This is a genomic window from Kitasatospora sp. NPDC001664 (genome assembly GCF_053596675.1).
Genome location: NZ_JBSFGS010000016.1, coordinates 54,522 through 109,435 on the forward strand (window position 1 = coordinate 54,522; position 54,914 = coordinate 109,435).

General features: G+C 74.2%; 52 protein-coding genes, 1 tRNA gene and 1 pseudogene (2 of these 54 cut by a window edge). 24 read left to right on the plus strand and 30 right to left on the minus strand.

Annotation, left to right across the window (positions count from 1 at the left end; all coding sequences use genetic code 11):
* Nucleotides 1-429: the 5' portion of an aldo/keto reductase gene (locus ACWCYY_RS22945; RefSeq protein ID WP_449797067.1), read on the minus strand. It extends 528 nt beyond the left edge of the window; only the first 429 of its 957 coding nucleotides appear in the window; its start codon is at nt 427-429; its stop codon lies beyond the left edge, outside the window.
* Nucleotides 430-590: 161 nt separating this feature from the next.
* On the opposite strand from ACWCYY_RS22945, the gene ACWCYY_RS22950 reads away from it, so the two are divergent.
* Nucleotides 591-663, plus strand: a tRNA-Ala gene (locus ACWCYY_RS22950).
* Nucleotides 664-687: 24 nt separating this feature from the next.
* Nucleotides 688-2,043: an SDR family oxidoreductase gene (locus ACWCYY_RS22955; protein ID WP_345286748.1), complete on the plus strand. Its 1,356-nt coding sequence runs from the start codon at nt 688-690 to the stop codon at nt 2,041-2,043.
* A gap of 16 nt (nt 2,044-2,059) precedes the next feature.
* On the opposite strand, the gene ACWCYY_RS22960 is transcribed toward ACWCYY_RS22955, so the two are convergent.
* Nucleotides 2,060-3,061, minus strand: a complete 1,002-nt coding sequence (locus ACWCYY_RS22960; RefSeq protein WP_449797068.1) for a hypothetical protein — start codon at nt 3,059-3,061, stop codon at nt 2,060-2,062.
* Entirely contained in the window at nt 3,058-3,708 is a 651-nt protein-coding gene (locus ACWCYY_RS22965) for a LysE family translocator (RefSeq protein ID WP_345286752.1), read from the minus strand. Before ACWCYY_RS22965 ends, ACWCYY_RS22960 begins: the two co-directional genes overlap by 4 nt.
* Before the next feature lie 135 nt (nt 3,709-3,843).
* On the opposite strand from ACWCYY_RS22965, the gene ACWCYY_RS22970 reads away from it, so the two are divergent.
* The 3 genes from ACWCYY_RS22970 to ACWCYY_RS22980 all read left to right on the plus strand — a co-directional run bounded on the left by ACWCYY_RS22970 (nt 3,844) and on the right by ACWCYY_RS22980 (nt 10,547).
* A complete protein-coding gene (locus ACWCYY_RS22970) occupies nt 3,844-7,236 on the plus strand; it encodes a hypothetical protein (RefSeq protein ID WP_449797069.1) in 3,393 nt (1,130 codons plus the stop codon).
* 166 nt (nt 7,237-7,402) lie between these two features.
* Nucleotides 7,403-8,224 (plus strand): SDR family NAD(P)-dependent oxidoreductase, encoded by an 822-nt coding sequence (locus ACWCYY_RS22975; protein ID WP_345286756.1) that lies wholly within the window; start codon nt 7,403-7,405, stop codon nt 8,222-8,224.
* A gap of 256 nt (nt 8,225-8,480) precedes the next feature.
* Nucleotides 8,481-10,547, plus strand: a complete 2,067-nt coding sequence (locus tag ACWCYY_RS22980; protein ID WP_449797070.1) for a SpoIIE family protein phosphatase — start codon at nt 8,481-8,483, stop codon at nt 10,545-10,547.
* A gap of 66 nt (nt 10,548-10,613) precedes the next feature.
* Here the strand turns inward: ACWCYY_RS22980 and snpA are convergent, their stop codons facing one another.
* Nucleotides 10,614-11,261, minus strand: a complete 648-nt coding sequence (gene snpA, locus ACWCYY_RS22985; RefSeq protein ID WP_345286760.1) for a snapalysin — start codon at nt 11,259-11,261, stop codon at nt 10,614-10,616.
* 201 nt (nt 11,262-11,462) lie between these two features.
* Here snpA and ACWCYY_RS22990 point away from each other — a divergent pair, with 201 nt between their 5' ends.
* Nucleotides 11,463-12,431, plus strand: coding sequence for a LysR family transcriptional regulator (locus tag ACWCYY_RS22990; RefSeq protein ID WP_345286762.1), 969 nt, complete (start codon nt 11,463-11,465; stop codon nt 12,429-12,431).
* A gap of 7 nt (nt 12,432-12,438) precedes the next feature.
* Here the strand turns inward: ACWCYY_RS22990 and ACWCYY_RS22995 are convergent, their stop codons facing one another.
* Nucleotides 12,439-13,269, minus strand: coding sequence for a hypothetical protein (locus ACWCYY_RS22995; RefSeq protein ID WP_449797071.1), 831 nt, complete (start codon nt 13,267-13,269; stop codon nt 12,439-12,441).
* A 115-nt stretch (nt 13,270-13,384) separates the two neighbouring features.
* Here ACWCYY_RS22995 and ACWCYY_RS23000 point away from each other — a divergent pair, with 115 nt between their 5' ends.
* Both ACWCYY_RS23000 and ACWCYY_RS23005 read left to right on the plus strand, forming a co-directional pair.
* Complete coding sequence (locus tag ACWCYY_RS23000) at nt 13,385-13,945, plus strand: NUDIX hydrolase (protein WP_345286766.1); 561 nt, start codon at nt 13,385-13,387, stop codon at nt 13,943-13,945.
* Nucleotides 13,946-14,052: 107 nt separating this feature from the next.
* On the plus strand, nt 14,053-14,943 hold the full coding sequence (locus ACWCYY_RS23005) for a hypothetical protein (RefSeq protein WP_449797072.1): 891 nt from the start codon (nt 14,053-14,055) through the stop codon (nt 14,941-14,943).
* Nucleotides 14,944-14,986: 43 nt separating this feature from the next.
* Here ACWCYY_RS23005 and ACWCYY_RS23010 read toward each other — a convergent pair whose 3' ends face one another.
* Complete coding sequence (locus tag ACWCYY_RS23010; protein ID WP_380148935.1) at nt 14,987-17,350, minus strand: Tex family protein; 2,364 nt, start codon at nt 17,348-17,350, stop codon at nt 14,987-14,989.
* 157 nt (nt 17,351-17,507) lie between these two features.
* Between ACWCYY_RS23010 and ACWCYY_RS23015 the strand changes: the two genes are divergently transcribed.
* Entirely contained in the window at nt 17,508-17,693 is a 186-nt protein-coding gene (locus ACWCYY_RS23015) for a DUF1272 domain-containing protein (protein WP_380148802.1), read from the plus strand.
* Between the two features lie 41 nt (nt 17,694-17,734).
* On the opposite strand, the gene ACWCYY_RS23020 is transcribed toward ACWCYY_RS23015, so the two are convergent.
* The gene (locus ACWCYY_RS23020) at nt 17,735-18,280 is read right to left on the minus strand and encodes a hypothetical protein (protein ID WP_380148804.1); all 546 of its coding nucleotides are present in this window, start codon (nt 18,278-18,280) and stop codon (nt 17,735-17,737) included.
* Nucleotides 18,281-18,361: 81 nt separating this feature from the next.
* On the opposite strand from ACWCYY_RS23020, the gene ACWCYY_RS23025 reads away from it, so the two are divergent.
* Nucleotides 18,362-18,745: a PPOX class F420-dependent oxidoreductase gene (locus ACWCYY_RS23025; protein WP_449797073.1), complete on the plus strand. Its 384-nt coding sequence runs from the start codon at nt 18,362-18,364 to the stop codon at nt 18,743-18,745.
* A 13-nt stretch (nt 18,746-18,758) separates the two neighbouring features.
* Here ACWCYY_RS23025 and ACWCYY_RS23030 read toward each other — a convergent pair whose 3' ends face one another.
* From ACWCYY_RS23030 to ACWCYY_RS23045, 4 genes are all read right to left on the minus strand, one after another.
* Entirely contained in the window at nt 18,759-19,367 is a 609-nt protein-coding gene (locus tag ACWCYY_RS23030; RefSeq protein WP_449797074.1) for a restriction endonuclease, read from the minus strand.
* Nucleotides 19,368-19,458: 91 nt separating this feature from the next.
* On the minus strand, nt 19,459-20,280 hold the full coding sequence (locus ACWCYY_RS23035) for a class I SAM-dependent methyltransferase (protein WP_380148810.1): 822 nt from the start codon (nt 20,278-20,280) through the stop codon (nt 19,459-19,461).
* Nucleotides 20,281-20,404: 124 nt separating this feature from the next.
* Nucleotides 20,405-20,857 carry a MarR family winged helix-turn-helix transcriptional regulator gene (locus ACWCYY_RS23040; RefSeq protein WP_345284661.1) on the minus strand — a complete coding sequence of 151 codons (453 nt, stop codon included), beginning with the start codon at nt 20,855-20,857 and terminating at the stop codon, nt 20,405-20,407.
* Nucleotides 20,858-20,965: 108 nt separating this feature from the next.
* Nucleotides 20,966-21,760: an SGNH/GDSL hydrolase family protein gene (locus ACWCYY_RS23045; RefSeq protein WP_449797075.1), complete on the minus strand. Its 795-nt coding sequence runs from the start codon at nt 21,758-21,760 to the stop codon at nt 20,966-20,968.
* A gap of 185 nt (nt 21,761-21,945) precedes the next feature.
* Between ACWCYY_RS23045 and ACWCYY_RS23050 the strand changes: the two genes are divergently transcribed.
* Nucleotides 21,946-22,818, plus strand: coding sequence for a GNAT family N-acetyltransferase (locus ACWCYY_RS23050; protein ID WP_449797076.1), 873 nt, complete (start codon nt 21,946-21,948; stop codon nt 22,816-22,818).
* Nucleotides 22,819-22,889: 71 nt separating this feature from the next.
* On the opposite strand, the gene ACWCYY_RS23055 is transcribed toward ACWCYY_RS23050, so the two are convergent.
* Together ACWCYY_RS23055 and ACWCYY_RS23060 are read right to left on the minus strand one after the other, a co-directional pair.
* Nucleotides 22,890-24,464: a S8 family peptidase gene (locus ACWCYY_RS23055; protein ID WP_449797077.1), complete on the minus strand. Its 1,575-nt coding sequence runs from the start codon at nt 24,462-24,464 to the stop codon at nt 22,890-22,892.
* Between the two features lie 166 nt (nt 24,465-24,630).
* On the minus strand, nt 24,631-25,083 hold the full coding sequence (locus ACWCYY_RS23060) for a DUF3291 domain-containing protein (protein ID WP_345284670.1): 453 nt from the start codon (nt 25,081-25,083) through the stop codon (nt 24,631-24,633).
* 111 nt (nt 25,084-25,194) lie between these two features.
* On the opposite strand from ACWCYY_RS23060, the gene ACWCYY_RS23065 reads away from it, so the two are divergent.
* Nucleotides 25,195-26,007 carry a hypothetical protein gene (locus ACWCYY_RS23065; RefSeq protein ID WP_449797078.1) on the plus strand — a complete coding sequence of 271 codons (813 nt, stop codon included), beginning with the start codon at nt 25,195-25,197 and terminating at the stop codon, nt 26,005-26,007.
* A 7-nt stretch (nt 26,008-26,014) separates the two neighbouring features.
* Here the strand turns inward: ACWCYY_RS23065 and ACWCYY_RS23070 are convergent, their stop codons facing one another.
* Both ACWCYY_RS23070 and ACWCYY_RS23075 read right to left on the minus strand, forming a co-directional pair.
* The gene (locus tag ACWCYY_RS23070) at nt 26,015-26,959 is read right to left on the minus strand and encodes a phosphatidylinositol-specific phospholipase C (protein WP_345284674.1); all 945 of its coding nucleotides are present in this window, start codon (nt 26,957-26,959) and stop codon (nt 26,015-26,017) included.
* 147 nt (nt 26,960-27,106) lie between these two features.
* Nucleotides 27,107-27,457: pseudogene (locus tag ACWCYY_RS23075) on the minus strand (winged helix-turn-helix transcriptional regulator); the annotation flags it as partial.
* A 127-nt stretch (nt 27,458-27,584) separates the two neighbouring features.
* Between ACWCYY_RS23075 and ACWCYY_RS23080 the strand changes: the two are divergent.
* The gene (locus ACWCYY_RS23080) at nt 27,585-28,796 is read left to right on the plus strand and encodes a pyridoxal phosphate-dependent aminotransferase (RefSeq protein ID WP_345284676.1); all 1,212 of its coding nucleotides are present in this window, start codon (nt 27,585-27,587) and stop codon (nt 28,794-28,796) included.
* Here the strand turns inward: ACWCYY_RS23080 and ACWCYY_RS23085 are convergent.
* Complete coding sequence (locus ACWCYY_RS23085; RefSeq protein WP_449797079.1) at nt 28,777-29,364, minus strand: GNAT family N-acetyltransferase; 588 nt, start codon at nt 29,362-29,364, stop codon at nt 28,777-28,779. The genes ACWCYY_RS23080 and ACWCYY_RS23085 overlap by 20 nt on opposite strands.
* Before the next feature lie 79 nt (nt 29,365-29,443).
* On the opposite strand from ACWCYY_RS23085, the gene ACWCYY_RS23090 reads away from it, so the two are divergent.
* Nucleotides 29,444-29,776, plus strand: a complete 333-nt coding sequence (locus tag ACWCYY_RS23090; RefSeq protein ID WP_345284680.1) for a YnfA family protein — start codon at nt 29,444-29,446, stop codon at nt 29,774-29,776.
* Between the two features lie 74 nt (nt 29,777-29,850).
* Complete coding sequence (locus tag ACWCYY_RS23095) at nt 29,851-30,336, plus strand: peroxiredoxin (RefSeq protein ID WP_345284682.1); 486 nt, start codon at nt 29,851-29,853, stop codon at nt 30,334-30,336.
* Between the two features lie 7 nt (nt 30,337-30,343).
* Here the strand turns inward: ACWCYY_RS23095 and ACWCYY_RS23100 are convergent, their stop codons facing one another.
* A complete protein-coding gene (locus ACWCYY_RS23100) occupies nt 30,344-30,577 on the minus strand; it encodes a hypothetical protein (protein ID WP_345284684.1) in 234 nt (77 codons plus the stop codon).
* Nucleotides 30,578-30,821: 244 nt separating this feature from the next.
* Here ACWCYY_RS23100 and ACWCYY_RS23105 point away from each other — a divergent pair, with 244 nt between their 5' ends.
* Nucleotides 30,822-31,013, plus strand: a complete 192-nt coding sequence (locus ACWCYY_RS23105; protein ID WP_345284686.1) for a hypothetical protein — start codon at nt 30,822-30,824, stop codon at nt 31,011-31,013.
* 34 nt (nt 31,014-31,047) lie between these two features.
* On the opposite strand, the gene ACWCYY_RS23110 is transcribed toward ACWCYY_RS23105, so the two are convergent.
* The 4 genes from ACWCYY_RS23110 to ACWCYY_RS23125 all read right to left on the minus strand — a co-directional run bounded on the left by ACWCYY_RS23110 (nt 31,048) and on the right by ACWCYY_RS23125 (nt 34,790).
* Nucleotides 31,048-31,203 (minus strand): LPXTG cell wall anchor domain-containing protein, encoded by a 156-nt coding sequence (locus ACWCYY_RS23110; RefSeq protein WP_449797080.1) that lies wholly within the window; start codon nt 31,201-31,203, stop codon nt 31,048-31,050.
* Between the two features lie 546 nt (nt 31,204-31,749).
* Nucleotides 31,750-32,865 carry a DNA gyrase subunit B gene (locus tag ACWCYY_RS23115; RefSeq protein WP_449797081.1) on the minus strand — a complete coding sequence of 372 codons (1,116 nt, stop codon included), beginning with the start codon at nt 32,863-32,865 and terminating at the stop codon, nt 31,750-31,752.
* Between the two features lie 234 nt (nt 32,866-33,099).
* Entirely contained in the window at nt 33,100-34,086 is a 987-nt protein-coding gene (locus ACWCYY_RS23120; RefSeq protein ID WP_449797082.1) for a CU044_5270 family protein, read from the minus strand.
* On the minus strand, nt 34,083-34,790 hold the full coding sequence (locus ACWCYY_RS23125; RefSeq protein WP_449797083.1) for an RNA polymerase sigma factor: 708 nt from the start codon (nt 34,788-34,790) through the stop codon (nt 34,083-34,085). The genes ACWCYY_RS23120 and ACWCYY_RS23125 overlap by 4 nt, the downstream gene beginning before the upstream one ends.
* A gap of 143 nt (nt 34,791-34,933) precedes the next feature.
* Here ACWCYY_RS23125 and ACWCYY_RS23130 point away from each other — a divergent pair, with 143 nt between their 5' ends.
* Nucleotides 34,934-36,520, plus strand: coding sequence for a serine protease (locus ACWCYY_RS23130; protein WP_345284695.1), 1,587 nt, complete (start codon nt 34,934-34,936; stop codon nt 36,518-36,520).
* Between the two features lie 58 nt (nt 36,521-36,578).
* Here the strand turns inward: ACWCYY_RS23130 and ACWCYY_RS23135 are convergent, their stop codons facing one another.
* Nucleotides 36,579-37,019, minus strand: coding sequence for a hypothetical protein (locus ACWCYY_RS23135; protein ID WP_449797084.1), 441 nt, complete (start codon nt 37,017-37,019; stop codon nt 36,579-36,581).
* Nucleotides 37,020-37,274: 255 nt separating this feature from the next.
* On the opposite strand from ACWCYY_RS23135, the gene ACWCYY_RS23140 reads away from it, so the two are divergent.
* Complete coding sequence (locus ACWCYY_RS23140) at nt 37,275-37,679, plus strand: DUF4259 domain-containing protein (RefSeq protein WP_345284698.1); 405 nt, start codon at nt 37,275-37,277, stop codon at nt 37,677-37,679.
* A 74-nt stretch (nt 37,680-37,753) separates the two neighbouring features.
* Nucleotides 37,754-37,891: a hypothetical protein gene (locus ACWCYY_RS23145; protein ID WP_449797085.1), complete on the plus strand. Its 138-nt coding sequence runs from the start codon at nt 37,754-37,756 to the stop codon at nt 37,889-37,891.
* Here the strand turns inward: ACWCYY_RS23145 and ACWCYY_RS23150 are convergent.
* Nucleotides 37,871-38,962 (minus strand): helix-turn-helix domain-containing protein, encoded by a 1,092-nt coding sequence (locus tag ACWCYY_RS23150; protein ID WP_449797086.1) that lies wholly within the window; start codon nt 38,960-38,962, stop codon nt 37,871-37,873. The two genes, ACWCYY_RS23145 and ACWCYY_RS23150, sit on opposite strands and share 21 nt — an antisense overlap.
* Nucleotides 38,963-39,079: 117 nt before the next feature.
* Here ACWCYY_RS23150 and ACWCYY_RS23155 point away from each other — a divergent pair, with 117 nt between their 5' ends.
* Complete coding sequence (locus ACWCYY_RS23155) at nt 39,080-39,982, plus strand: alpha/beta hydrolase (protein ID WP_449797087.1); 903 nt, start codon at nt 39,080-39,082, stop codon at nt 39,980-39,982.
* Nucleotides 39,983-39,998: 16 nt separating this feature from the next.
* Here ACWCYY_RS23155 and ACWCYY_RS23160 read toward each other — a convergent pair whose 3' ends face one another.
* Both ACWCYY_RS23160 and ACWCYY_RS23165 read right to left on the minus strand, forming a co-directional pair.
* Nucleotides 39,999-40,589, minus strand: coding sequence for a dihydrofolate reductase family protein (locus ACWCYY_RS23160; protein ID WP_449797088.1), 591 nt, complete (start codon nt 40,587-40,589; stop codon nt 39,999-40,001).
* Between the two features lie 58 nt (nt 40,590-40,647).
* A complete protein-coding gene (locus tag ACWCYY_RS23165; RefSeq protein ID WP_449797089.1) occupies nt 40,648-41,412 on the minus strand; it encodes a GNAT family N-acetyltransferase in 765 nt (254 codons plus the stop codon).
* A gap of 86 nt (nt 41,413-41,498) precedes the next feature.
* Here ACWCYY_RS23165 and ACWCYY_RS23170 point away from each other — a divergent pair, with 86 nt between their 5' ends.
* Together ACWCYY_RS23170 and ACWCYY_RS23175 are read left to right on the plus strand one after the other, a co-directional pair.
* Nucleotides 41,499-41,894: a hypothetical protein gene (locus ACWCYY_RS23170; RefSeq protein WP_449797090.1), complete on the plus strand. Its 396-nt coding sequence runs from the start codon at nt 41,499-41,501 to the stop codon at nt 41,892-41,894.
* Nucleotides 41,895-42,067: 173 nt separating this feature from the next.
* Nucleotides 42,068-43,081, plus strand: coding sequence for a hypothetical protein (locus ACWCYY_RS23175; RefSeq protein WP_449797091.1), 1,014 nt, complete (start codon nt 42,068-42,070; stop codon nt 43,079-43,081).
* A gap of 45 nt (nt 43,082-43,126) precedes the next feature.
* Here ACWCYY_RS23175 and ACWCYY_RS23180 read toward each other — a convergent pair whose 3' ends face one another.
* A complete protein-coding gene (locus ACWCYY_RS23180) occupies nt 43,127-43,918 on the minus strand; it encodes an aminotransferase class IV (protein WP_449797092.1) in 792 nt (263 codons plus the stop codon).
* Nucleotides 43,919-43,954: 36 nt separating this feature from the next.
* Nucleotides 43,955-44,362, minus strand: a complete 408-nt coding sequence (locus ACWCYY_RS23185; RefSeq protein ID WP_345284716.1) for a (2Fe-2S) ferredoxin domain-containing protein — start codon at nt 44,360-44,362, stop codon at nt 43,955-43,957.
* A gap of 258 nt (nt 44,363-44,620) precedes the next feature.
* Between ACWCYY_RS23185 and ACWCYY_RS23190 the strand changes: the two genes are divergently transcribed.
* On the plus strand, nt 44,621-45,055 hold the full coding sequence (locus ACWCYY_RS23190; RefSeq protein WP_449797093.1) for a CBS domain-containing protein: 435 nt from the start codon (nt 44,621-44,623) through the stop codon (nt 45,053-45,055).
* Between the two features lie 18 nt (nt 45,056-45,073).
* Here ACWCYY_RS23190 and ACWCYY_RS23195 read toward each other — a convergent pair whose 3' ends face one another.
* The gene (locus ACWCYY_RS23195) at nt 45,074-46,729 is read right to left on the minus strand and encodes an FAD-binding dehydrogenase (RefSeq protein ID WP_380148822.1); all 1,656 of its coding nucleotides are present in this window, start codon (nt 46,727-46,729) and stop codon (nt 45,074-45,076) included.
* A gap of 268 nt (nt 46,730-46,997) precedes the next feature.
* Between ACWCYY_RS23195 and ACWCYY_RS23200 the strand changes: the two genes are divergently transcribed.
* Entirely contained in the window at nt 46,998-47,921 is a 924-nt protein-coding gene (locus tag ACWCYY_RS23200; protein ID WP_345284720.1) for an SGNH/GDSL hydrolase family protein, read from the plus strand.
* 65 nt (nt 47,922-47,986) lie between these two features.
* On the opposite strand, the gene ACWCYY_RS23205 is transcribed toward ACWCYY_RS23200, so the two are convergent.
* Together ACWCYY_RS23205 and ACWCYY_RS23210 are read right to left on the minus strand one after the other, a co-directional pair.
* Complete coding sequence (locus tag ACWCYY_RS23205; RefSeq protein ID WP_380148824.1) at nt 47,987-50,410, minus strand: endonuclease/exonuclease/phosphatase family protein; 2,424 nt, start codon at nt 50,408-50,410, stop codon at nt 47,987-47,989.
* Between the two features lie 251 nt (nt 50,411-50,661).
* On the minus strand, nt 50,662-54,914 hold the 3' portion of the coding sequence (locus tag ACWCYY_RS23210) for a DNRLRE domain-containing protein (RefSeq protein ID WP_449797094.1). It continues 2,104 nt past the right edge of the window; the window shows 4,253 of its 6,357 coding nt (coding positions 2,105-6,357); its start codon lies beyond the right edge, outside the window — the gene reads right to left on this strand; its stop codon occupies nt 50,662-50,664.

Genomic DNA, 54,914 nt, shown 5'->3' on the forward strand with positions numbered 1-54,914 from the left:
GGCCATCGCGCCCCAGGTCTCCTCGACCGGGACGGCCGGGTCGACCCGGTGCAGCTGGTAGAGGTCGACGTACTCGGTGCCGAGGCGGCGCAGGCTCTGGTCGATGGAGGCGCGGACGTGCTCGGGCCGCCCGTCGGTGCCGACCCGGGCCCCGCCGAGGCCGGTCACCAGGCCGACCTTGGTGGCCAGCACGGCCCGCTCGCGGTACTCCCCGGCCAGGCCCTTGCCCACCAACTCCTCGTTGTCGAAAGGCCCGTAGACGTCCGCCGTGTCGATCAGGGTCACGCCCAGGTCCAGCGCCTCGCGCAGGACCCGCACCGAGGTCACGTCGTCCCGTCCGTTCGGGTCGTACGCCCAGGTCATGCCCATGCACCCGAGTCCGATCACGCCGACCTCGGGGCCCCCGGCTCCCAGCGTGGTGTTGCGCATGCTTGTCCTCTCCTTCGGTCACGGCTGATCGTGCGTCGCCTACCCTGCCCCTCGAAGTGCACTCCGGGTCAAGACCGCCTCGCCGGATCCGTCAGTTCGCACACTCACCAGGCATATTCGCGTGCACCCAGCCGCCCCCACCAGCTAGCATGCGCGGACCGCGGGGCGTAGCGCAGAGGCAGTCGCGCCTTCATGGCATGAAGGAGGAGGTCGGTTCGAATCCGGCCGCCTCGCGGGTTCCAGGAGGGGTACGGGGCTGTGCAGCAGGACGAGTTGACGGAGCAGGAGCTGGCCGCCTTCGAGCGGACCCTCGGCCGCCTGCGCGGGCTACCGGTGGACCACCCGGCGCGGCTGCGGGCCGAGCGGAACAGCGACTCCTTCCTCCGCGAGAGCCGCAAGCTCCGCCGCCGGGCCCGGACCGCCGCCGACGCCGTCCTGACCGCCAGCACCGCGACCGGCGGCCTGACCCGCCGTGAGGACGCCCCGCTGCCCGAGCGCACCGGCTCCCCCGCCGGGCGGCTGCACCGGGCGCGGCACTGCTACATCTGCAAGGGCACCTACCGGCAGCTGGACGGCTTCTACCACCTGCTCTGCCCGGACTGCGCGGCCGACAACACCGCCTTCCGCTCCCTGGCCACCGACTTGCGGGGCCGCCGCGCGCTGCTCACCGGGGGCCGGGTGAAGATCGGCTTCCAGCTGGCCCTGATGCTGCTGCGGGACGGCGCCGAACTGACCGTCACCAGCCGCTTCCCGCACGACACCCTGCGCCGCTTCCGGGCCGCCGAGGGCAGTGCGGACTGGCTGGACCGGCTCTCGGTGGTCGGCATCGACCTGCGTGACCCGCGCCAGGTGCTGGGCCTGTGCGAGGAGCTCCGCCGGGACGGGCGGCCGCTGGACATCCTGGTGAACAACGCCGCGCAGACCCTGCGCCGCCCGCCGGAGGCGTACGCGCTGCTGGCCGCCGGGGAGGCCGAGGCACTGCCGCCCGGGGCACCGGTCCGGCAGGCCCCCGGCTTCCGGCCGATGCCCGCGCTGACCGCCGCCTGGCCGGCCGCCGAACTGACCGCCGGTGAACGCACGGGCGTGGTGCTGCCCGAGGCGGACGAGGCCGGGCTGCTGCCGGACACCGCACCCGCCAACTCCTGGTCGGCCCGGCTCGGCGAGCTCGACCCGGCCGAGGTGCTGGAGACCCAGCTGGTCAACTCGCTGGCCCCGGCCCTGCTCTGCGACCGCCTGCTGCCCCTGCTGCTGGCCTCGCCGCACCCGCACCGCTACGTGGTCAACGTCACCGCCGTGGAGGGCCGCTTCGCGGTCCGCAACAAGACCGGGGGCCATCCGCACACCAACATGGCCAAGGCCGCGCTCAACATGCTCACCCGCACCAGCGCGGCCGAACTCGCCGGGCAGGGCGTGCACATGTGCGCGGTGGACACCGGCTGGATCACCGACGAGAACCCGGCCCCGAAGAAGGCCCGGATGGCCGGCCACGGCTTCCGCACCCCACTGGACGTGGTGGACGGCGCGGCCCGGGTCTACCACCCGATCGTCCGGGGCGAGGCCGGGGAGCCGTACTCCGGGGTCTTCCTGAAGGACTACCAGGAAGCCGCCTGGTAGCCCTCCGGACGCTCCGTCACGCCGCCCCGAAGAGCCATCCCAGCAGACCACCACGCCTCGACGCGGCCGTCGCGGGCTCCTGAACCGGAACGGGCGGAACGGGCGGAACGGGCGGGGTCGCCACCACGGCCTCCCCCGGCCGGGCCGCTCCGGCGGTGGCCAGCAGGGCGCCCACCGTGCCGCGGTACACCGGCAGCAGCCGCGCCGCCGCGGCCCACGCCTCCGGCCGGTCCCCCAAGTGCCGCTCCACCAGCGGACGGAGCTCCCCCTCGGCCGGAGCCAGCTCGATCGGGAAGAGCCACCGTCCGGCACCGAGGACCCGCAGCGTGGTGTGCGCGGGCCCCTGACGCTCCACCAGCTCCGCGCAGGTGGTGGTCACCCCGGTCTCGCGCAGCCGCCGCTCGTACACCGAGTGGGTGCCGAAGGCGGTCCGGAGCTCCGCCGGGCACTCGAACTGCTCGGCCAGCGCCCACCGGGCGCGACCGGGCAGCGGCTCGGCCGCGTGCGCTGCCACCACCAACGGCCAGTCGGCCCGCCGGAGTTCACCGGCCGCGACCCGAGCGCCGTTCAACGTCCGGGAGCCCCGGGCCGCCCGCAGTCGGGCGATCAGCTCCTCGGCCGGGCGCGGCACCGGCTCGCGCTCGAGGAACCGACCCCGCCTGGGGAGCACCGGCAGCGGTGCGGTGCGGCCCGGACCGAACGGCAGTCCGTCCCGGACGTCCGCCACCACCCCCGGCGACAGCCGCTGGCACTCGCGGAGCATGCGGTTGAGCTCGGGCGAGTCCTCCCGGAGCATCCACCACCGGGCAGCCCCCCACGGCAGCAGGTGGGAGGTGGTTGCCAGCCGCCAATCCACCTGGCCCTGCTCGCCGTCCGGGTCCGTCGGCTCGCCGAGCCCGACCCCGAGGAACGCGCCGACCTCCACACAGACTTCGGCCGGCGCCAGGGTCAGCAGGTAACGCAGCTCCTCGACGACGCGCGGGTCGATCCGTGCCTGGTCGCCCCCGGCGCCCGTCACGGCGCGGCCACCACGGCCCGGGAGCGGTCGGCGGCGAGCCGGACCGCGAACGCGGCCAGGGCGGTGCCCATGGCGTAGCGGTGCACGCGCTGCCAGGTCGGGCGGCGGGTCAGGAAGGCCGCGACCGAACCGGCAGTGACGACGAAGGCGGCGTCGCTGGCCAGGCAGACCACGATCTGGGTGAGGCCGAGGGCGAAGCTCTGCACGGCCACCCCGCCCCGCTCCGGGTCGATGAACTGCGGCAGCAGCGAGACGTAGAGGATGGCGATCTTGGGGTTGAGCAGGCAGGTGACGAAGCCCATCGTGAACAGCTTGCGCGGCCGGTCCGGGGTCAACTCCCGGGTGGCGAAGGGGGAGTGGCCGCCGGGGCGGAGCATCTGCCAGGCCAGCCAGAGCAGGTAGCCGGCGCCGAGCAGCTTGAGGGTCAGGTAGATGCCGGGCACCAGGGCGAAGACGGTGGCGATCCCGGCCACCGCCGCCGCCAGGTAGACCAGGAAGCCGAGCCCGACGCCCGCCAGCGAGACCAGTCCGGCCCGGCGGCCCTGGAGCACCGAACGGGACACCAGGTAGACCAGATTGGGGCCGGGCGTCAGTGCCATCCCCAGTGCCACCAGGGCGATCCCCGCCAATGCCGTGCCGCTGACCATGCTCGTCTCCAGGTGCTCCGGTCCCTCCCGGCCCCGACCGGGCCGGTTGACCGGTCATGATGGCACCCGCCCCCACCCGTCGGCCCCTGGTTTTCCGTTGGTCCGGGGGCGGCCGCACGCGGCAGAATCGGCGCCATGTCCCGCATAGCCGACCAGCTGCTCCGCGCCGTCGACCCGCTCCCCGCCCCGCAGGTGGACCCGTACGTGGCCCGCTTCGCCCGCGGCCTGGCGGAACGCCCGCTCACCGAACTGATCGACCGGCTGGACTCGCGCGGGCCCTACGAGCGGCGCCTCGCGGCCCTGGCCGCCCTGGCCACCCGCCGGGGCGACTGGCTGGCCGGACGGCTGGGCGACCGGGACGAGGGGGTGCGCCGGTACGCCTTCCGCGCGGTCCGGCAGGGCCTGGTGCCGGACGCCGCGATCGAGAGCGCCTACCCGGTCGCCGCCTCCGTGGAGCGCGGCCGGTTGGCCGAAGCGGTGCTGGCCGGACGGCGGACGGAGCTGGCCGACCGCATGGTGGACCGGGTGCGCGCGCAGTGGGGAGAGGACGAGGCGGCCCGGCTGCTGCCCGCCTGCTCCCCCGCGACGGTCGCCCGGCTGCTGCCGGAGCTGGCCCACGCGGGCAACGGCCCGGCCCGGCTGGCCCGCCGTCACCCCACCCTGTTCCTCGACCACGCCGAGCGCGAACTCGCGGGCCGCACCCAGCAGTTGCGTGACGCCTGGTGGCAGTGGCGGGCGGACGCGGTGGCCGCCGTGCTGCCCGTCGACCCGGCCCGGGTGCTCACGCTGCTGGAGCGGTACGGCCCGGGTGCGCTGCCCCGGCAGGTGGCCGGGCAGCTCGGTCTGCTGGCCGCGCTGGACGCCGAGCGGGTGGTCCGCTGGCTGCTCGACCCGGCCCGGGCCGCACGGCCCCTGGTGCACCAGCCGTCCCGCTCGCTGGTGCGGCGTCTGGTCCTGGCCGATCCCCCTTCGCTCGGCGAGCTCGGCCGCCGCTGGTACGAGCAGCCCCAGCTGTTCCTCTCCCTGCTGCGCGCGCTGCCTCCGAGCCGCCGGGGCGCCTTCTTCGAGACCGCCACCAAGGGCCTGGAGCTCACCCGCTTCACCGAGCTCGACCTGCTGCCGCGCGAGCGCCGCCACGCCTGGGCGCGCGCCGAGGCCGACCGACGGGAGGCGGCCGGGCAGGGCCGGCTCGGCGTGCTGGCCATGCGCGCCCGGCTGCCCGCCGCCGAGGTGGGCGCCGAACTGCTGGCCGCCACCCGCCGCCCGGCCGCGGAGGAGCGCGCCCAGGCCTGGCCGCTGCTGATCGCCAACGCGGGCGGTTCCGGCGACCCGGCGGACCTGGCCCGGCTGCTGCCGCTGCTCGACCGGCTGCGCAACGAGCAGGACCCGGTGCGCTCCGCCGCGCTCGGCGCACTGGCCCAACTGCACCCCCGCCTCTTCGCCCCGGCCGACGTGACCGCACTGGGCCGGCTGGTCACCGACGCGCTCACGGCCCGGGACTGCTCCCAGCAGACCAGGACCGCCCTGCGGAGACTGGCCGTCGGCGTGCTCAGGGAGAACGCCACCGAGGCCGGATCGCCGCTGCTGGAGTGGTCGCTGACCACCCTTCAGCAGCTCGCCGGGCACTTCGGCGGCGCCGACCTCGGCCCGCTGGAGCACACCCTGCGCCGGGGCCAGGAGCTCCAGGTCCTCGCCGCGCTGCGCCCCTGGCTGCTGGCCGAGGCCCCCGGCCCGCACCACCGCCTGCTGTTCGCCCTGACCGGCTCGCTCGGCCGCCGGGCGCACCGGATGCCCGAGCTCCAGGCCCTGCTGGCCGACGCGCTGGAGCACTCCGACGACGCCGCCTTCCGCACCGCCGTGCGGTACTGGCTGGACGACCGGGCCACCCGGGACGGCCGGGTGGAGCACGTGCTCCGGCTCGACCCCTCGGCCGCCGTACTGCCGCCGGTGCTGGCGGTGCTGACCACCCGTCGGACCGACCTGCTCGACCCGCTGCTGGCCGCCGTCCCGCCGTACGGGCGCTTCCTTCCCCGCGGCACCCGGGCGCCGCTGCCGCCGCTGGAGCGGGCCGGGCGCTGGTCGCCCCGTCAGCAGGAGGCCGCCGCCCGGCTCGCGGCCGGCACGGTGGCCGACACCACCCAGCCGGTCCATCAGCGGGCCTCGGCGCTCGCCGCGGCCCGGGGCGTCCCGGTGCACGGCCGGCTGCTGGCCCTCGCGCACCTGGACTCCGCCGAGGTGGTGCTCGCCGAGGCCGCGCTCGCCGCGCTGCCCTGGACCGACGATCCGGCCGGGGCGCTCACCCCGCTGCTCGCCCGGGTGGACGGCGACCGGGCCCGGGTCGCGATGTACTCCGCCGCCCGGGCCGCCCGCCACGTCCGGCCCGAGGAGCTCGAACGCCGGCTCGCCCCGCTGACCACCGAGGGCAAGGTGACCACCCGCAAGGAGGCCGTCCGGCTGGCCGCCGCCCACCTGCCGCCGGCCCGGGCGATCGCCCTGCTGCGCACCGCCGCCCTGACGCCCGGTCAGCACCCGGACGCGCTGGCCGCCGCCATCGGGGCCGCGACCGGGCTGACGGAGCGTCCGGAGGTCTGGGAGCTGCTCGAACAGGCCGCCGAGGGCCCCGCCCAGGCGCAGCAGGCCCTGGTCCGGGTGGGCCCCTGGCAGCTCGCCGCGGCGCACCGCGCCCGGTACGCCGCGCTGATCGGCCGGGTCTGCCGCAGCACCGAACCGGAGGTCGCCACCGCCGGGCTGGAGAGCCTCCCGCGCTGGGCCGGGTTCGCCCCCGAACTGGCCGGGCTGCTCCCGGACCTGGTGGCCGACCCGGACCTGCGGACCACCTGGCGGGCCGCCGTCCGGGCCACCGTCGCGCTGGCCTGGAACGGGCAGCCGCACCCGCTGGGCGGGGCCGCGCCGGGCAGCGTGCTGCACCGCACCGTCACCGCGTTGCTCACCGCCGACCGGGAGGGCCGGGCCGCACCGGGTGGCGCACCGGGTGGCGCGCCGGGCGTTCCCGGGGCCGCGGACGCTGCGGCGGACCGCGACCTCCCGGCCCGGCAGCGCCTGCGGGAGCTGGTCACCTCGCTCCCCCAGCCGGACCGGCCCTGGCAGCGGGAGACCGTGACCGCGCTGGCCGACCTGCTCCGGCAGGAGCCCCCGCTACGGGTCGGGCTGCTGCTCGCCCTGGTGGACCTCAGGGACGAACCGGCGGTGCTCGCAGGGAGCTTGGCCGATCTGGAGGAGGCCTGCGCGGGGCGGCCGGCCCTGGCCCTGCGCTGCGCGGACGCGCTCTCCCGGGAGCGGCGCACGGCGCTGATGCCGGAGGACCCGTCGGCGGTGGCGGCCGTGGTCCGGCAGCTGGCCGCGCGGGGCGGCCACCGCTCCGGCCTCCAGGCGCTCGGCCTCACCACCCTCTTCGGCCGGCGCCACGGCTGGCCCGGCGAGTGGCGAGACCTGCTCCGGACACTGCGCGGCCATCCGGCCGCGGACGTCCGGGACGGGGCGCTGGACCTCTTCACCGCGACGGAGTGACGCGGGCCGGGCGCGCGCGGAACCGTTCGCATCGGGGGCGCTTTCCGGCTCGGCGGTGGGCGCCCCCCGCGCGCTTCCGCTCGCCTCCGTCGGGGCGGACGGAACCGGAGCGCCCCGGCCCCGGATCTGGGAGCGTGGCCGTCACCACAGACGCGAGGGGGAACCCATGGCACGGCGTTGGCTGATCACCGGATGTTCGTCTGGCCTCGGCCTGGCACTGGCCGAGGCGGTCGCGGCGGCCGGCGACACCGTCCTGGCCACCGCCCGCAAGCCGGCCACCCTGGAGGAGCTGAGGGAGCGCCACCCGGACCGGCTGCTCACCACCGCCCTGGACGTCCGCGACCAGGCCCAGGTGACGGAGGCCGTGGCGCTGGCCGAGGACCGGCTCGGCGGGATCGACGTCCTGGTCAACAACGCCGGCTACGGGCTCTTCGGCGCGGTCGAGGAGGTCGGCGACCAGGAGCTCCGCGACCAGCTGGAGACCCTGGTGGTCGGGCCCTGGCGGCTGGTCCGCGAGGTGCTCCCCGGGATGCGCGAGCGCGGCTCCGGACACATCGTCAACGTCTCCTCGCTGGCCGGACGGATGGGCATCCCCGGGCTGGGGGCGTACGTCACCGGCAAGTACGCACTGGAGGGCATGAGCCAGGTGCTCGCCGCCGAGGTCGCCGGCTTCGGCATCCGGGTCACCGCCGTCGAGCCCGGCGGCTTCGCCACCCACTACGGCGCCTCGGTGAACGAGACCGCCCACCGGATCGACGCCTACCGGGAGACGGTGGACCCGATGCTCGCCGCCATGCGGCAGATGGAGGACCTGCCGGAGATCGGCCGCCCGGCCGACTTCGCCACCCTGGTCCTGCGGATCGTCGCCGCCGAGCAGACCCCCGTCCGGATCCCGATCGGCTCGGACGCCTACGCCTACCTCTCCCACGTCGAAGAGGCCGCCCGCACCGAACTCACCGCGGCGGCGGCCCTCACCACCCTCACCTGACCCCCACCGCGCTCGGACCGCCCGGAGGGCGGTCAGGGGCGCGGGGAACTGCGCGAATCGGAAGAAGCAGACCCGTGTGCCGGGTACGGAGATCCACTTGCAAGTGAGCCCCCGTACCCGGCACACGGGTCTCGTCCTCCCGCCCCGCGCAGTTCCCCGCGCCCCCCGGGGTGACCACCACCCGTTGCCCGGGGTGAGCGCCTCCGCTCGGGCTCCCTGGTTTGACACCCCCCTGGGGGCGGCGTACAGAAAGAGCATGCGCCAGGGTCTGGCCGACGAGGCCGTGCTCGCCGAGGCGCTGCGGCGGGCGGTCCGCGCGACCTCGGCGTACGGGAGCGTGCTCTACCTGCCCTCGGCCGACCGCCGGGGGCTGGTGCTGAGTGCGGTGGCGGGCGTGCCGGTGGAGCTGCTGAGCGGCTTCCGGCACCTGTCGGTGGCGGCGCCGCTGCCCGCCTCGGAGGCGTTCCGGACCGGGCGGACGGTGATGCTCACCGACCCGGAGGAGACCATGCGGCGCTACCCCCGGGTGGCGCTCGGCCTGCCGCACCTGCAGGCCTTCGCCTGCACCCCGGTCAGCGCCGACGGTCACCCCCTCGGCGTGCTGGCGGTGGTCTGGCCCGCCGGGTACACCCCTCCGCCGGGTGCCCGCCGGCAGCTCAGGGCGGCGGCCAACCGGCTGGCGGCGGCGATCGCCGCCGATCCGCCGGGCCCGCCGGAGACACCGTTGACCGTCACCGCCGAGGGGGCCCCGCACCCGGCCGCGGCTGCGGTGGAGCGGCTGCGCGACGGGGTGGTGGGGCTCGATCCGGACGCCCGGGTCAGCTATCTGAACCGCGGCGCCGAGCTGCTGCTGGACACCGGCCGGGAGGAGCTGATCGGCCGTCAGCCCTGGTCGGTCCTGACGTGGTTGGCCGAGCCGGCCTACGAGGACCGCTACCGGGCCGCGATGCTGGCCCAGCAGCCGACCGCCTTCCTGGCGCTGCGTCCGCCCGGGCACTGGCTGGCCTTCTCGCTCTACCCGGACCCGTCCGGCCTGACGGTCCGGATCACCCCGGCCGGCCCGCCGGGCTCCCCCGCGTCCGCCACCACCGCTCCCCCGGCGGCCGCACCCGCACCCACCCCGGCCAGCCTCGGCGCCACCTACCACCTGCTCCAGCTGGCCAGCGCGCTCACCGAGGCCGTGACGGTCAAGGAGGTCTGCGACTGCGTGATCGACCAGATCCTGCCCGGGTTCGGCGGCCAGGAGCTGGCGCTCTACCTCGCCCGCGGCGGCCGGATGCACCTGATCGCGCAGTCGGGGTACCCGGACGGCTTCCTGGACCCCTTCGAGGGCATCCCGGTGCGCGCCCGGGTGCCGGGTGCTGAGGTGTTCAGCAGCGGGGCGCCGGTGTTCTTCGAGTCGGCCCACGAGCTGCAGGCGGCCTACCCGGGCCTGACCCAGGACGAGATGGGGGCCTGGGCCTTCCTGCCGCTGGTCGCCTCGGGGCTCCCGGTGGGCAGCTGCATCCTGGGCTTCGAGCGGCCCAAGGTGTTCGGCAGCGAGGAGCGCGCGGTGCTGACGGCACTGGGCGGGCTGATCGCCCAGGCCCTGGACCGGGCGCGGCTGTACGACGCCGAGTTCGCGCTGGCCCGGGGCCTGCAGCAGGCGCTGCTGCCGCACCGGCTGCCGCGGGTCGCGGGCCTGGCGGTGGCGGCGCGCTACCTGCCGGGCACCCGGGGGATGGAGATCGGCGGGGACTGGTACGACGCGATCGCGGGCGGCGGCTGCGTCACGCTGGTGATCGGGGACGTCGAGGGGCACAGCGTCGGGGCCGCCGCGACGATGGGCCAACTCCGGAGCGCGGTGCGGGCGTTCGTCGGCACCGACGCCTCGCCCGGCGAGGTGCTGACCAGGACCAACCGGCTGCTGCTGGACCTCGACCCAGGCCTGCTCGCCAGCTGTCTGCTGCTGCGGCTCGACCCGGCCACCGGCCGGGCCAAGGCGGTGCGGGCCGGCCACGTCCCGCCGCTGCTGCGGCACCCGGACGGCCGCACCGAGCTGCTGGAGCTGCCCGGCGGCCCGCTGCTCGGGGTCGATCCCGGGGCCGAGTACCCGTGCACGGAGCTGGAGTTGGCGCCGGGGGCGGTGCTCGCGCTGTTCACCGACGGTCTGGTGGAGCGGCCGGGCGCGCCGATCGACCAGGGCCTGGACCGCCTGCGCAGCGCCCTGGCCCACCGGCCGGCCGCCGACCTCGACCGACTCGCCGACCAACTGCTGCGCGAGGCCCGGCACTCCGCCCACCGGGCGGACGACGTGGCGCTGCTGCTGGCCTCCCGGAACTGAGCGCGGGCATGCCGAGGGCCCGGCCTCACCGCACGGAGGCCGGGCCCTCGGACGTCAACTACCTGCTCACCGAGCGGCCTTCGCGGCCTGCTGGGCGTTGAACGCGGCCAGGCCGTTGGCCCAGAGCTGGTTCACCCGGCTCTTCTCGGCGGCGTTCGGGTAGGGGTTGGTGCAGGAGGTGCCGGGGCCGCCACCGGACATCAGCTCGCTGCACGGGCCGGAGTAGTGGTCCGGGAGGCCGAGCACGTGGCCGGTCTCGTGGGCGGTGACGCGGGTGGAGTTGTACTGCTGGTTCTGGCGGTAGTCCAGGAAGATGTAGCCGCTGCCGTGGCCGTTGGTGGAGGCGTAGGAGCCGCGGGAGTCGTTGCCCTCGTAGTACTTGAAGTCCGCGGTGCCGGTGACGGCGCGCAGCTGGACCTTGGTGACCGAGCTGTTCCAGATCGAGGTGGAGTTGGCGATCTGGTTCTTGAAGGTCGGCGCGGAGGTGGCGTTGTAGGTCACGGTGACCGCGGCCAGGTACGGGTTGGCCGCCTGCCGGGCCAGCGCCGAGGTCATCACGGCCTCGTAGAAGGCCTTGACGTCGGCCTGCTCGGCCGCCGAACCGGCGTACTGGGCGACGGAGGGCTGCGCGGGTGCGGCCACTGCGACCGGGGCGGCCAGGCCGGTGAGGGCGAGGGCGGCGGCCGCGGCGAGCGAGAGCATGGAGCGCTGCATGCGGGGGACTCCAGTTCCTGGGGCCAAGTCACCTGTGGGGCAGCCGACTTGGCGTGGGGGATTGCGCTGTGCCCAAGAGCTTCGGCCACCGGCCCGGGGCTGCGGATGATGGCAGCCGGAGATAACACCGGGCTATCACCCGGCTTGACAGCAAGTGTCATGTCCCTGGCGTGCAGGTCAGCGACCGCCTATGCTCCCGCTGTGGAGCTCGAAGTCAGGCACCTCCGTGTGCTGTGCGCCGTCGCCGACACCGGCAGCGTGCGCAAGGCCGCGCTGCAACTCGGTACCACCCAGCCCTCCGTCACCACCCAGCTGCACCGGATCGAACGGGCCATCGGCGGGCGGCTGTTCACCCGCGAGCGGACCGGCAGCAGGCTCACCCCGCTCGGTCACTCGGTGATCTCCCGGGCCCGCGGGATCGTCGCCGACATGGCCGACCTGGTCGCCGCCGCCCGGCAGGAGGCCGACGGCCCGGCCCAGTCCAGGCTGCGGATCGGCAGCGTCGGCAGCCGGGCCGCGGCCGGCTGGCTGCGCCGGGTGCACCAGCGGCTGCCGGACACCGAGACCACCATCCGGATCGACGTGTCCGCCAACGCCCTGCTCCAACTGGTCGGCGCCGAGCAGCTGGACCTGGCCTTCGTGCACGAGAGCGAGGGCTTCCCGCTCCGGCTGCCCGAGGGCACCGGGCACCGCGTCCTGGTCGCCCGCGAGCCGCAGTTCGTCGCACTGGCCCTGACCCACCCGGCGGCCTCCTCCCCCGTGGTGCACCTCCAGGACCTGGCCGCCGACGCCTGGATGGTCGACCCGACCGCCGACCACGAGTACGCCGCGCTGCGCCGCGTCCTGTCCGAGGCCGGGCTCAACCCCCGGGTGGTGCAGGTGCGGGACAACGCCACCGCCGCCGAACTGGTCGCCTCCGGCGAGGCCGTCCGCCCCTGCCAACCCACCTCGGTACCCGGCCCCGGCACCGTCATCCGCCCGGTCCACGGAGACCCGTTCAGCGTCCGGCTGCTGCTGGTCTGGCGGTCCAGGGCGCTCAGCGGCTGCGCGCTGGACGGCCTGTACGGCGACCTGCGCTCGGCCTACCTGGAGCTGGCCAGGACCAACCCCTCCTACCTGGCCTGGCTGCTGAACAACGACAGCTCGCTGCCGTACCTGCTCCGCCACTGAACGGGCGTCAGGACTCCAGCAGGCTGCGCATCGAGGCGGCCATCGCGGTGGTGAAGGAGGCCCGGGCGGCGGCGTCCAGCAGGTCCAGCGAGAGGAAGGGGTTGAGGTCCTCCAACTCGACCAGCAGCAGCCCGCCTTCGGGCGTGCGGCAGGCGTCCACCCGCTGGATGCCGTGGTCCAGCGCGTTCCACTCCACGAAGCGGCGGGCGAAGGCCAGGTCGGAGGGCGAGGGGTCGTAGCGCTCCAGGCGCCAGCGGGCGGCCGGGTCCGGGGCGTACAGCGCGTACTGGAACTCCCGGCCGACGTAGTAGAAGGAGACCTCGTAGCGGAAGTCGATCCGGGGCTGGAGCAGCACCGTGCCGTCCAGCTCCAGGGCGCCCAGCTCCTCCGGGCGGTGCAGCGCTATCCCGATCGAGTCGGCGCCCAGCAGCGGCTTGCTCAGGTACACGGCCGCATCCGGGAGCCGGTCGAGCCCGTCCCGCGAGGCCACCGTGGGGATGACCGGGTAGCCGGCGGCGGAGAGGTCGAGCAGGTACTGCTTGCCGGCCATGTCGCCCCGGCCGTGCAGGGGGTTGAAGACCTTCACCCCCTCGGCCAGCGCGCGCTCCCGGAACGCCTCGTACGCCTCGCGGTACCCGAGCACCGGTCCGCTGTTGCGCACCACGGTCAGGTCGAAGCGGCCCATCAGGGCGGCGGCGTCCAGCGGATGGCAGAGCACCGCCTCGAACCCGCCGCCGGACTCGGCGCGCAGCGCGGCGGAGAGCGCGATGTCCTCGTCGCAGTAGCGGCGGCCCTTCGCCTGGTAGGTCAGGTCGGTGACGTAGAGGACGGTGGGCATCGGGTGCTCCTTCCGGGTGACTCCGGCCCACCCTACGCGGGTGCGGCACGGGCGGACCTGACCGCGTGTCACCGATGCTTCACATCCACCGCCCGGGCGGGACTAAGATCCTTGAATGACGGACACTTCGGACAGAACAGCCGAGCAGGCCGCCCGCTACCCGCGCCTGTACGCGCCCCAGCGCTGGGCCTGGGGCGGCATCGACGCCCAGTTCGCGGCGGAGCTCCCGCCGGACGGGCTGATCACCAACATCCACCTGGTGGGATTCTCCGGCGACCAGGTGGTGCTCTGCCGGGACGCGCGGGGCCACTGGTTCCTCCCCGGCGGCACCCGGGAGGCGGCCGAGAGCATCGAGACCTGCCTGGCCCGCGAGCTGCGCGAGGAGGCCGGCGCCCGGCTGCTGGGCGAGCCGGTCTGGATCGGCGCCCACCGCTGCGTCACCGACCACCCCGAGCCATACCGCCCCTGGCAGCCGCACCCCGAGAAGGCCTGGCTCTGGGGCTGGGCCGAGGTCACGGTCGACTCCGAGCCCGGCAACCCCGAGGACGGCGAGCAGGTGGTCGAGGTCCGCGCGATGGACCCGGCCGAGGCCCAGCGCCTGCTCACCCACCACCGCGACCCCTGGTGGCACGACCTGATCGCCCTCGCCGTCGACTCCCGCGCCGGCACCGCCTGACGCTCCCCCGCCCGACGCCCCATCCCGGGGCCCCGCCCCCGAGGGGCCCCTCACGGGCACAACTGGATAACAGGGGACCGCCTGACTAACCCTCAGACGGTTCGGTCGTGGACGATCGTCCTCCGCCGACCGAATCGAGAGACTTCATGCGCTCCCCGCGCCTGCTCACCGCCGCTGCCCTGGCGCTGGCCCTGCCGCTGACCGCCTGCACGGACCGGCCGGGACCGGCGACGGCGACGACGACGCCCACCTCGGCCGCCACCCCGGCCGAGCGGACGGTGGACGCGCTGGACCTGGCCGTCGGCGAGTGCTTCCTCGACCTCGACGGGGACACCCGGGCCCTGACGGTGGTCGAGTGCGCCGCTCCCCACCACGGCGAGGCCATCGGCGTGTTCCCGCTCCCGCAAGCTGCCCTGCCGTCCGGCGACGCCTACACCTGGCAGGACCTGCGGGCAGTGCTCCTCCCGGGCTGCGCGTCGGCAGCCGGTACCTACGAGCTCGACTCCATGACGGTCCCGGCCGGTGTGACCCGCACGGAGTACTTCCCGGGTGACCGGGCCTCCTGGGCCGAGCGCCCCCGCGTGGTCTGCGCCTACCTCGGCGAGCGGCGCCGGACGGGCTCGGTCCGTGGTGACGTCGCCCGCTTCGCACCGGAGCAGCTCCGGTTCCTGACCGCGGAGCTGCCCGCCGCCACGGCGCTCCGCCAGCTGGACACCGACCACCCGGGCGATCGGGCCTGGCTGGGCCTGGCCGTGGCCGGCTACCGGACGATGGCCGACGAGCTGGATCGGGACGGCTGGAGCGAGGCCGTGCAGACGGAGATGACCGCCCTGGTCGTCGAACTGCGCTCCTGGTCAGGCCGGTTGGAGGCCGCACACCGGATCGTGGACCCCACGCTCCGGGAGGAGGCGGCCCGCGCGGCCTTCTCCCCGCTCACCGATCTACGGCTGGCCGCCGTGCGGCGGGCCCTCGGTCTGCCGTCCGTCCAGTCGCCCTGAACGGACGGTGCCCCGGCCCCCGCGGGGGCCGGGGCACCCCTGCTCACTTGCCGGTCAGGCCCGCGCGGCGGAGGGCGTCCGCCATTGCGCTGTTGGCGGGGGCGGGGGCGGAGGGGGCATTGCCCCGGCCGCCGCGCTGGCCCTGGTCCCGGCCGCCGCCCTGGCGGGGCGGGCGGGGGCCGCGGTCGCGGGTGCGCTCCTGGCCGCCGCCACCGCCGGAGGCGGTGCCGCCGCGCGGGGTCTCGTCGTCCAGACGGAGCGTCAGGCCGATCCGCTTGCGCGGCACGTCCACCGTGACCACCCGGACCTTGACGATGTCGCCGGGCTTGACCACCTCGCGCGGGTCCTTGACGAAGTTCTTCGACAGCGCCGAGACGTGCACCAGCCCGTCCTGGTGGACGCCCACGTCCACGAAGGCGCCGAAGGCGGCCACGTTGGTGACCACGCCCTCCAGCACCATGCCGACCTCCAGGTCGCCGATCTTGTCGACGCCCTCCTTGAAGGTGGCGGTGCGGAAGGCCGGGCGCGGGTCGCGGCCCGGCTTGTCCAGCTCGCCGAGGATGTCGGTGACGGTCGGGATGCCGAAGGTGTCGTCGGCGAAGTCCGAGGGCCGCAGGGCCCGCAGCGCGGCCCCGTTGCCGATCAGCGCGCGCAGGTCCCCGCCGGTGGCGGCGAGGATCCTGCGCACCACGGGGTAGGCCTCGGGGTGCACCGCCGAGGCGTCCAACGGGTCGTCACCGTCGGCGATCCGCAGGAAGCCCGCGCACTGCTCGAAGGCCTTCGGCCCGAGCCGGGCCACGTCCTTGAGCGCCCTGCGGGTGCGGAACGGGCCGTTGGCGTCGCGGTGCGCCACGATGTTGTCGGCCAGCGTGCCGGTCACCCCGGAGACCCGGGTGAGCAGCGGGGCGGAGGCGGTGTTGACGTCCACGCCGACGGCGTTGACGCAGTCCTCGACCACCGCGTCCAGCGAGCGCGAGAGCTTCAGCTCGCTGAGGTCGTGCTGGTACTGGCCGACGCCGATCGACTTGGGGTCGATCTTCACCAGCTCGGCCAGCGGGTCCTGGAGCCGGCGGGCGATGGAGACCGCGCCGCGGATCGAGACGTTGAGGTCCGGCAGCTCCTGGGAGGCGAAGGCCGAGGCGGAGTACACCGAGGCTCCGGCCTCGGAGACCATCGCCTTGGTGAGCTTCAGCTCGGGGTGACGCTTGATCAGGTCCTCGGCGAGCTTGTCGGTCTCCCGGGAGGCGGTGCCGTTGCCGATCGCGACCAGCTCGACGTCGTGCTTCGCGGCCAGCGCGGCCAGCGTCGCGATCGAGGCGTCCCACTTGTTCGCGGGCTGGTGCGGGTAGATCGTCTCGTGCGCGACCACCTTGCCGGTGGCGTCCACCACGGCGACCTTCACGCCGGTGCGGAAGCCCGGGTCCAGGCCCATGGTGGCGCGGGTGCCGGCCGGTGCGGCCAGCAGCAGGTCGCGCAGGTTGGCGGCGAAGACCCGGACGGCCTCGTCCTCGGCCTCCTGGCGCAGCCGGGTGCGCAGGTCGATGCCGAGCCGCACCTGGATCCGGGTGCGCCAGGCCCAGCGGACGGTGTCGCCCAGCCACTTGTCGGCCGGGCGGCCGCGGTCGGCGATGCCGAAGCGGGCGGCGATCCGCTGCTCGTAGTCGTTCTCGCCGGGCAGGTCGCCCTCGGCGCCGTCGTAGGGCGAGAGGTCGAGGTCGAGCACCTCCTCCTTCTCGCCGCGCAGCATCGCCAGGATGCGGTGCGAGGGGAGCTTGGGGTACGGCTCGGCGAAGTCGAAGTAGTCGGCGAACTTGGCGCCGTCCTGCTCCTTGCCCTCGCGGACGGTGGCGACCAGGCGGCCCCGGCCCCACATCCGCTCGCGCAGCGAGCCGACCAGGTCGGCGTCCTCGCCGAAGCGCTCCACCAGGATGGCGCGGGCGCCCTCCAGGGCGGCGGGGGCGTCGGCCACCGCCTCGTTCAGGTACGCCGCGGCGGCCTGATCGGGCGTCAGGCCCGGGTCGGCCAGCAGGGCCTCGGCCAGCGGCTCCAGTCCGGCCTCGCGGGCGATCTGGGCCTTGGTGCGCCGCTTGGGCTTGTACGGGAGGTAGATGTCCTCCAGCCGGGCCTTGGAGTCGGCCGCCAGGACCTGCGCCTTGAGCGCCTCGTCCAGCTTGCCCTGGGACTCGATCGACTCGAGCACGGCGGCCCGCCGCTCCTCCAGCTCGCGCAGGTAGCGCAGGCGCTCCTCCAGGGTGCGCAGCTGGGCGTCGTCGAGCTCGCCGGTGACCTCCTTGCGGTAGCGCGCGATGAAGGGCACGGTCGAGCCGCCGTCGAGCAGTTCGACGGCCGCCTTCACCTGCCCCTCCCGTACGCCCAGCTCTTCGGCGATCTTCCGTTCGACTGGCATGGTCACGAAGCCGGTCACCTTCTCCTGGTTCAACGCTTGAGTACCGTCCGCATTCTGGCAGGATCTCGGCGGCGGGTGGCACTGACACCCCTTCACCTGCGCTTTTCCTTCGTTCCAGAATGGTGCTCCCACCCGGTCACGGAGAACGGAGAACGCGATGGCCCTGGAGATGCGCGGACTGTGCGAGCGCTGCGGCACCGCCGAGCTGACGGCGGACGGGCCCGCCCGGATCTGCTCCTACGAGTGCAGCTACTGCGTGCCCTGCGCGGACGCGATGGCGCAGGTCTGCCCGAACTGCGGCGGCGAGCTGGTCGACCGCCCGCGCCGGCTGGTCACGGCCTGAGCCGCGCGGTCCGGGCCGCACGGTCCGGGCCGCACGGCCCGCTACAGCGTGAACGGGTCCGGGGTACGGTCCCGGTGGCGCACGCCGAGCTCCCGCACCGCGAGCAGCAGCTCGCCGAACTCCTCCTCCCGGCGCCGGACCACGAAGGCCAGGCCCGGCGCCCCGGGCCCGCGGCCCAGCCGCTCCGCGAGCCGCCGGTAGAGCGACCAGGCCGAGGAGAGCCGCACCGCCCGGGGCAGCGGCACCTCGAGGTCGAAGGCCACCACCGGCACCGGGTCCCGGGCGATCCGCACGCCCAGCTCGGTCACCATCGTGACCGCCGCCCAGGGGAGTTCGACCTCACGGGGTAGGAAGGCGAAGCGTACGGAGAGCCCGCGGCCGTCCGCCGTGATCCGGCCGGGCCGCAGCACCTGGAGCGAGGACCAGAGCAGCCCCGGCAGCGCCAGCGAGCACCCGTACGCCAGGTACCCCGGCCCGGCCCGCCCGGCCGTCGCACCCAGCGCCACCAGCCCGGCACCGACCACCCCCGTGGCGAACGCCAGGGCGGTGTCGCCCTCCGCCGCCGTGGTCACTCTGGCGTACGTCACCACCACCCCCGTCCACCCGTCCGCCGCCGGGCGGGTCGTCCCGGTATACCCCAGCTCCCGGGCCGCGCCTAGACTCCCGGCATGAGCTCCCAGTCGATCGATCAACTCGCCGCAGGCAAGTACCTGTTGGTGACCACCTTCAAGCGGGACGGCTCCGGCGTGCCGACGCCCGTGTGGGTGGTCCGGGACGGCGACGCGCTGGGCATCTGGACGGTGGCCGACTCCTGGAAGGTCAAGCGGATCCTCAACCGCGCCGACGTCCTGGTCGGCCCCTGCGACGTGCGCGGCAACCCGAGCGGCAAGCAGGTCCCCGGCCACGCCGAGATCCTGGACGCGGAAGCGGCCCACCGCTACCGCGCGCTGCTCAACCGGAAGTACGGCCTGGTCGGCCGCCTCACCGTGCTCGGCAGCCGCCTGCGCCGCGGCCACACCGGCACGGTGGCGATCCGCATCACCCTGGACTGACCCGCGCCGCCCCTCAGGCCCAGGGCGGCGGGCCGCTGCCGTCGGCCCAGAGGGAGAGGGCGCGCTGGTCGACGGTGCGGATGCCGGCCTCGGCGCAGCGGACGGTGGCGGCCTCGGTGAAGCGACCGGCCGTCACCAGGGCCGCCCGGTGGCCGTGGCGGGTCTCCGGCAGCGGCCCGAGCTCGGTGGGGCCGGACGGGGAGCGGGACTCCTGGCGGACGGTGCGCAGCAGCAGGCGGCGGCCGTCCGGGGCGGTGGCGAGGAGCTCGGCCGGGCCGGTCACCTCCGCCGAGGTGCAGCCGTCCCGGCGGCAGAGGTCGGCGAGGGCCTGCGCGAACTCCTCCTGGCTCATCGCCAGGAAGCGCCCGCCGTGCCTCAACTGAGCCGTCCTGGCGACGAACTCGCGCCGACGGGAGAGCACCCGGAAGCGGCTGGTGACGGCCCCGGCCACGGCGGCGAGGGCCAGCAGCAGGGCGAACGGCACCAGCTGCCGGGCCAGCCAGCTGACCGCCAGCGAGACCACCAGGACCGAGGCGACGGCCGCCGCCATCAGCACCAGCACGCCGTCCTGCCGCGGCCCGTCCTCCCCCGTCCGGACTGCCACCGGTCGTGCACGGCCCACGCTCTCCCCCTCACACCGCTCCGTCCGGAGATCGTAGGCCCCCGGACGCCGCGGCCGCGCGGGGCCCCGTCCATCCGCACCCGAAGGAGGGTCAGACCGCCCGCTCCGGACGCCGGCCCGCCGTCAGCAGGTGACCGCTGACGCCCAGCAGCGAGGGCTCCGACTCGGTGCGCCGCAGCGCGTCCAGCACCACGGCCCGCCGCTCCCCGTCGTCCAGCCAGTCGTTCACGCCGCCCATCAGCCAGGCCGCGCCCTCGACGCCGTACTGCCCCGCGACCGCGAGCCCGGCCTCCTCGAACTCGCCCGGCACCTCGGCCGGCCGGTGGAAGTAGGCGGTGGTGAAGGTCGGCCGGTCGCCGGTCGGCCGCAGGTGCCCGTCGGCCGTCGCGGCCTCCAGCTGCGGCCGTCGGGCGGGGTCGAACCAGTTCTCCTTGTTGAGCGTGTCGTGCAGGCCCGCGAAGCGGTTGATGGTCGCGGCCACCACCGCGCCGCCCGGCCGCAGCACCCGCCCCGCCTCGGACAGCGCCCGCACCCGGTCACGACGCTCCGTCAGGTGGTAGAGCGGGCCGAGCAGCAGCACCGCGTCCACCGAGGCGTCCGGCACCTCCAGCGCCCGCGCGTCGCCGAGCCGGGCCGTGACGCCGGGCCGCCGCCCGGCCTGCTCCACGTGCAGCGGCACCGGATCGACCAGCTCGACCGCGTACCCGAGCCCGGCCAGCCACTGCGCGTACCGGCCGCTGCCGCCGCCCACGTCCAGCACCCGTGCCGGGGCGGGCGGGAGCAGACGCAGCAGCAGCTCCCTGGTCCGCAGCTCCTCCAGGCGGTTGGCGCCGCGGTCCAGCCGGCCGTCCTCCTCGCCGCGCTCGTAGTACTCCAACACCTCGGGCCGCAGTGCGGCGTTCTCCGTCGTCATCCCGGCACCCTGCCCGGCCCGCCGTGCGCACGCAAACGGTTAACGGCGCGTCACGTGCGCAGGGGCGGGGCAAACGGACCGACACCTCGTCAGGTAGCGGCGTCCCCCGAGGGGGCGGGGAGTGTCACCAGGCCGGGCGGAGCTGGCCCACGGGGGCCAGCAGGTTGAGGTCCTCGTGCAGCTCGCGCAGACGGCGCCGGCCGAGGGTGGAGGCCCAGGGGCGGACGGCGTCGGCGGCGGCGGCCTCGGTGGCGCGGGTGCACTCCCAGCCGAGGTCGGTCAGGACGATCAGCTTGGCGCGGGCGTCGCTGGGGTGCGGATGCCGCTCGACGTAGCCCTTCCTGACCAGGTCATCGACCATCTGACTGGCCGCCTGCTTGGTGACGCCGAGGTGGACGGCCAGCTCGTTGACGGTGGCACCGCCCGGGGCGAGCCGGGCGAAGGCGAAGCCGTGCGCGGGGCGGAGGTCGGTGAAGCCCCGGTCGCGCACTCCGGTGTCGATGGCGTGCACCAACTCGGAGGCCAGGGCTATCAGCAGGGGCGGGAGACTCTGGGCGATGGACTCGGGCTCGCTCATACCGGCAGCATGCCAGCCCGAGCTGTCCGAAGGTCAAGCCAACTGACCACTTGGACAAGCGACTTGACCATGCCACGACAGGAGCGGATCCGCCCCGCAGGAGCGCCCTCAGCCCTCGTACGGCAGCAGCTCCGCGCGCTTGGGCGGGCGGCCGTCGCCGGAGGAGCGGCCGGTGAGGCGGCGGCCGATCCAGGGGCCGAGGTGGGTGCGCAGCCACTTGAGGTCCGCACCGGCCTTGGCGGCGCGGGTGCGCGGCGCGGCGGGCGGCAGCGGCGCGCGCCAGTCGAAGGGGGCCGGGCGGCCCAGGGCCTCCAGCACCGCGACGGCGACCCGGCGGTGGCCCTCCGGAGAGAGGTGGAGCCGGTCCTCGTCCCAGAGCCGGCGGTCGTCGAAGCACGGCGCGGAGAACAGGTCGACCACCCGCAGCCCGGGGTGGCGCCGCGCCAGGCCCTCGACGTAGGCCTTCATCTCCAGGATCGCCGGCAGCAGCCGCGCGCTGCCGCCCAGCCGCCTGGTCGGGTCGGTGCTGGTGAACATCACCACCGTGCCGCCGCCCGCGAGCAGCTTCTCCGCCGACTCGCCGAGCAGCCGCTTCACCAGCCCGATGTCGCACCCCGGCCGCAGCACGTCGTTCAACCCACCCGCCAGGGTGACCAGTTCGGCCCCCATCGCGGCGGCCGCGTCCAGCTGCTCGTCCCGGATCTGCCCGATCAGCTTGCCCCGCACCGCGAGGTTGGCGTAGCGGAATCCGGGCCCGCCCTCGGCGGCGAGCGCCTGGGCGACCCGGTCGGCCCAGCCGAGGTAGTGGCCGTCGGGGAGCAGCTCGTCGCACATGCCCTCGGTGAAGGAGTCCCCGACGGCGACGTAGCTGCGGTACGTGGTGGTGGCGGTCTGGTTCGTCATGGCAGCACGATCGTACGCGCAGCGCCGCACCGTGCCACGACCGGCCGCCGGCGCGGCCCCCCACCCACGGCCCCGACCCGCACCCTTGCCCGCGGCCGGGCCCGCCTCGCGCCCTGGCTCCGCCGCCGCCCCCCGCGTGGATCAATCCGGTGGCGGGGTCGGCGGTGGCCTGCTTTCATTCGCCCGTGACCGACGACCCGAACAGCACCGATCCGACCGCCGCCGAGCTGCTCGACCGGCTGGAGCAGTACTACGACGCCGTCCCGCGCAGCGCCGCCCTCGTCGAGGACTTCGGCCCGCTCTCGCTCTTCCTGCGCAACGGCAGCGGCTTCCCCTACTACGCCCGCCCGACGCTCGGCTGGACCGGGCCCCCGGCCACCGCCGAGGACGTCGAGCGGGTACGCGCCCGCCAGCGCGAGGCGGAGGTGGCGGAGGCCTTCGAGTGGGTGGCCGAGACCACCCCCGGGCTGCGCGCGGCGGTGGAGGCGACCGGGCTCACGGCGCACGGCCACCCGCTGATGGTGCTCGTCGATCCGGCCCCGGCCGGTGCGGAGCAGGACAACACGGCGGAGGCCGAGGGGCACCCGCCGCTGGCGGACGTCCGGGTGGTCGGCGCGGAGGACCCGGCGCTGGCCGAGGCACTCGCGGTGGCCTACCTCTCCTTCGGCGAGCCGGGCACCGCCATCGGCACCGCCGGCCCGGCCGAACTGGCCGCGATGACGGCCCAGTTGAGCGCCGACGGGACGGCCGCCCGGATCGCCCAGCGGATCCGCGACGGCCTCACCGTGGTCGCCGCCGCATTCGCCCCCGACGGCACCGCCCTCTGCGGCGGCCAGCACCAACCGGTGGGCGGGGTCACCGAGTTGGTCGGCATCGGCACCCTTCCGAGCGCCCGCCGCCAGGGCCTGGGATACGCCGTCACCGCCGCCCTGGTGTCCGACGCCCGGGCCCGGGGCGTGGAGACGGTCTTCCTCTCGGCCGGGGACGAGAACGTGGCCCGGATCTACGGCCGGGTCGGCTTCCGCACCGTCGGCACCGCCCTGATCGCCGAGGCGTAGCGCCGGTACGCACGGGCGGGGCCGCACCCGGGGATCGGGTGCGGCCCCGCCGCGCGTTCACCGACCGGGCGTCAGAACTGCAGCGCCCAGCGGTCGATCTTGCCGACATCGGCGGCGGCGTTGTCGGCGACCCGCAGCTTCCAGACGCCGTTGGCCACCTCGGAGGAGGCGTTGACGGTGAAGGTGCCGATCACGTTGTCGGCGCTGCCGCCGTCGCCGAAGTTCTTGATCAGGTAGGCCGAGCCGTCGGGTGCCACCAGCTCCACCTTGAGGTCGCCCTTGTAGGTGTGCTTGATGTCCACCTCGACCTTGAGCGCCGCTGGGGCGTTGCCGCTCACCCCGCTGACCGTGACGGGCGACTCCACGGTGCTGTTGTCGGCGATCGCGTAGTCGGCGGCGTTCTCGAACTTCGGCCCGGTGGGCGGCGTGGTGCCGCCGCCGACGTACAGCAGGCGGTTGGGCGAGCCGCTGCCCGGGCTCGTCACCACGCCGGTGGTGGCGTTGTTCACCAGGGCGGTGGCAACCTGGGCCGGGGTGTCGGTCCGGTGGTCGGCCAGCCAGAGGGCGGCCGCGCCGACCACGTGCGGGGTGGCCATCGAGGTGCCGGAGATGGTGTTGGTGGCGGTGTCGCCGGTGTTCCAGGAGGACTTGATGGAGGAGCCGGGCGCGAACAGGTCCACCAGGCTGCCGTAGTTGGAGAAGCTGGAGCGGGCGTCGGTGCTGGTGGTGGAGCCCACCGTGACCGCCTCGGAGACCCGGGCCGGCGAGTGGCCGCTCGCGTCCTGGCCGTCGTTGCCCGCCGCGACGCCGTAGGTGATGCCGGCGGCGATCGAGCGGCGGACGGCCGCGTCCAGCACGCTGTCCACGCCACCGCCGAGGCTCATGTTGGCCACGGCCGGCTTCACGGCGTTGGCGGTCACCCAGTCGATGCCCGCGACCACCTGCTCGGTGGTGCCGGACCCGGAGTTGTCCAGCACCCGGACGGCGACGATCTTCGCCTTCTTGGCCACCCCGTACGAGGAGCCCGCCACCGTGCCGGCCACGTGGGTGCCGTGCCCGTGGCCGTCCTGCGCCACGTTGTCCTTGTCGATGGCGTCGTAGCCGTTGCTCGCCCGCCCGCCGAACTCGGAGTGGCTGATCCGCACGCCGGTGTCGATGACGTAGGCGGTCACGCCCTCCCCGGCGGTGTCCGGGTAGCTGTAGCCGCTGTCCAGCGGCAGCGCCCGCTGGTCGATCCGGTCCAGGCCCCAGGACGGCGGGTTGGGCTGGGTGGCGTCCACGTGGAAGGTGCGGTTGCGGGAGACCGCGGCCACCGCCGGGTCGGCGGCCAGCCGCTTCGCCCCCGCCTCGTCGAGCCGGACCGCGAAGCCGTTCAGCGCCGCGGTGTAGGTGCTGGTCACCCGGGCGCCGTAGCGCTCCACCAGCGCCCGTCCCTGGGCCGAACCCGCCGACGCGAAGCCTTCGTTGAGCACCACCAGGTAGCTGCCGGGCACGGCGTCCAGGGCGTCGGCGTTCAGCACCGCGCCCTCCGGGCCGGGGGCTTCGGCCTGGGCGGGGAGGGCGACGCCGAGTCCGAGCGCGAGGGCCGCCACGGTGGCGGCGGTGGCGGCGAGCATGCCGCGGCGGGGGTGACGTATCACAGCCATCAGGGGGATTCCTCCTAGGTGGGGGCGGTACGTGCTCGGCGGCCCGCGGGGCATGCGCAGCATGCCCATGACAGGCATGGCGGCAAATGGGGCCCTGGTCATGTCCGGCCGCCGGCAACGAGGTTGACGCATCGACGGCCGGACGCACAAGACGCGCGGACGGTTGTCAGACTCCCGGTGCCGGGAAGGTCTCCCGCAGGGTGAACACCTCCGGGCCCGGCCCGTCCGCCCGCAGCCTGCGCAGCTTCTCCGCGGCCTCGGCCACCGTCGGCTCGTGCCCGGCCGGCACCCACCAGAGCGCGGTCATCGCCTCGCTCGCCCGGGAGAACCACTCCCGGCGCCGCCGCAGCACCGCGATGTGGCCCGGGCTGTAGACGTAGGCCTCCAGCGCGTCCGGATCGCGCCAGACCGACATGTTGACGATCAGCCACTCGTCGTCGAAGATCACCTTCTCCCCGGCGGCGGCGGGTTCGGTGTACCGCCAGACGAAGCCGTCGGCCTCCTCGGCGAGCTGGTTGACCGGGTCCAACGCCGCGACGAAGTCCGCGAGTTCGGGACCGTCGAGGGGGTACATCAGGCGGGCTATGTTGATCTGGGCGAGTTGGTGAGTGACCGTCATGCGCGGACCCTAACCCCCGCCACCTGGGCGTCTCACCTTATTTCCAGCCCCTGGACACCCCGGGGGAAATCCCCTCGCGCCGCCGCCCCGCCGGGGCCCATCCTGCTGCCCATGGGAGACAGAGCGAACGTCATCGTGGTCCGCGAGAGCGGCGAGCACGAGCTGTACTACTCCAAGTCGGCCGTCGACATCGACCTCGACCTGCTGCACGGACCCGAGGGCCTCCTGTCATCCCTCTCGCGAGCGCGCCGGGACGACTGGTGGCTCGACGACCTCATGGCGCAGGCCGGGATCCTGGCCGACTTCCACCACAAGGTGCTGCTCTGTTTCGTCTGGGAGGGCCCCACCGCCGAACTCCGTTACCGGCAGGTCGCATTGGAGCTGATCCGGGCCGCCTGGCCGGGGTGGGAGTTCCGTTGGCTCTACGACGGAGCCACCGAGCTGCGCGAGTACCTCGGCCTGGATCCGGAGTTCGTCCGCCGGCGCCCTTCCGATCCGGAGGAGCCGTCCTTCATGGGCCCGGACGACGAGAACCTGCCCGATCTGGACGATTGGGGCTACGTGGTGACAGTGGGCACCGACCGGGTCCACCTGGGCCCCGCTGACATCATCGACCACCCGGTCCAGTACGGGCCCGCCCTGCTCGACCTCCTGGCCGTCGCGCCCACGCACGGGGCGAGCCGGCGGTGGGCCACCTCCGGCGTCCACCTCGACCCGGCCCGCCGCTTCCTGGGCTGGTGGACCCTCGGCAACGTCCCCCGTGCGTACGAGGTGCCAGCCCGGTGGCCCGGCTGGACCGCGGAGTTCTGGCAGGACGACTGGCAGGCCCACGTCCGGGCCTCCGGTGGGCTGTTCTCTCCTGCCCCCTTCGACCCGGACGAGGCCCGCGCGGAGGTCCTGGAGCGGCTCCGGGAGCGCCGCTGACCTCCCGTCAGACGAAGTTCTTCTCGATCAGCAGGCCGACGATCCGCTCGTCGAAGTCCGGGAAGTCCATCGGCACGATGCCGAGGTGGATCCGCTCGGTCCGGCGCGCGTCCAGGTAGCGGTGGACCCTCGGCAGGATGGCGCCCGCCTGGGTCTTCGGCCAGAGGCCGTTGGCGTAGCTGGTGAAGTTGCAGTACATCTCGGCCGCGTCCTGGTGGTAGAAGGCCTGGTCGAACCACTGCTCCACCAGCCCGGCCTTGGCCGAGGTGGACACCCCCTGCCAGGTGTCCTGGGTGCGGAAGAACCCGTTGGTCCCGCTGGACCACTGGATGACGGACCACGGGTTGGCGAAGTCCGCCGCCAGCACGATCCGGCCGCGGGCCTCGCCGACCCGGGGCCACCAGGGGTTGGTCCAGAACAGGCCGCGGTAGTTCATCGACGGGTGGTCCAGGTAGAAGTCGAAGCGCCGGCGGAACTCCTCGTCGCCGAGCGCCTGCCCGCCCGCCCGCTCGTTCCGCACCCGCATCACCAGTACCTCGCCCGGGAACCGCCGCAGGTGGTCGCGGCAGGCGTTCAGCACGTCCTGGAAGCGGTGGTACTGGTAGTAGCGGTCGTGGTAGACGCCCATCTCGTCGGCCGTCCCCTGCAGGCCGTTCAGCCGGATGTCGAAGAAGCGGATTCCCTTCTCCAACTGCTGGGGCAGGCCCCAGTTCTGGGTGTGCGACCACTCGGTGCCGTTGCCCGGGTCGGTGCACCAGGAGTCGTGCGTGCCGGGGATGGTGAGCCGGGTGAGCGGCAGCCCGCCGTCCAGCCGGGCCATCCAGTCCGGGGCGTACAGCGCGGCGGCGCTCGCGGGGCGGGCCAGGCCGACGCCCGCGCCCGCCAGGGCGGCGGCGCCCGCCGCACCCCACGTCAGGGCTTGGCGGCGGCTGGGCAGGGCGGGACGGCTCATGCGGCACTCCGGTCTCTGGCGTGGACAGGACACACACGTGCGGTGCCCATCTTCCCGCCCGCCCCGCCCCCGCACCACAGTCGTGCAGTGCCGATTACCGTGCGCCCACGACCGCCTGAGCCGCCGTCAGGGCCGGGCAGCCGTCACCCAGTGCTCGCGCACCGCGTCCGTCGGCCGCTGCTCGCCGAGCGCGTCCATCCCCCACTCCCCCAGCGCGTCCACCACCGGGCGCAGCGCCGTGCCGCGCCCGGTGAGCTCGTAGACCGTGGCGTTGGCCGGGCGCTCCAGCTTGCGGCGCTCGACCAGGCCCTCGGCCTCCAGCTGCTTGAGCCGGGCCGCCAGGATGTCGGTCGACACGCCCGGCAGGTCGGCGTGCAGGTCGGTGTAGCGGCGCGGGCCGCGCAGCAGTTCACGGACGATCAGGAGGCTCCAGCGCTCTCCCACCGCGTCCAGGGCGCGGGCGACGGCGCAGTACTGGTCGTAGCTTCGGCGTGACATGTGGATCAGCATAGCCAAAAGGTTGGACTTTCCAAGTGGGTACTTGGTAGAACAAAGCAACCGGATGATGACGGATGACGGCGCGTCACCGGACACGGGTACGGGTACCACGGTCGGGAGGCCGCAGATGGAGTTTCGGCAGTCCAGCAAGCTGGCGGGCGTGTGTTACGAGATCCGCGGCCCGGTGGTCGAGCAGGCCAACGCGCTCGAGGAGGCCGGTCACAGCGTGCTCCGGCTGAACACCGGCAACCCGGCGCCGTTCGGCTTCGAGGCGCCGGAGGAGATCCTCCAGGACATCATCCGCAACCTGCCGAACGCCCACGGCTACAGCGACTCGCGCGGCATCCTGCCCGCCCGCCGCGCCGTGGTGCAGTACTACCAGCAGCGCGGCGTCTCCGGGGTGACGGTCAACGACGTCTACCTCGGCAACGGCGCCTCCGAGCTGATCCAGATGGCGGTCCAGGCGCTGGTCGACGACGGCGACGAAGTACTCGTCCCCGCACCGGACTTCCCGCTCTGGACGGCCGTGGTGCGGCTCGCCGGCGGCAAGGCTGTGCACTACCTGTGCGACGAGGAGGCGGAGTGGTACCCCGACCTCGACGACATCGCCTCGAAGATCACCCACCGCACCAAGGCGATCGTCGTCATCAACCCGAACAACCCGACCGGCGCGGTCTACCCGAAGGAACTCCTCCTCGGCATCCTCGAACTCGCCCGCCGGCACGGCCTGATGGTGCTGGCCGACGAGATCTACGACAAGATCCTCTACGACGGCGTCGAGCACCACTGCCTGGCCGCCCTCTCCGACGACGTGGTCACCCTCACCTTCAACGGCCTCTCCAAGGCCTACCGGGTGGCCGGCTTCCGCAGCGGCTGGCTGGTCGTCTCCGGCCCCAAGCAGCACGCCAAGGACTACCTGGAGGGGCTCACCATGCTCGCCGGGATGCGGCTGTGCCCCAACGTCCCGGCCCAGTACGCCGTCCAGGCCGCCCTGGGCGGACACCAGTCCATCCACGACCTCACCCTCCCCAACGGCCGCCTCACCGAACAGCGCGACGTGGTCCACCGGGCCCTCAACGAGCTCCCCGGCGTCAGCTGCGTCAAGCCCAAGGGCGCGCTCTACGCCTTCGCCAAGCTCGACCCGGCGGTCCACCGCATCGTCGACGACGAGCGCTTCGTGCTGGACCTGCTGCTCCGCGAGAAGATCCACATCGTCCAGGGCACCGGCTTCAACTGGCCCCGCCCCGACCACTTCCGCTTCGTCACCCTCCCCCGGGCCGACGACCTGGAGACCGCGATCAGCCGGATCGGCCGCTTCCTCACCACCTACCGCCAGTAGGGCACTGCGCCTCCCACTCCCGGCGGGTGACCAGGTACTCCACGTCCCCGTGCTCGGCGCCCTCGATGTGGTCCGGCCACTCCTCGTGGAAGGTCCGGACGTGGCGCAGGCCGGTCTTCACCATCACCCGCCGGGAGCCGGCGTTCACCGCCATCGTGGTGGCCACCACGGCCTCCGTCGTGCCGCTGTCGAACGCGTGCCCCACCACCGCCCGGGCCGCCTCGGTCGCGTAGCCGCGCCCCCAGGCGGCCGGGCGGAACCGGTAGCCCAGCTCGGTGGAGCCCGCCGCCAGGCCGACGCTGCCGGCCGGCCGCAACGCCACCCACCCCAGGAACGCGCCGTCGCCCTTCCTCACGACCGCGAACGTGCCCATCCCTTCGGGGAGTTCGCGGTACCCCCGGAGGATCGCGGGCAGCACCTCGGCCGCCACCACCTCCCGCGGCTGCGGGCGCCCGGTGTCGATGTACCGCATCACCTCGGGGTCCCCGTGCAGGGCCGCCAGCTCGTCCAGGTCGTCGGTACCGAACCGGCGCAGCACCAGGCGCTCGGTCTCCAGAAGGGTCGTCACCCCACCGATTCGACCAAGCCCCGGCCGCCACCACAACCGGATTTCCCGAGGTCAGCACCCGCCCGCATAGGCTCGGTCCATGACCGTCCTGCGCTCCGCCCTGCTCTTCGTCCTCGCCGCCCTCGCCGAGATCGGGGGCTGCTGGCTGATCTGGCAGAGCGTCAAGGAGTCCCGCCCCTGGTGGATGGCCGGCCTCGGCATCGTCGCCCTCGGCGCCTACGGCTTCGTCGCCGCCCTCCAGCCCGACGCGAACTTCGGCCGCGTCCTCGCCGCCTACGGCGGCGTCTTCGTGGCCGGCTCCCTCCTCTGGGGCATGACCGTCGACGGCTTCCGCCCCACCCGCACCGACGTCCTCGGCGCCCTCGTCTGCCTGGCCGGCGTCGCGGTCATCATGTACGGGCCGCGCCGCTGACGCTCCGACCGACGGCGCGTAGGCAGTACAGTGCGACCGTACTGTCGAGTAGCGTCCGGACCGGAGGAACTCCCATGGCCAAGCCCCCCGCCGTCGGTGCGTCGGCTCCGTCGTTCTCGCTGCCCGGGGTCCTGCTGACCGAGGACCTGGCCGAGCGGCGGGAGTACCGGCTGGAGGAGGCCAAGGGCAGCCCGCTGGTGCTGGTCTTCTACCCGGGGGACGACACCCCCGTCTGCACCAAGCAGCTGTGCTCGTACACCTCCGACCTCGACCGCTTCCGCGACCTCGGCGCCACCGTCTGGGGCATCAGCCCCCAGGACCTGGACAGCCACGAGCGCTTCGCCCGCAAGCACCGCCTCGGCTTCCCCCTGCTCGCCGACCCGGACCGCGCCGTCGCCCGCGCCTACGGCATCACCGTCCCCGGCCTCGGCCTGCGCCGCTCCGTCTTCATCCTCGACGGCGGCTCCACCGTGACCTGGCGTCACATCGCCCTGGCGGGGCTCACCTTCCAGCACGCCGACACCCTCGCCGCCCAGCTCGCCGCCCTCGGCGAGGGCTGACCCCCCCTCACCGCCAGAGCGGCCCCGCGCTGTCCCGGTCCGCGTCCTCGCACGCCCGGATCCGCTGCTCGACCACCCGCGCCTCGGCCTCGCGCCCCTGCGCCCGCAGCTTCGCGGCCTGCACCCCCATCGCCCCCACGTCGCAGGTGACCGCCCCCGCCCCGACGGCGGCTCCCCCGGTCCCCAGCAGCACCGCGCCGCCCACCAGGGCCACCACCGCGGCCCGCATCCGTCCGCCCATCGCCGCACCACCTCGTCACCGGGCTACTCCGCTTCACCCGCACCGAGTTGACCACCCGTCATCCCGTCCGGCTCCACCCTCCACGCCGGACGCCACCCACACGGAGGACCTCGTGCGACGATCCGAAAGCCTTACCGCCGAGGGGAGTTGACGGCGCAGGTATGGTGGTCGGGAAGACGCATCGACGCCCGTCCCGTGCCGTGAGCCGGGCAGGCCCTACGGGGGGAAGAAAGGTGCGTGCCCGGTGTCCATCGGGCTGCTCTCCACCATCGCCGCCGTGTTCTACGGAACGACGGTCTCGATCATCGCCCTGACCGCGACCTTCGCCCCGCGCCGTGCGCTACGGCGCGAAGCGCGCGACACCCTCGCCGTCCTGGTCCCGGGACGGGCGGTCGAGCCGCCGGCCGACCACCCGTCAGGAGGCCCGGCCAGCTGAGCCTCCACGGCCCGCGGACCGCCCGGGGACCGCCTCAGTGCCGCCGGGAGCGGCGGCCGCGCCGCAGGAGCAGCAGCAGCGATCCGGCCACCGTCAGGGCACCCGCCGCACCGAGCACCCCCGTCACCTGCGCACCGGTCGCGGGAAGCTCACCGGAGCCGGGGGCGGGGCTGGGGGTCGGGGTCGGCACCGGACTCAACGTGGGCGCGGGCGTCGGGCTCGGCGTGGGCGTGGGCGTGGGCGTGGGCTGGTCGACGGGGACCTCGACCACGCACGGCGGGGTACCGGCGCGGCCCGTTCGGGTGCCCGCCGTCCCGTCCGCGCAGGTCGTGCCGTTCCGAGACCGTCCCGGTCGGCCGGGCGGCGGGGCCGCTCAGGCCAGTGACCGCGAGCACGGCGGCCACCGCCATCAGCGGGCGGGCGAGACGGAGGGAGACGGAATGGCTCACGGGCGCGGTCACCGCACGACGCTAAGAGGACCGCCCCCGCTCTCCCCGGAGCCGGGCCCGGCCCACGGAGTTCTTCATCCGGACGGCCCCGCCCGATCGCCCCCGCCGGAGGGCAGCACAGCCGAACGGCGGCGCCCGGGCGGCGGGCGACCTGGGCGCTCGGGGAGATCACCGCCGAACTCAGGCCCGGGCTGGTCGACTTCGGAGCGGCATGGGGTCTCCGGACACCTCCCCGGACGGCGAGTGCCTCGGCGGCTGACGCCGCCGCCCGGGGAGGTCACGGACCGTCAGCCGAGGAGCATCCGGCCGACGAGGGCATCGGCCTCGGCCGGGTGGGTCTCCAGCCAGGCGGTGACGTGGTCTCGGACCGCCTCCTCCACGCAGGGGGCGACCGCCGGGTTGCCCAGCTTGTCGCGGATGGCGCCCTCGAAGCTCAGGTGGTCGTCGAGCTTCACGGAGACCACCGCGGTCAGCCCGTCCGAGATCCTGTCCCACGCGATCTCGGGTGCACCCGCGGTGCGCAGCTCCCGCCGGGATCCGTAGGAGCTGACGGCCGCTCGGAGCCCACGCCGCAGGCCCTCCACGTGGGTGCCACCGCCTTCGGTCCGGAAGCCGTTGGCGAAACTCCACTCGCGCGCCTCTCCCCCGCCCGGCCGCCAGCGAAGGGCCACCTCCAGCTCACCCGGCATCCGAGGGTCGTCGCACCCGAAGCCGATGACGTCAGGGCTCTCCTCACCGTCCAGGTGCGCGACGAATCCTCGAAGGTCGCCGCCGAAGCCCAACGCCCGGGGCTCGCCCGGTCCGCGCTCGTCGGTGAAGGTGATGGACAACTCGCGATAGAGGAAAGCCAATTGGCGGTACGCATCGGCCAGTACCTGCTGCGAGAACTGCGTGGTGTCGAAGACCTCGGGGTCCGGCCAGAAGGCCACCGTGACCGAACTGCCCTCCGCCGCACCTGCCTCGGTGACCGGCTTGACCGTGTGGCCCCGGGCGTAGCCTGCCTCCCAGCGGATGCCGTCCTGCCGCACCTCGAGCTCCGTCCGGGCGGACAGGGCGTTCACCGCGCACAGCATTCCGGGGCCGGCAAGCATGATCTCGCCTCGCCTCGCCCCCGCACCGAAGCAGAAGGAGAAGTCCGTCAGGAGCATCGAGAACTCGACCGGGTCCGCGCTCATTTCGCTCCGCACCCGGAACCCGCCGTCGGACAACAGGGTGACGTCGACGCGTCCCCCGCCCTCCGCGAGCACCCCGTTCATCGCGTGACAGGCCAGCTGGGAGGCCAGGTGGTGCAGGCCGCGTTCGCCCGTCGAGCCGACGTACATCCCGGGCCGCTTCCGGATCGCGTCCAGCCCCTCCAGCACCTGGATCGCGCTCGCGTCGTAGACATGGTTCTCCGTACTCACAGTACCCCTCCCGAAGGACGTCCGAACGGAGCCCTCAGCCTAGGACATTTCCATGGAAAGACCAGGTCAGACGGGGTTTGACGGGGCCTCAGAAGCGCGCCTGCGCGCCTCCCCGGAGGCCCTCGCCCCCGCTGCCCTCGGCCGACCCCGGGAGTGCGACGGCGCCCCCGCCGGAGGCCTGTGCGGGGCATTTCCGGGAGGGCGCGGCGGCAGTTTTTTCGCGAGTTTCGAGGATCAGGCCGCAGGTGCGGCCGGGAGGTCTCCGGGGCGGTCGATGACGGCCCGGAGCAGGACGGCTGAGGTGCCGAGGACGGTGCCGGCCGGGCCGGCGTCGGTGGGGCGGGTGAGGACGGTGCGTTCGCCGAGGTAGGTGTGGGTGGTGCGGTCGAAGATCCACTGGGTCTGTTCGCCGGAGGGGGCGGTGCGGGCCACGGCCACGCCTTCGCGCCCGGCGGCGTCGGTGGCGGTGGGGACCGCGGTGACGCCGGGGATCAGGGCGGCGGCGCGGTAGAGGGCGGCGGTGACCTGCGGGGGTGCGGAGGTCTCGGCGAGGAGGTCGCCGATGGCGGTGAAGGCGCGCTGGTCGGGGTCCGTGCCCTGGCCTCGGGTCTGATCGTGGATCAGGAGGAGCAGGGCGGCCGGGTCGGTGGGGAGCGAGGCGAGCCAGGCCGAGGAGGGGCGGCTCACCGAGGGGTCGGCGGCGGGAACGCCGGGGGTGTAGGTGGTGACGCTGTCGGGGGCACCGTCCTCGCGGACCAGGCCGGGGCGGCTGCCGTCGGCGGAGGACCAGACCCGGCGGGTGTGCACGGGCGGGAGGACGGCGGGGCCGCCGTCCGCGCTCCGCCCGGCGAAGGCCACCCGGCTCTCCACGTAGACGAACTGGTCGGTACGGGCGGCCGGTTGAGCACCGGAACCGGCCGACACCAGGGCGACCCGGTCGAGCAGCCGGACGGCGGAAGGGGCATCGGCGACCACGGCCGGAGCGGGGCCGGACCGCTGCTGCCAGGGCTGCACGGCCAGCACGCCCGTCACGGCGCAGGCCAGCGCGACCCCGGCGAGGAGCAGCGGCCGGCGGACGGTGCGGGTCACGACGACGGGAGCGGAGGAGCGGAGCACCGACTCCTTGAGAAGCCGGGAGCGGTCGGCCCCCAGCGGCGGCACCGGCGGCGGGGGCAGCAGCTCGGCGAGGGAGAGGTCGGACGGGGACGGGGAGCGGTTCACCGGGAGGACTCCTGAAGGTGGCGGCGGTCGGCGGACGGAACGGGTGACGTGGCGTCAGGGGGAGCCGGGCAGCCGGAGGTCACCGAGTCCTCCGGGGCGGCCGGGCGGCGGACGGAGCCGGGGCGATCGGCGGGAGCGGAGTCGGGGCGGGCGGCCGGCGCAGGGCGGGGTCGGCGCAGTTCGGCCTCCGTGAGGGCCCGGAGCCGGTCGCGGGCCCGTGAGAGGCGGGAGCGGACGGTGCCGACCGGGACGCCGAGGGCCTCGGCGGCGGCCGCGTAGTCGAGGCCCTCCCAGACCACCAGGACGAAGACCTCGCGGTCGCGGGGCCGCAGCCGGCCGAGCGCCGCACGGGCCGCCCGCAGCTGCTCGGCGTCGGCGAGGTGGGCGACCAGGTCGTCGGAGAAGTCGGGCAGCAGGCCGCGTTCGGGGACGCGGGCCAGGGCCAGGCGGCGCAGGCGGCGGGTCCGGGCGTTGCGGCGGATGAGGTTGGTGGCGATGCCGAGCAGCCAGGGCCGGAGGCCGCCTCCCTCGGTGCGCAGCGACTCCCGCGCGTTCCAGGCGGCCAGGAAGGTCGCCGAGACGATGTCCTCGGCCTCCGCCCAGTCGCCGGTGACGCGCAGGGCGTACCGGTACAGCACGGCGGCGTGCTCGTCGTACAGCTCCGCCAGGGCGCCGCGGTCCCCCGCGCGCAGACGGTCCCTCATGTCCGGTTCCTCCCGTACGTGGTCACACTCCGCCCTGCCTCGGGCGTTGCGGGAGTTCCGGTGACCTGCGCCACACTCCTCGCCGACGGTCCCCTGTGATCGGGATCACCGGAACGCGGCGGCGCCGAGGTGCAGGGCAGTGCATGGACGATCCCAAGGCCTCCCGCCCCATCCACCGCCCCACCCGCCGCACCGCCCTGCGCTCGCTCGCCGTCGGCGTCGCCCTGCTGGTCACCACCGCACCCGCCGCCGACGCGGCGAGGGCCGCGACCGCGGCCGAACCGGCCACCTACACCCTGACGATCCATCACCTCGGCCGCGACGGCCGCCCCACCTCCGGCTACGAGACCCACGTCATCGGCGTCTCCGGCCCCGGCGCGGACCGCACCGAGGCCCCGTACGACGCCTCGGGCACCACCACCCTCCGCCTGCCGAAGGGCCGGTACCTGCTGGACGCCACCTTCACCGGCTCGGACGCGGTGGACTGGCTGGTGCAGCCCCGGCTGGACCTGACCCGGGACACCGCCGTCACCCTGGACGCCCGCCGCACCTCGCCGGTGGACGTGCGGCCGCCGGACGCCTCGGCGGAGTTCGTGAACAGCGGGGTCTACCTGGTGGTCGGCTCCGGCCCGGGTGCCCGGCTGTCGAACCGGATGTTCGCCCACCCCGGGATCCGGATCGGGCAGCAGGGCCCGGCGGCCGAGCCCGGCACGGTCCGGCAGACGTACGACAGCTACTGGCGGAACGGGAGCACCACCTACGCCCTCGGGTACGTCTCCACCGGCAGCCGCGCGATGGACGGGCTGGTGCGGCGCCCGGCGCTGCGGGACCTGGCCGCGTTGGAGGTGCGCGCGGCCGCCCGGCCGGGCACCGAGGGGGAGGTCGTGGTGGACCTGATGCCCTCGCAGGGGCCGACGATCGGGGTGCCGGCGAAGTTCCGGGCACCGGCGACGGCGGAGTTCCTGGTCACCCCGGAGCGCGGCGCGTGGGACCTGCTCTACCGGGCCCCGTTGGTCGGCGAGGCCCGGCCGACCATCTATCCGGCCCTCGGACTGAACCTGCGCGCCGGGACCAGGACCGTCCACGCCTTCGACAACGCCGTCTTCGGCCCGCAGCTCTCCGACCGGCCCGCCCTGGTCCAGGACGGCGACCAACTCACGCTCGACGTCGCGATGTTGGCGGACGGCGACGGGCACGTGCCGTGGTCGCCGGCGTTCACCTCGGCCACCACCACGCTCTCCCGGGACGGCAAGGCGGTCGGCACTGCCACCGACGCCCCCGGGCAGGGCTCCTTCACCGTCCCGCCCGGCAAGGCGGACTACCGGCTGACCAGTTCGGTGGAGCGGGGCGGCGCCCCCGGCACGGCGACCGTGGTGACGGCCGACTGGACCTTCTCCACCCGCGCGGCCACCACCGGCCCGACCCCGCTGCCGCTCAGCGTGGTCCGCTTCTCCCCCGCGCTGCGCGGCGACGGCTCGGCCCCGGCCGACGCCGCCCTGCGGCTGCCGGTCACCGTCCGGGGCGCGGCGGCCGACGGGCGGCACCGCTCGCTGGGCGTCTCGTACTCGCTGGACGGCGGCGCCTCCTGGCGGCAGCTCCCGGTGCGACAGGGCGCGGTGACCGTCCCGGCGACCGGCCGGGAGACGGGCGTGAGCCTGCGCGCGGAGCTGACCGACCTCGGCGGCAACACCCTCACCCAGACCGTCGTGGACGCCTACCGCACCCGGTGAGCCGCCTGACGCCCGGTCACCCTCCGGAGCGGTTCCGCCCGCTCCGGGGGGCCGGGACTCAGGAGGCCCTGGTCAGGTCGACCGTCTCGCAGTCGTCCGGGTCCCCGCCGAGGTGGTAGGCCAGCTCGGGCTTCTTCCGGCTGCCGCCCACGTAGGCGTACTCGTGCACGGCGGCACCCTCCGCGTCCAAGGTCATGGCCACCTCCAGGATCCCGTCCTTGGCCGTGGTCTCGCCCAGCACCCACGTACCGGAGGCGTGCGCGATCCGGACGACCTTCGCACCGGCCCCGTGCGGACGGTGGCTCCAGTCGGAGACGGTCACCGTGCCGTCCGCGGCCAGGGTCAGCCTCCCGTTCGGATCGCCCCGGTAGGTCCCGGCCAGGTCGGCGGAGGTGATCCCGGCGGGCTGCTCCCCGACGCAGAGCACGTAGACGGCCGACAGGCTGCACCCGGAGAGCGCCGGACCGGCCGCCGCCAGCCAGAGGCCCAACAGCAGCACCGACGCTCTCGCACCCCTGCCACGTCCCACCGGTCTCCCCGGCCGTTCCCCCATGCCGCCCGCCCCCGCACTCCGATGACCGGGGGCCAAGCATCCCCGGCACGCCATTTTGAACACGTTCAGCTTGGCTGGACCGAGGCCCCGCCACCAGTGGCCCCCGGCCGTGCGGCCGACGGACCACCCCGCTCCCCCGTGGTGTCACCCCCCGCTGCGATGATCCTCCGGACACCACCACCCGAGCTGGGGGAGCACACCATGGGCACCTGGGACATCGGCCCGTTCGAGAACGACAACGCGGCCGACTTCGCCGCCTTCCTGGACGACGCCGAGCAGTCCGAGCGAGGGGCGATCCTCCGCCGGGTGCTGGCCGCGGTCGCGGACAGCACGGACTACCTCGAGATCGACGAGGGCGCCGAGGCGGTGGCCGCCGCCGCCCTGATCGCCGCCCAACTCCCGGGCGGGGCACCGGTGTCGCCCGCCTACGGCCCCAAGCAGCCGCTGCCCCCGCTCGCCCCGGAGCTACGGGCCCTGGCGGCCGCGGCGCTGGGCCGGGTGCTCGGCGACGACTCCGAGCTGGCCGAGCTCTGGGACGAGACCGAGTACGGCGAGCCCTGGCGCGCGGACATCGGCCGGCTGGTGGCGGTGCTGGCCCAGCCCTGACCGGACCGGTGGCCCGCCGTCAGGGCAGGCCGTGGTCGCGGGCGTACAGAACGGCCCCGGAGCCGGCCCACCCGATGCGGCCCTGCTTCGACACCGCCTTCGGCGCCCTGGTCGCCTGGACCACCCGCGGCGGCACCCCGCCGCCCAGCGCCACCGTCCCGGTGAGCCTCCCGCTCCCCACCGGCGCCCCGTCAGCCGCCTGCGCCCTCTGACCCTCCGGCACCGCCCGCACCCTCGCTCTCGCCCTCGCCGTCCAGCAACCGCCGGGCGGTGAGGGCGATCCGTGCCCTGGTCAGGTCCGCCGGGTCGGTGAGGTCGAGACCGAGGGTGCGGCCGATCCCGTCGATCCGGCGGGCGACGCTGCTGTGGTGGAGGTGGAGGTCGTCGGCGGCGCGGCGCAGCGAGCCCGTCCGGCAGTACGCCTCCAGGGTGGCCAGCCCCTCCGGGTCCGCGGCGAGCCGGGCCAGGGCGGCCACGTCCGGATTGGCCCGGACGACCGCGGACGGCACGGCGGCCAGCAGCGCGAGGGCCCCCAACTCCCCGTGCTCGACGACCGGTCGGCGGTCGGTGGTGAACCGGAGCGCGGTACGGGCCTGCCGCCAGGCCTGCTCGGGGCCGCCCGCCGCGCCGATGCCCGCGCGGACCCCGGCCGGGAAGGCGGTGCGGTCCAGCACGGTGGCCAGCAGGACGCCGACCCCGGCCAGCACGGCCGCCTTCACCGGACGGCCGGGGCAGACCGCGGCACCGATCCGGTCCAGGGCGGGCCCCGCCGAGCGGACCGCCACCACCTGCGGCGGGGCGTCCGGCGCGAAGCCGAGCAGCCGCAGCGCCCTGGCCCGGGCCGCCTCCTCGGCGCCGGAACTGACGGCGAGTTCGACCAGGGCCGGGTCGGCCATGGTGGTGCGGGCCGGTCCGTACCGCTCGACCGCCGCGGCGACGGCGATCGCCAGGCGGTCGAGCAGCACCTCGTCCAGTGGGCTCCCCGTGCCGCCGCGCTCCAGCCAGACCTCGCCGATCTCCTCCTCGTCCAGGGTGACCGCGGCCCGCGCCGAGACCTCCCCCGGCGGCCCCGCGGCCTCGGTCCCCAGCGGCGAGAAGCGGACCACCCGCCCCGTACCGTGCAGCCGGATGCCGGTCACGCACTCGGCCAGCCCGGCGGAGGTCCGGGCCAGCGCGGGCAGGTCGACCCGGCGGCGCATCAGGGTGTCGTAGAAGCCGATGATGCGGATGGCACCGTCGACATACGGATCGAGCCCGGAGAGCCGGACGGCCAGTGCTTCCATGCCCGCACCCTAGTGCGGCCCCGCTCTCCCGGGGCCCGCCGAACGGTGCGCCGCGACGGCGGGACGTGCGACGGACGGCGGCTGACGCGACGTCAGGGTGCGGACAGGATGGAGGACATGGACCCGGAACTCGAAGCCTTCATCCCCTTCCTCCCCGACACCGACGTGACCGACCCGCTCACCGCGCGGCGCAACTTCGCCGAGCGGGCGGCCGCCCGGCCGGCCCCGGAGGCCGCGCTGCTGGACGTCGAGGACCGCACCGTGCCCGGCGACCCGGACGTGGCGGTGCGGATCTACCGGCCCCGGGACGAGAAGTCCCCCCTGGGCGCGATCATCTGGCTGCACGGCGGGGGGTTCGTCTTCGGGGACCTGGACACGGAGCACCCGTGGGCCGCCAAACTGGCCCACGGCTCAGGGGTGTTGGTGGTCTCCGTGGACTACCGGCGCTCCCCCGAGCACCGCTACCCGGCGGCGCTGGACGACGCCTGGACGGTGCTCGGCTGGCTGGCCGCGCACGCGGCGGAGCTGGGCGTGGACCCGGAGCGGATCGCGGTCGGCGGGCACAGCGCGGGCGGCGGGCTGGCCGCCGGGCTGGCGCTGCGCTCGCGCGACCGCCGGGGGCCGGCGATCCGCTTCCAGCTGCTCAACCAGCCCGGCCTGGACGACCGTCAGGAGACCTGGTCCCAGCGGCACTTCACCGCCACCCCGTGGCACGACCGGGCCAAGCTGACCGCGGTCTGGGCGCACTACCTGGGCGACGCGGTGGCCGACGAGTACGCCGCCCCCGCCCGGGCCACCGAGCTCTCCGGCCTGCCGCCCGCGTACATCTCGACCGCCGAGTTCGACCCGCTCAGGGACGAGGAGATCGTCTACGCCCTGCAGTTGATGCAGGCCCGGGTCCCGGTCGAACTGCACCAGTGGCCCGGCACCTTCCACGGCTCGCAGGCGATCCTGTCGGCGGACGTCTCGCAGCGTCAGCTCGCCGAGCTCTGCGAGGTGCTGCGCCGGGCCCTGGCCTGACCCGCGGGCGGCGTCCTCAGACCCGGTCGTAGGTGAGGAAGAGGACGCCGCTCTTCAGGGCGGTCTGGTCCGTCAGCTGCCAACTGCGGGGCTCGAAGGCGGCGGAGCGGCCGAACAGCGGGATGCCGGAGCCGGTGCTCAGCGGGGAGAGCTTGAGCACCAGCCGGTCGATCTCGGGCAGCAGCGTGCCGGCCAGCTCGCCGCCGCCGCAGAGCCAGATGTCCTTGCCCTCCTCGGCCTTGAGCTCACGGACCTTGGCGACCGGGTCGGTGGCGACCAGCTCGACCGCCGGGTCCGGGGCTTCGGTGAGGCTGCGGGAGAAGACCAGGTGGCGCAGGTGCGGGTAGGCGTTGGCGACGCCCGCGTCCAGGCCGATCCGGTAGGTGTGGGTGCCCTCCAGCACGGTGTCGAAGCGAGCGCCCTCGGCGGTGAGGCCGAAGGCGGCCCGGGCCGGGCCGGGGAGGGTCTCGGGGTACTCGGCGACCAGGTGCTCGACGTAGTCCTGGCCGATCGGCCAGAAGCCGTCCGGGCCGGTCGGGTCCCCGCCGGCCGGGGCGGCGATGTGGCCGTCCAGCGTGGTGGCGATGAAGTACACCAGCTTGCGCACGTTCTCTCCCTGATGGTCGGTCAGCCCCCCGTCGAGGCAAGCCCGTTCAGCCATTTGATCATGAGCGGGTGAAGGAGTGCCCCCGGCCCACCGGGGTGAAGCCGCGGCGCCCGTACCAGTACTGCGGCCAGTCCTCGGCGTCGGCGATCAGGAACCGCAGCTCCACCCCGGCGGCGCGGTGCAGCGCGGTGGCGACGACGGCGTCCGCGTAGCCGCGGCGGGTGTGCTCGGCGGCGGTGATCAGGTCCTCGATCTGGGCGGTGCCGCTCGGCGGGTCCAGGTAGAGGTCGGCCCAGGCGGCCACCTCTCCCTCCGGGGTCCGGGCCGCCAGGAAGAGCACCTCCTCCGCACCGCGCCGCCGCGCCACCCGGCGCTCGACCAGCTGCCGCACGCCCTCGTCCGTCAGCTCCGGCATCCACTCGCGCAGCCGCTCCCCGTACGGCTCCGCCAGCACCGGCCAGTCCACCGGCTCGGCCGGCTCGGCGGGCGGTGCGGCGGGCGCCGGGCCGGTGTGGTGCATCACCAGCTCGGTGCTGTGCCGGTACCCGGCGGCGGTGAACAGCGGCGTGCAGGCCGCGCCCAGCTCGTCGTCGTAGACGGTCAGCAGCCGGTGGTCCGCGTCCGCCATCACCTCGTCCGCGAGCGCGAGCAGCACCGCCGGGTCGAGGCCGGTGCCGTCCACGTGCAGCTGGTTGTGCTCGTAGGAGAGCGGGAACTCCGCGTTCCGCACCACGAACCCGCCGGTCACCTCCCGCACCGAATCGGCCTGACGGCGGGCGAAGGACGTCCGGAAGGCGGTGATCCGCCGCAGTTCACTGGCCACCCTGCCGATGCTAGGTGAGCCCGCCCCAGGGGCAAGCGGTTTATCCCTCGGGCGGTGCCGTCGGCGCCACCTGGCAGGATGGCCGGATGCTGCTGAACCCCGAACAGACCCTCTTCGTCCGCGGGACGACCCCGGTCCTGCTCCTCGCCGACGCGCCCGTGCACGCGGAGCTGCCCGCCGTCAGCGCAGCCGACGGGACGGTGGCGACGGCGGCCCGCTGCGAGGGGTGGAGCATCGTGCCCAGGCTCACCCTCTGCGTCGTGGACGGCCCGGGGGACGCCGGACTGATGGTGCCCGCCATGGTCGCGCCGGTGGTCGGTTCCCCGGCCGGACCGGGCGGGATGGCCGACTGGTGCGCCGACGCCGAACGGGCCGGCGGCGCCGTCGTACTCTCCGTCGACGCCCTGCCCGACTCACTCGACTTGCCCGCCCTGCTCGGCCCGGGCTCTTCCCGGGGAGGCTTCGTCCCGCTCCTCGGCTGAACCGCACCGGCTCCGCACCCGGCGGAGGACCGGCCGTCTGCGGTGGATGGCCAGGTCGTGGCAGGATGCCGGGGAACCATCAAGGTGTGAGTGACCGTCACCGGACGTGGAGCGGGCAGGCGTTCGCGGTGGCGGTCCGGGGCAGCGGAGCTAGTAGGCATGGGGGCAGCGGTATGAGTGGCGGGTTCGGCGTCTCGACGGCGGAGCTGGGGAGGCTCCAGAAGGACTGGCAGCAGATGAGCCAGCGGATGGCGGAGCTCCAGGCCAAGCTCGGGAAGATCCAGTCCACGCTGGCCAAGGCGGTCGCGGTGGACCTGGCCGTCAGTCCGCTGGCGGGCATCGCCGGCTTCTACATCGCCTACGACGTGCTGAACGACGCCAAGGACGTGGAGAACCGCGCCCGGCACCTGATGGAGACCAAGGAGAAGCTGACCAAGGCGATCGCCGAGGACGCGCTGAAGCTCCAGGCCGTGATCCGGGAGTACCAGGAGGCGGAGCGCCGGATCGCCGAGGAGCAGAAGAAGCAGGACAAGGAGCGCGAGACCCCGGACAAGCCGAAGCCCACGCCCACCGGCAACGGTCACGGGAACGGCCAGGGCAACGGGCACGGCAACGGCCACGGGAACGGCCAGGGCAACGGTCACGGCAACGGGAACGGGAACGGCTCCGGCGACCACGACGGCGGCGGGGACAACGGCGGCGACGCCTCCGCCACGCCGTCCACCGCCTCCGCGATCAAGGTCTCCGAGGTCGAGTACGGCGGCCGGGGCTCCTGGAAGAGCGGCAAGGCGGCCTGCGAGGACTACATCAACAAGACGCTCGACCTGATGGGCATCACCGACCCGCAGGCCCGGGCCAACTGGATGCGCGGTCTGCTGACCATGACCGGCCGCGAGTCCTCGTACAACTCCATGCCGCTGGTCAACGACTGGGACAGCAACGCCCACGGCCCCCGGGTCGGGGACGGCTTCCCGCAGAACTGCTCGCGCGGCCCCTGGCAGACCATCCCGAGCACCTTCGCCGCCCACCACCAGCCGGGCACCTCCACCAACATCTACGACCCGGTGGCCAGCTGCGCCGCGGCGATGAACTACGTGATGGACCGCTACGGCGTCTCCAAGGACGGCCACGACCTGGCCTCCAAGGTCCAGCAGGCCGACCCGGGCCGCGGCGCCCGCGGTTACTGATCCCGCGTCAGGGGCCGCACCCGGCGGGTGCGGCCCCGCGCGCGTTCAGAGCGCCTCGCCCTCCAGGGCCGCGTACGCCGCCGAGAGCGCGGTGAGCACCGGGTGCCCGGCCGGGTACCGCACGGCGTCGATCCCGGTGACCGGCCGCAGGCCGAGCGGCATGGCCGCGTTGGCGGCGAACGCCGCCTCGAAGTCCGGCAGCCGACCGGGGGTGACCACCTCGCGGCGGCCCGGCAGCAGCCCTCCCAGCAGCTCCTGGGTGATGCCCGGCAGGTACGGGGCCTCGGGCCAGACCAGCTCGCCGCCCCGGACCAGGCCGAGGTTCCAGGTGCCGCCCTCCCCCACCGCACCGTCCGGGGTGACGAACAGCGCGTCGTCGTAGCCGGCCAGTTGGGCGGCCCGGCGGTGGTGCAGGGCACCGAACAGGCCGACCGCCTTCACCTGCGGCAGGTCCCGCACGTAGGTCACCGTACGGACCCGCAGCGGCGGCAGCGCGGCAGAGGGGCCGGCCGGACGGGTCGTCACCAGGACGGCGGGGTCGGCCTTCCCGGCCAGGCCGGCCAGGTCCAGGGCCGGGTCGAAGACGGTGATCCGGACCATGACCTCCCCGCCCCCGGCCGGGACGGCCCGCCGGGCGTACTCCCGCACCCGCGCGAGGTCCAGCTCCGCGGAGAACAACTCCCGGCAGTCCCGCCGCAGGCGCTCCAGGTGCAGGGCCAGGCCGCGCACCCGGCCGCCGGACACCCGCAGGGTGGTGAAGTGGCCGTAGTTGGTGAGCGCCAGTGCCTGGAGCTCCTCCGGCCGCACCGGCCTGCCGTTCAGTTCCGTCTCGCTCATGCCCGGCAGCATGCCAGGTCACCGGACCGGGCGTGGTCAGCCCGGCAGGCCGTCGCGGATCCGGCGGGAGACGGCGAACTCCTGGAGGTCCAGCGTGCCGGGCGAGTCGGCGACGCCGGGACCGCCCGCCTTCACCCAGTCGGTGATCTCGTCCAGCATGTCGTCGGCCAGCACCCAGCCGAGCCAGACCGGGCGCCCTCCCGCCGCGCGGCCCTCGGCGGAGGGGCTCACCACCACCACGTTGGAGTGGTCGCAGGCGTCCAGGCAGGGCACCGCGCGGACCCGTCCGGCCGCACCGATCCCCTCCTTCAGCCGGACCAGCTGCGCCGCGTGGTCCACCTCCGGGTGGCGCCGCTCCGTCCCGCAGCAGCATCCCCGGCAGACCGTGACGGTGACGGGGGCCGTGGCCGCCGCGGCGGCCTCCTTGCGCGGGCGACGAGCCATCAGTTTCCTTCCGACGGGGGCCCGGCGGCGTGGGGGCCGGGGCCGTGCTGCGGGCGCCGGGGAGGACTGGCGCCACCCCCGTGATCACCCTGAATTCTGCACCACGGCGCCGCGGGCCCGGCAGGGTGCGTCAGTACGGCCGCCGCCATGACGGAGCGTCACGGGCCCGGCCGCCCGCCGTGCGGTCCGTCCGGCGGCTGCTTACGGTGGCCGCGACCGCACCCCGGACCCTCCGGGGGCGGACCGGAGGTTCGACTCATGATCACGGCCAGCGACATCATGCACGCCGGTGCCCAGTGCGTCCGTGCCGACCAGACCCTGCTCGACGCCGCCATGATGATGCGGGACATGGGCGTCGGTGCCCTGCCGATCTGCGGCGAGGACCAGCGCCTCAAGGGGATCATCACCGACCGCGACATCGTCACCCGATGTATCGCGGAGGGCAAGGACCCGTCGACGATGAAGGCGATGGAGCTCAGCGGCCACCTGCACTGCGTGCACGCGGACGACTCGATGGACGCGGTGCTGAAGAAGATGGAGCAGCACCAGATCCGCCGGATCCCGGTGATCGACGGCGAGCGGCTGGTCGGCATGATCAGCGAGGCCGACCTCGCGATGGGTCACCGCGAGGGCGGCCGGCTGACGGACAAGCAGATCGTGGAGTTCATGGACAGCGTCTACATGAAGCGCTGACCGTCACCGGAACGCGGGTCAGGCGGTGGCCCTCGCCGCCGCCCGGCCCGCCGCCCGGCCGGAGAACAGACAGCCGCCGAGGAAGGTGCCCTCCAGCGAGCGGTAGCCGTGCACCCCGCCGCCGCCGAAGCCGGCCGCCTCGCCGGCCGCGTAGACGCCCTCCAGCGGCGAGCCGTCGGCCCGCAGGACGCGGGAGTCGAGGTCGGTCTCCAGCCCGCCGAGCGACTTGCGGGTGAGGATGTTGAGCCGCACCGCGATCAGCGGCCCGGCCTTGGGGTCGAGCAGGCGGTGCGGGGTGGCGGTGCGGATCAGCTTGTCGCCCAGGTAGCGGCGGGCGCCGTGGACGGCGGTGACCTGGAGGTCCTTGGAGAAGGGGTTGGCCAGCTCGCGGTCCCGGGCCTCGATCTCCCGGCGCAGCTCGACCTCGTCGATCAGCGCCTCCGGGGTCTTGGCGTTCATGCCCTTGACCAGCTCGGCCAGCGAATCGGCGACCACGAAGTCCGCGCCGTGCCGCTTGAAGGCCTCCACCGGCCCGGTGGCCCCGGGCAGCGCCCGGCCGAGCACCCCGCGCACCGACTTCCCGGTCAGGTCCGGGTTCTGCTCCGAGCCGGAGAGCGCGAACTCCTTCTCGATGATCTTCTGGGTGAGCACGAACCAGGTGTACTCGTGACCGGTCGTCATGATGTGCTCCAGCGTGCCCAGGGTGTCGAAGCCCGGGAAGAGCGGCACCGGCAGCCGCCGCCCCCTCGCGTCCAGCCAGAGCGAGGAGGGGCCGGGCAGGATCCGGATGCCGTGCTTGGGCCAGATCGGGTCCCAGTTCTCGATGCCCTCGGTGTAGTGCCACATCCGGTCGCCGTTGATCAGGTGGCCGCCGGCCGCTCCCGCGATGTCCAGCATCAGGCCGTCGACGTGCGCGGGCACGCCGCTGAGCAGCTTCTGCGGCGGGGTGCCGAGCCGGGCGGGCCAGGCCTTGCGGACCAGCTCGTGGTTGCCGCCGATGCCGCCGGAGGTGACGATCACCGCCTGGGCGCGCAGCTCGAAGGAGCCGGCCACCTCGCGGGAGCTGGACTCGCCGCGGGCGACCTGACTGGGCACCAGCACCTCGCCGGTGACGGTGTCGACCGCGCCGGCGGTGGCGGACAGGCCGGTGACCCGGTGGCGGAAGCGCAGGTCCACCAGCCCGCGCGCGGCGGCGGCCCGGACCCGGGCGGCGAAGGGGGCGACCAGGCCCGGCCCGGTGCCCCAGGTGATGTGGAAGCGCGGCACCGAGTTGCCCGGACCGGTGGCGGAGAACCCGCCGCGCTCCGCCCAGCCGACCACCGGGAAGAACCGCACGCCCTGGCCGTGCAGCCAGGAGCGCTTCTCCCCCGCCGCGAAGGCGACGTAGGCCTCGGCCCAGCGGCGCGGCCAGGCGTCCTCCGGCCGGTCGAAGCCGGCCGTGCCGAGCCAGTCCTGCCAGGCGAGCTCGTGCGAGTCCTTGATCCGCATCCGGCGCTGCTCGGGCGAGTCCACCAGGAAGAGGCCGCCGAAGGACCAGTGCGCCTGCCCGCCGAGCGAGGCCGCCGGCTCCTGGTCGAGGAGGATCACCTTCCTTCCCGCGTCTGCGAGTTCGGCCGTGGCCACCAGGCCCGCGAGCCCCGCTCCGATCACGATGACGTCGGCGTCCAGTGCCACGGGGGTCCTCCAGGGGTGCGGGGGTGGTGTCGGGATTCTCTGGCCTGGACCGGGCCCGGTCAACCACCCGGCGCCGGAATTCCGCTCCGCCGGGTAGCGGAATTCCGCCGACAAACGATCCGCCAAGGAGCGTAAATATCAGTCGAGTTGACGGAGCGAATGGATTTCCGCAACACCCCTGGACAGCCCTATTAACCTGCCAGTAACTTACTTGTCGGTAAAGCGAATTCCCCCACCATGCGTTTCTCTCCACCCCTCAGGAGGAACCGTGCTCCGCCATGCCCGGAAATTCTTGGTCGCCGCCGCCGCACTGGTCGCGTTCGCCGCCCCCACCGCCGCCACCCAGGCCCAGGCCCAGACCGGCTACGGCCCCTACGTCGCGCTCGGCGACTCCTACGCCGCCGGCGCCGGCGTGCCCGGCCAGTCCGCCGGGCTCTGCCTGCGCTCGGACCGCAACTACGGCCACCTGGTCGCGGCCGCGCTGAACAGCCCCGCCTACACCGACGTCACCTGCGCCGCCGCCAAGGTGAAGCACCTCACCACGGCCCAGTACGACGCCTTCCTCCGGGTCAACGACCCGCAGCTGGACGCGCTGCGGCCGGACACCGGGCTGATCACCCTCGGCATCGGCGGCAACGACCTCGGCGTCACCGACCTGGGCGTCGGCGACGTGATCGGCGTCTGCATCGCCGGTGCGGTGGTCAACCCCTTCGGCACCCCGTGCAAGGACGTCTACGCGGACGGGCACTGGGAGTGGCGCGACTGGTCCTTCCAGTGGGTCTACGGCGAGGACTCGCTGCGCTCCCGGATCGCCGGTGCCGCACCCCAACTCGCGGACATGCTGCGGAAGATCCACGCCAAGTCCCCCAACGCCAAGGTCCTGCTGGTCGGTTACCCGTCCGTGCTGCCCGAGGAGGGCCGCAGCTGCATCGGCCGCCAGCCCGTCACCCCCGGGGACGTGGACTACCTGCGGGGCGTGCTGGGCGAGTTGAACGCCATGCTGGCGCGGACCGCCGCCGCCAACGGCGCCACGTACGTGGACACCCTGACCCCCACCAGGGGCCACGACGCCTGCTCCTCGGACCGCTGGGTGGAGGGCGCGCTGCCGGGCTCCCCGGCGGTGCCGTTCCACCCGAACGCGGCCGGGGAGCGGGCGATGGCCGGCGCGGTGCTCAAGGCACTGGGCCGGTAGCACCTCGGGAAGACGCGACGGGCGCGGACCGGAACTCCGGTCCGCGCCCGTCGTGTTGAGCGGCCTTACGGCTTGATGCGGACGATCTGCGGGTCGTGGTCGCTCGCCTGCTGGGCGAACTCGGCGTTGATGTGCACCACGTCGTACTCCACGTGCTTCAGCGCCGGGCTGACCAGGGTGTGGTCCAGCACCTGCGAGTTGCCCTGGTAGACGTAGGAGTAACGCTCGTTCGCCGGAAGCTCGTTGACCAGGTCGCGGAGCACGCCGTCCTTGGTGAGGGCGGCCAGCGCCGGGGAGAACTGGAAGTCGTTCAGGTCGCCGAGCGAGACCACCCGGGCCTTCGGGTCGGCGGCCAGCAGCTTGGCCACGAAGGCCTGCTCGACCTGGGCCTGCTTGACCCGCTGGACCTCGGAGGAGCGGGCGGGCGCCTGGAAGCGGCTGTCCAGGCCCTGGTCGCCGCCCTTGCTGTTGAAGTGGTTGGCGATCACGAAGATCTTCTTGTTGTGGAACATGAACTCGCCCACCAGCGGCTTGCGGCTGCTGGCCCAGGCCTCGTTGCCCGGGTCGATCCGGCCCGGGGAGGCGGTCAGCGAGGTCCACTTGCCGGAGCCGGTGACGTCCACCGCGGTGGTGGCGCTGCCGCCCGCGATGTCGTTGAAGGAGACCCGCTGCGGGTTGAACAGGAAGGCGGTGCGGATGTTGCCGCCCGGCTCGCCGCCGTCCTTGTTGTTCTCCGGGTCGATGGTGCGCCACTCGTAGCAGGGGCCGCCGGCCGCGCGGATCGCGGCGGCGAACTTGGCCAGGGTCTGGCTCGCGTCCACCGTGCCGTCGTTGACCGCGCCGTTGTTGTCCTGGATCTCCTCCAGCACCACGATGTCGGGCGAGCGCAGGTTGGTGACCACGCCCTTGGCCAGCTCGGAGAACTTCTCGTCCGGGTCGCTCGGGTCGAGGTTCTCGACGTTGTAGGTGGCGATGGCGACCTCGCTGGGCAGCGCGCGGTCGGTGACCTCGCGCTCCAGCTGGTTGTCCACGTGCTCGCCGATGGTGTTGGCCACCAGGGTGTAGCCGCCGAAGCGGTTGTAGTCCAGCGGACCCTGGGTGCCGCCGTAGATCTCGTCGCCGACGTTGGCCACCGGGAACGGGCGCTCGGCCTCGGGCAGCGCCGACTGGATCATCAGGCGGCCGGAGTTCTGGCCCTGGTAGCCCAGGTACGCGGCGCCGCCGCGCTCGGTCCGCGGCTCGGTCGGACGGACCGTCACCCAGAGCTCGTGGTACTGGTCGGTGGCCTGGACGACCCGGGCGTGGCCGAGCTTGACGTTCATGCCCTCCAGCGACTCGAAGCGGTCGAGCGCGTAGTCGGCGGGCTTGAGCGGCAGGGCCTCGATCGAGCCGCCGGCCGCCTCCGGGGTGTAGGCCGCCGGGATCGAGGACTCGTCCAGCAGGACGGCCTCGGGCACCGGGTTGCCGGAGGAGCGGACGGTGACCAGGGGGTTGGTCAGCTGGGTGAGCGACTGGCCGCCCGCGCTGAACGCCGGGTAGTACTCGGCGACCTTGCCGGTCACCAGGACCGAGTCGCCGACCTTGACGGCCGGGTCGGCGCTGCCGGTGTAGACGAAGATGCCCTCGCTGGTGGCCGGGTCGGCGTCGGCGTCCGGGTCCTGGAACCAGAAGCCCTTGGAGCCGTAGGCGCGCACGGCGGTGACCACGCCGGGCACGCCCGCGATGGTCTTGCCGGTCAGCGGGGACAGCCGGGTGGTGCCCTGGATGTCGTGGATCCGCACCGTGCCGGGGTCGGTCGGGCCGGTCCCGGTGTCGCCGCCCTCGGCGGCCTCGCCCTTGGAGTTCACCGGGGAGGGCGAACCGGCCTTCAGGTCGGCCGCGTTGTCGTCGGTGTCCGGCAGGCCCGAAGTGCGGGAGACCGAGGCGGTGTTGCTCGCGCCCGCGGCCGGGCCGGAGCCCTCGCGGACCACGGCGGTGCCGAAGCCGACCAGGTCCTTGATCCGCGGCTCGGCCGCGCAGTCGGCGGCGGTCTTGCAGGTCAGCGGGGCGGTGCCCTGGACCAGCGCGACGGTGCCGCTGGTGCCGGAGAGCGCCAGCGAGCCGGTGGCGTCCGGGGTGGGCAGCGCGACGGTGCCGCCGGCCCCGGCGGCCTCGGCCACCAGGTAGCGGCCGCCCGCGGCGACGGTGCCGGTCAGCGGGGTGACGCCCCACTGGGAGTTGGCGCCCGGGGTCCCGGTCAGGTACTGGACGCTGTAGCCGGCCAGGCTCAGCGCACCGGTGCCCTTGTTGGCCAGCTCGATGAAGTCGTTCTTCAGGACGGCGCCGGAGTTGCCGCCACCGCCGTACACCTCCGCGATGACCGCGTCGGCCGAGGGAGCGGCGATCGCGCCCGGCAGCGGGACGAGCACGAGCGAGGCCGCGACGCCGGCCGGCAGCAGGGTGGCGCGCAGCAGCGCGCGACGCGAACGGGGGGCGGTGGGCTTGGTCACCGGGCAGGACTCCTCGGTCGGATGCTCCGGCGGTCGTGGGGTCGCCGGCAGCTGAGGGTGGGTCAGGTCGCGGACGGCAGGCCGCTACCCGTGTAGATCGATTACCGGCCAGTACCGGCGGGCCAAAGATACGCGCGTAGAAAATGACACGACAAGACTCCGTCAGTTAACAATCGGCAACGGTCCGCACGACGGGAGGCCCGCCGCCCCCTGGGTGGGAGCGGCGGGCCGACGGTCCGTCAGGCGCGGGGTCAGACGTGGCGGCGGAGGTTGCTCGCCAGCTTCTCCCAGGTGTCGTGCGCCCCCTTCCGGTACATCCATCCGGTGATCGGGCAGGTCCAGCTGTCGATGCAGTCGTCCATCCAGCTGTCACCGGCGGTGTGCCCGTGGGTGGTCAGGTAGAGCCGGCCCATGCCGATCCGGTCCGTCCGCCCCTTGGTGATGGTGAACTGGATGTAGGAGTTGCGGCCGTGCACGACGCTGCCCTTGCGGGTGCCGAGCTTCAGCGTGTTCGAGCCGATGTAGGCGACCCGGACATTGAAGTTGATCTTGATTCCGAAGACCGAGTCCCGCAGGTCCATCTTCTGGCCCACGTGGGTGATCTTGTTGGCCCGGCCGGCCAGCGGGAAGATCTTGCCGAAGTGGTCCATCCAGTAGCGGAACAGGCCCTTGGCGCTGCGGGTGCCGTTGCCCAGGTCGAACTTGAACGAGTAGTCCAGCGTGCCGGAGGTGTCCCGGCAGTTGACCGGGTCGCCCGAGCAGTAGACGTAGGCGTTGGAGCCGCCGTTCGGCACCGGGTCGACCGACAGGAAGCGGCCGGTGGCCGGGTTGTAGAGCCGGGCCCCCATCATCACCGCGCCGGTGAGGGTCTCGCTGGAGCGCAGCTTCTCGCCGAGCCAGTTGTACCGGGTGCCCGGCTGGCCCGAGCGCGGGTTGCCGTACTCGTCGTTGTCCAGCACCCGGAGGCTGTCGGCCGGGTCCAGCGGGAGCTGGAGGGCCACGTCGCCGTGGACGTTGGCGAACTGCAGCACCACGTCGCCGGTGGCGGAGGTGGTGGCGCCGAAGGAGCCGCCGGCCGTGTCGACCATCCGGGTCAGCTCGCCGGTGGTGGTGTCCTCCGTGATCCAGCGCGGGCTGTCGCTGTCACCGGAGTAGTGGTTGACCTTGCCGCCGGTCTGGCTCCAGGTGCCGTCGGTGTTGCTCTCGACGGTGAACGAGCGGTTGCGCAGGTTGGCGTCCAGCTGCCAGGTCTGCCGCTGGTCGGCGGTGGACTGACGGCGCACCAGGTCGTTGGCGTACCACTCCAGGGAGGAGCCGGGCAGCGCGGTGGTGCGGCCCAGCGCGTCGTAGCCGTACCCGGCGTCGACCAGGCGGTCGGCGCTGTCGTAGGCGTGGGTGACGGTGCTGCCGCCGCTGGTGGGGCAGGCCGCGCCGGCCGCGCCCTCGGCGGTGGTCAGCGAGGTCCGGTTGGCCCGCTTGTCGAAGGTGTAGGAGCGCCGGGTGCAGGTGTCGCCCACGGTGTCCTGAACGGTCGTCAGGCGGCCCATCCGGTCGTAGCCGTAGTCCTGCGAGGACCAGCCGGAGTGGCTGGTGAGCTCGCCGTTGGCGGCCCGGGCCACGCTGTCGGCCATCACCACGGCGCCGTCGGAGTCCCGGGTGTAGACCCGGGAGGTGACCGCGCCGGCCGGATCGCGCTCGACGTTCAGGGTGTAGCCGCCGGGCAGCTTCTCGCTGCTCACCTCGCCGTCGGCGTCGTAGGTCACCGCGAAGGTGCCGGCCACCGAGTCCACGGTGCGCACGGCCATGCCGCGCGGCTCCACCGCGGTGTCGTAGACGTAGGTGACGCTGGAGGGCACCGAGTCGGAGGTCCTGGCCAGCCGGTTCAGCAGGTCGTACTCGGCCCGGGTGGTGGCGCCGTCGGCGTCGGTGTACGCGGTCAGGCGGCCCAGCCGGTCGTACTCGCGGGTGATGGTGCCGCCGGTCGGCGAGACGGTCCTGACGGCCCGTCCGGTGACCGGGTCGTACTCGGTGGTGCTCTGCGGGACGGCCTCGCCCAGCCCGCCGGTCAGCTTGACCTCGAGGGCGCGGCCCATCGCGTCGTAGCTGGTGGTGTTGGTGCGGGTGGTCGAGCCCACGGTCTCGGTGACCTTGGTCTGCTGGCCCCACCAGTCGTACTCGGAGCCGATCACCGGCAGGGTGGACGGGTTGCTCCCGCCCCCGGTGACCGCGCCGGCCGGGCCGGTGGTGCAGGCCAGGTCGGCCCACTCGGGGCGGCCCTGGCAGGCGCCGGTACCGGTGGCGGACCAGTAGCTCGTCACCGTGGTGGCGGCGTCGGTGCCGGTGGCACCGGGCAGCAGCTCCTTGACCGCGCGGCCCTGGGCGTCGTACTCCACGGTGTGGGTGACGGCCTGGCCGTCCGGGTCCTGGGTCTCGCGGACCGGCAGGCCCCTGGCCCAGTCGTAGGCGGTGTCGGTGATCCGCGGGTCCGCCATCAGGGTCGGGTACTCCAGCGGCTGGAGACCGGCGGTGACCCTGGTCACCTGGTCCTCGACCGTGGCGTCGGCGGTGCGGCCCTGGTCGTACTCGCTGACCGTCCAGTTGCGGCCGACCAGGCTGCTGCCGGTGGGTGCCACCGTGGTGGCGCCGTTCTTCAGGTCCGCGGTGAGCTCGACCCGGCGCAGCGGGCCGAAGGTCTCCAACGCCCGGGTGCCGGTGGGGTTGTAGAGCGTGCGGGCGGAGAGCAGCTCGGCCCGGGCGGCCGCGGTCAGCCCGGTGATGCCCAGGTCGGACTGGACCTCGCGGTCCGCCGCGGTGACGCCGAGGGCGACCGCCCGGTTGGCGGCCGACAGGGCGCGGACGGTGTTGCCCCGCGCGTCGTACTCGGTGGTGGTGAGGTGGCCGCCGGGGACGGCGGAGTTCACCTCGCGCCCGGAGGCGTTGGTGTAGGTGATCGCGGCCCGCTTGTAGGCGGCCGGGGTCAGGGCCGATCCGGCGTTGCCGGCCGGCACCGCGTCGGGCGGCAGGATGGCCGTGGCGTCGGTCGGGGCGTCGCTCTGGCCCCAGGCCGCGACGTCCGAACCACCCAGCTGGTAGGGGGCGTTGGCGCCGGAGAGCGGCACGTCGTAGACCACCGTCGTGGTGGCGGTGCCCTCCGGGACGTCCTTGGTGCCCGGCTTGAGGCCGGAGCGGGAGACCGAGAGCAGCATGCCGTCGCCCGCGGTGGCCGAGTTGCCGGCCTTGCCGTAGCTCAGGGTCCACGGCAGGTCGGTGCCCGGGGTCAGCTTGGTGACCCGGCCGGCCGCGTCGTAGTCGTAGGTCACCGGGGCGGCCTGCGGCTGGAGCGGGTTGCGCTGCTCACGCAGCTTGCCGGCGGCGTCGTAGCGGTAGGTGGAGACCACCTTGGCGGTGGCCGCCGCGGCGCCCGGCTCGGTCGCCCAGAGCCTCAACTCCTTGACCTGGCCCGCGAAGTCGCCGAAGGCGGCGTCGGTGCCGGTGGTGGTGTCGGCGTAGACGTACTCCAGCACCCGGCAGCCGGCCGTGCTCGGCACCGCGGCGCAGCTGGCGGCGGTCGCCGCGGAGGTGGGCGCGATCACCAGCTTGGGGCGGGAGAGCTTCTTGCCGCCGACCGTCACCGACTCCGAGGTGACGGTGGTGGTGGACTCGGCGAGGCCGTTCTCGGCGCTCGACGCGATCCGCCAGGTCGGCTGCGCGGCGTCGGCCTTGGTGAAGGTGACGGTGTCGCCGCCGGTGTCCTTCAGGGTGAAGGAGGTGGTGAGGCTGCCGGTGAGGGTGAGCTCCTCGGCGCCCGGCTCGGGCTTCCAGCCGCCGCCGGTGGTGGCGGTGAAGCCGTAGGCCCGGCCCGCGTTGTCCACCAGCGCGACCGAGGTGGCCGAGGTCTGCTTGACGTGGGACCAGGCCGTCTCGTTGATGTCGATGACGGTGCCGGCCGACCACTCCGGGCCGAAGATCGGCGCCTGGCCGTCCTCCTGGGCGCGCGGGTTGCGCGAGGAGAGCGAGCGGGTGGAGGAGATCTGGAACGCCGAGGCGTCGGTGGCCGAGAGGGTGTAGTCACCGGTCAGCAGGTTGAGCGTGCCCGGGCCGTGCGCCTCGACCGGCGCGGTGCCGGCCCTGCGGTCCACCGTCACGGTGTTGGACTCGGAGGCGTCGGTGGCGGTGCCGTCGGTGAAGACCGCGCGCACGTCCACCGTGCCGTCCTGGGCCAGCGTGTCGGTGATGTTCCAGTTCAGCGGCGCGGGCTTGCCCGAGGGGGCGGCGAACGGCCAGGCGGTGACCGCGGCGCCGGTGGTGGTGGTCACGTTGGCGACCGGCACGTCCTTCCAGGCGTCCGCCTCGCCGCGCCGGTACTGGTACCTGACGCCGGTGTAGCTGCTCTTGCCCTCGGCCTGCAGCGAGGTGCGGCGCGCCGGGCGCTCGCCGTCGCCGGGGGCGTTGAGGGCCGAGCCCTTGCCCGCGAAGAAGACGTGGGTGCGGTCGGCCGAGAGGT

What these genes read in the sequence shown, in the direction of transcription:
- ACWCYY_RS22965 (WP_345286752.1), bottom strand. Translation starts at nt 3,708, where the DNA reads ATGGTCAGCGGCACGGCATTGGCGGGGATCGCCCTGGTGGCACTGGGG.
- ACWCYY_RS22970 (WP_449797069.1), top strand. Translation starts at nt 3,844, where the DNA reads ATGTCCCGCATAGCCGACCAGCTGCTCCGCGCCGTCGACCCGCTCCCC.
- ACWCYY_RS22975 (WP_345286756.1), top strand. Translation starts at nt 7,403, where the DNA reads ATGGCACGGCGTTGGCTGATCACCGGATGTTCGTCTGGCCTCGGCCTG.
- ACWCYY_RS22980 (WP_449797070.1), top strand. Translation starts at nt 8,481, where the DNA reads ATGCGCCAGGGTCTGGCCGACGAGGCCGTGCTCGCCGAGGCGCTGCGG.
- snpA (WP_345286760.1), bottom strand. Translation starts at nt 11,261, where the DNA reads ATGCAGCGCTCCATGCTCTCGCTCGCCGCGGCCGCCGCCCTCGCCCTC.
- ACWCYY_RS22995 (WP_449797071.1), bottom strand. Translation starts at nt 13,269, where the DNA reads ATGCCCACCGTCCTCTACGTCACCGACCTGACCTACCAGGCGAAGGGC.
- ACWCYY_RS23000 (WP_345286766.1), top strand. Translation starts at nt 13,385, where the DNA reads ATGACGGACACTTCGGACAGAACAGCCGAGCAGGCCGCCCGCTACCCG.
- ACWCYY_RS23010 (WP_380148935.1), bottom strand. Translation starts at nt 17,350, where the DNA reads ATGCCAGTCGAACGGAAGATCGCCGAAGAGCTGGGCGTACGGGAGGGG.
- ACWCYY_RS23015 (WP_380148802.1), top strand. Translation starts at nt 17,508, where the DNA reads ATGGCCCTGGAGATGCGCGGACTGTGCGAGCGCTGCGGCACCGCCGAG.
- ACWCYY_RS23025 (WP_449797073.1), top strand. Translation starts at nt 18,362, where the DNA reads ATGAGCTCCCAGTCGATCGATCAACTCGCCGCAGGCAAGTACCTGTTG.
- ACWCYY_RS23035 (WP_380148810.1), bottom strand. Translation starts at nt 20,280, where the DNA reads ATGACGACGGAGAACGCCGCACTGCGGCCCGAGGTGTTGGAGTACTAC.
- ACWCYY_RS23040 (WP_345284661.1), bottom strand. Translation starts at nt 20,857, where the DNA reads ATGAGCGAGCCCGAGTCCATCGCCCAGAGTCTCCCGCCCCTGCTGATA.
- ACWCYY_RS23045 (WP_449797075.1), bottom strand. Translation starts at nt 21,760, where the DNA reads ATGACGAACCAGACCGCCACCACCACGTACCGCAGCTACGTCGCCGTC.
- ACWCYY_RS23055 (WP_449797077.1), bottom strand. Translation starts at nt 24,464, where the DNA reads ATGGCTGTGATACGTCACCCCCGCCGCGGCATGCTCGCCGCCACCGCC.
- ACWCYY_RS23060 (WP_345284670.1), bottom strand. Translation starts at nt 25,083, where the DNA reads ATGACGGTCACTCACCAACTCGCCCAGATCAACATAGCCCGCCTGATG.
- ACWCYY_RS23065 (WP_449797078.1), top strand. Translation starts at nt 25,195, where the DNA reads ATGGGAGACAGAGCGAACGTCATCGTGGTCCGCGAGAGCGGCGAGCAC.
- ACWCYY_RS23070 (WP_345284674.1), bottom strand. Translation starts at nt 26,959, where the DNA reads ATGAGCCGTCCCGCCCTGCCCAGCCGCCGCCAAGCCCTGACGTGGGGT.
- ACWCYY_RS23080 (WP_345284676.1), top strand. Translation starts at nt 27,585, where the DNA reads ATGGAGTTTCGGCAGTCCAGCAAGCTGGCGGGCGTGTGTTACGAGATC.
- ACWCYY_RS23090 (WP_345284680.1), top strand. Translation starts at nt 29,444, where the DNA reads ATGACCGTCCTGCGCTCCGCCCTGCTCTTCGTCCTCGCCGCCCTCGCC.
- ACWCYY_RS23095 (WP_345284682.1), top strand. Translation starts at nt 29,851, where the DNA reads ATGGCCAAGCCCCCCGCCGTCGGTGCGTCGGCTCCGTCGTTCTCGCTG.
- ACWCYY_RS23100 (WP_345284684.1), bottom strand. Translation starts at nt 30,577, where the DNA reads ATGGGCGGACGGATGCGGGCCGCGGTGGTGGCCCTGGTGGGCGGCGCG.
- ACWCYY_RS23125 (WP_449797083.1), bottom strand. Translation starts at nt 34,790, where the DNA reads ATGAGGGACCGTCTGCGCGCGGGGGACCGCGGCGCCCTGGCGGAGCTG.
- ACWCYY_RS23130 (WP_345284695.1), top strand. Translation starts at nt 34,934, where the DNA reads ATGGACGATCCCAAGGCCTCCCGCCCCATCCACCGCCCCACCCGCCGC.
- ACWCYY_RS23140 (WP_345284698.1), top strand. Translation starts at nt 37,275, where the DNA reads ATGGGCACCTGGGACATCGGCCCGTTCGAGAACGACAACGCGGCCGAC.
- ACWCYY_RS23145 (WP_449797085.1), top strand. Translation starts at nt 37,754, where the DNA reads ATGCGGCCCTGCTTCGACACCGCCTTCGGCGCCCTGGTCGCCTGGACC.
- ACWCYY_RS23150 (WP_449797086.1), bottom strand. Translation starts at nt 38,962, where the DNA reads ATGGAAGCACTGGCCGTCCGGCTCTCCGGGCTCGATCCGTATGTCGAC.
- ACWCYY_RS23155 (WP_449797087.1), top strand. Translation starts at nt 39,080, where the DNA reads ATGGACCCGGAACTCGAAGCCTTCATCCCCTTCCTCCCCGACACCGAC.
- ACWCYY_RS23170 (WP_449797090.1), top strand. Translation starts at nt 41,499, where the DNA reads ATGCTGCTGAACCCCGAACAGACCCTCTTCGTCCGCGGGACGACCCCG.
- ACWCYY_RS23175 (WP_449797091.1), top strand. Translation starts at nt 42,068, where the DNA reads ATGAGTGGCGGGTTCGGCGTCTCGACGGCGGAGCTGGGGAGGCTCCAG.
- ACWCYY_RS23180 (WP_449797092.1), bottom strand. Translation starts at nt 43,918, where the DNA reads ATGAGCGAGACGGAACTGAACGGCAGGCCGGTGCGGCCGGAGGAGCTC.
- ACWCYY_RS23185 (WP_345284716.1), bottom strand. Translation starts at nt 44,362, where the DNA reads ATGGCTCGTCGCCCGCGCAAGGAGGCCGCCGCGGCGGCCACGGCCCCC.
- ACWCYY_RS23190 (WP_449797093.1), top strand. Translation starts at nt 44,621, where the DNA reads ATGATCACGGCCAGCGACATCATGCACGCCGGTGCCCAGTGCGTCCGT.